This window comes from Enterobacter genomosp. O, from assembly GCF_001022965.1.
Classification (GTDB): Bacteria; Pseudomonadota; Gammaproteobacteria; order Enterobacterales; family Enterobacteriaceae; genus Enterobacter; species Enterobacter cloacae_L.
This window is the reverse complement of the sequence record NZ_LECZ01000015.1, coordinates 1-50,449: the sequence shown is the minus strand read 5'-3', so window position 1 is coordinate 50,449 and position 50,449 is coordinate 1. Positions and strand designations below refer to the sequence as shown.

The window sequence follows — 50,449 nt, the reverse complement described above, 5'->3', positions numbered from 1 at the left end:
ATCTCGCGCCCGGTGGCGCGGACCAGCCGGTACAGGCTGTCGTAGGCGTACGTGCTCTCCGGCACCACCTTCTGGTTGCGCCAGAAGCGGGTCTCTTCCGCGTCGTTACGCACGCTGAGCACGTTGCCCGCCGGGTCGTACCCGTAGCGCAGGTCCTGCAGCACCCTGGCCCCGGAAGGATGTCCGTCCGGGCGCGCCGTTTTTATCCCGGTCAGGCGCTGCGTCTCTGCTTCATAGGTGTATGTGGTCACCACCCCGTTGCCGTGCTCCTCCCGCAGCGTCTGCCCGGCGGCCGAGTACGTCAGGGAGCGGACGATAACCTGCTCCGTGCCGCCCTTCACCGTCAGCCAGCGGCCCGCCACCCGGCCCGCCACGTCGTACGCCACGCGCTGGCGGTTCCCCTTCGCGTCGGTGGTGGCCAGCACCGCCCCGGCGGCGTCCGCGGCGGTCAGGGTGGTGTGTGCCCCGTCAGCCAGCAGGCCGTTCCGGACGGACACCCCTGCTCCCTGCCAGCCGGCCACGACGTCAGGGTTATCCGCCTCCTTCAGCAGGCGGCGGGTCACCGAGAGCGGCACGCCGGTAAGTGCCATGCTGTCGGTCTGCGTCAGGCCGGCGGTGTCATAATGACCGATGCACACACCTGCCAGATTCAGCGCCTTCTCCTCAACAGAGTTACCGGCCCAGACGAAACGCTCCGTGATGCGGGCGGCTCCACCGTTCACCTGCTCCGCAATACTTAACGGACGTCCGGGCAGGGTGGCGTCCTCATACTGCCAGGTGCGGGTCACGGCCTGGCCTGTGTCCTCCGTGCCATCACGGGCAGTGCGGATGTTGCTGACCGCCAGAAACGGCCGGCCGGCGGCGTCGCTGAGGGCGAGGGTTGTGCCGCTGTCGGCGCCCTGCGTGCGCAGGACGGCGCCGGAGAGGGCGTGACGCCAGGTGAAGTTCGCCAGGCCGGCGTCGTGCAGGCGCGGGTCAGCACTCTGCGTCAGAAAGCCCCGGGCGTCATACTGATGGTAGGTGATGCGTTCACTGGTCACGTCCGGGGAGCCGGGATGGCGGTGGTACGCTATGTCGCGCACGATCTGACCGTGGTTATCGAGAACCGTGACCGTCGGGGTCTTGCTGTAAAGCGAGGTGCTCATGATGTCCTCCTGTTTATATTGTGCAGCCGTTCAGGCTGCCAAGAAAATCCATACTGCAATCAGGGTAAGTTCGGCTGGACAGGCTCTTTCAGGCGGGATGGAGAAAGAAGCTGGCAGTCAGATTTAATTTGCCGTTATTGTAAGTCCGTTGAAATGGATTGCGAGCCGCTACACAGAGCCCTGACTCAATGGATGAATATGCTGGGCGTAAGGCTAATCAACGTGGGTGGCCTAATGGAAAAACATTAGATGATGCTGGATTAAATGTTAACGTATGGGTTATGACTTGGGCTGAAGTTTTGAATGCAGCAAGAGCAACATTCAGTTTCTTTAGTAAGTGATTGAATTTAGGTGCGTCCTGGGATGATGCAACATGTTACCCTGAAAAGACACACCGGGAGTTTATTCCTGTTATAACAATTACAGAAGAAGTATAACTTTCCAGACCTCCTTCGGGCGGTTTTTTTGGTGATACTCGAATTCCCTGCCAGTACTAATAATTACAAAGCTACCGACTACTCTCTATGGCGAACCCAATGCAGGGTATCTGGTCGTACAGTAAGACAATGGGATGTGAGTATACCTGCATATCGAACCATCAACTTTAGGGAGTCTCTGGTACTTCAGCTTCCACTTCTGGCACAAAACAGACAGTCATTGTCTGGTCTTTTATCAGGAAATCACTTCACCCAGTCTTCAGGTACCAGACCCGGCACCCGCTCAAACTCCCGCGTATTGTTCGTCACCAGTACGGCGCCGGCGGCGATGGCGTGCCCGGCGATCGCCGTGTCGTTCGGGCCGATCGGCGTCCCGGCGAGGCGCAGCGCCACCTTAATCTCCGTGGTCGCATCCACCGCGGCGCGATCCCAGGGCAGGATGGCATCGAGGCGGGCGCAGAACGCGTCGACCAGCTCGATGTGTCGCGGCGAGGCCTTCGGGCCGGTGGCGCCGAAGCGCATCTCGGAGTAGGTGATGGCCGAAACCACGATACGGTGACCCCGCAGCACCGCCTGCTCCAGGCGCTTCAGCACGGCTTCCGGCTGCTCGCGCATGATGAACGAGCAGATGTTCGTGTCGAGCATATAGATCCTGTTCACAGGTTAACCCGTCCTTCGTCGCTGACAACGTCCCCGCGCTCCGCCATAAAGTCCGGGTCAGCTTTTTCGAGCTGCGCGAACGAGCGCCAGGTCGGCCGGACGGGACGCAGGATGATGCTGTCCCCTTCCCTGACGATCTCCAGCTCGCTCACCCCCTCAAAATCCAGATCGCGGGGCAGGCGGATGGCGCGGTTGTTGCCGTTTTTAAAAATGGATACGGTTCTCATGTTCTTTCTCTCCCGGGTAAATATGGATATGTGACGCATATCCGGAATGAGGTTGATTGCACCGGGTGTGTGCATATGTTCAGTATAGGCAGATGTTCGGCATATGTATAGATATTGCATATGCAGATGGCGAGTATATGCGTATGCCATACCTATGCAGATGTCAGGCATATGGATATGCTTTACCTATCCGTTTCTTCTCTTTTTCAAGGAAGATCCGAAAACCCTCAGTTCCGGATCTTCTTTCCGCACCCCGTCGCGCAGCGGCCCCCGCAGGCCATATCTTGTGGTCACCGTCGCTTTCCTGCCGAGGCGACACACCATATGTTGTGTTTCATCCTGTCCCGGATGACCGGGCGCTGCACACCGGAAAACGCCGCTTTGCTTATTTCCCCGCCGTGGTACACTTCCGGAAAGTTGGTATACGCCAGAAAGTCGGATCTGCCGGAAACGGCTCTCCGGTAATTTACCGGCGTGGCTATATGGATGCTTATTGTCAGCCTGAAAATGATGACGGCACGGGAAAATTATCCGGGTGACAGATGCTGGGTTGTGCCCAGCTGATTGTGCTGCGCGTCATAATTACTCTGAATGACTGTTTCAGCGAAAAGGAAGTGAAGTGCTTATCAAGAAAATTATAAATGTGGGCATTATTGTGTCCCTGACTGTCGCGGGAGTTAATCTTTATCGCTACCTGCAGGAACGCGATAACGGTAAGGGCATTGTTTCCTGCTCCCTGCCGACGGGCAACATTGAGATCATCCCCCGCGACGGTCGCCTGAATGCGGTGAACACGGAAACCGGTATGAAGCTCGGGGTCCCTGAGCGCTGGCCGGACGGGCAGATCATGATCACGGCGAACGGTGGCCGGATGATTAACGCCACAGCCTGTCTTGGCCAGCACAGCAGCTGGTTTGCAGTGAAGGAGCCTGCTACTCAGGTCCGGTAGCGGGGCGGGATTTATAAGTAGAGGAAGGGTTATGTGTGATTTATGCAGGGCGGACGGGAATTACTTCCATACGCCGGAATGTGTGTATGACCAGCTGGTCAGTGAGTACCCCGTGATGTGGCTGCGGGACTCGACCCGGATCGGCGCCTGCTACACCCTCCGTGAGCTGCTGTCGCCGGAAGGGATGGTGCTGGCCATACAGAACGCGGCACCGATGAAGGGATGGCGGCTGCGTATGCGGTATAACGAGGCCACTGACGAAGAGATCAACCCGCAGTGCGGGGACTGTATCGAGCTGCCCTCCAGGGCGGACGCCATGCGGGCCTTTGAGCCGTTCCGTGGTAGCGCGGCGTCAGTATGACCGGCGGGATTTTTCAGTAAGGGAACAATTATGGCTGACTGGTTTATTGCGACCGAAGGCGTGAAGGTGGTGAAGGACAGTATTGGCCTGGCACCACAAATTATCACGGCTGTTACGTCGGTTGGAGCTGCTTTTGGAGGTGTAGCGCTGACGCATTACTTCACCCGCAAGCGTGAGGAAAGAGCGTCAGAGGAGAAACTGGTCCGCGAGCGCCTCTTTATCAGCACGGAACTGATCTGTCTGCTGGAGCACTTTGCCGATCAGTGCAGTGATGTGGCCTGCGATGCGGAGCCAGTGAAAAAAAACTGGTCGGTAAAGGCGCTGCCTCTCCTGAGTCTGGAAGGCGTCGAGGGAGACTGGCGTTCGCTTCCTCCCGGGCTGCTTTTCCGTCTCCGTAACCTGCCGGCGCTGAACAGGGAGGCCCGGTACGTTATTGAAAGCGTATTCCGGTACGAATCACCACCTGACGTCACGGAATCCGCCCGGTACCAGTATGCCCGTCTGGGGCTGAAAGTTCTGCTGATAGCCTGGCGTCTTCGCCGGATCTGCGATCTTCCTCCCCCGCGCGAAGGGGAACTGTGCAGGCGGATCGGGTCCATCCTGTGGCGCAACCGGCGCGCGCTGTGGCACCGGCATGTGCAACGCCAGCGGAAGATTCAGAACGACCTGTCCCCTGATGAAAAAGGATAACCAGTGAAACCCCATTATCTCAACGATCCGCATGCAAACGAAGCCGCCGATGACATTATTAGCCTGCTGAAACTGTGCCAGCAACTGCAGTCTGAAAAGGACGGCAGGGAACGGCCGGACCCCGGGGCTTATTCCCGCGATGAGGATGCGTTTGCCGATCGAATCCGCACAGCGTGCGGTCATGCCCTGCAGCTTCGCCGGCAGCTGCCGGTGATGACGACCCTGAGCGCCATCGGTGCCGAGATGGAACGCCGGGGAGAAATCAGTGTGCTCCCGGGCGAGGATTACGCGCAGAAAGCACTGGCACGACTTACAGAGCAATACCTGTCCGGCAGGGGCAACAAGCAATGATGCCGGCAATACCAGGCCAGGGCGTTTCTTTTTCGGCCGCGCAGCTGCCGGTGGCCATCGACTACCCTGCCGCACTGGCCCTGCGTCAGATGGCGCTCGTTCAGGACGAACTGCCGAAATATCTGCTGGCGCCGGAAGTGAGTGCCCTGCTCCACTATGTTCCCGATCTCCACCGCAAGATGTTGCTGGCAACCCTCTGGAACACCGGTGCGCGCATTAACGAGGCGCTGGCGCTGACCCGGAGTGATTTTTCCCTGACGCCGCCCTACCCGTTCGTGCAGCTGGCCACACTCAAGCAGCGGGCGGAGAAAGCGGCCCGAACGGCCGGCCGCTCACCTGCCGGCAGTCAGGCTCACCGGCTGGTTCCGCTTTCCGATGCGAACTATGTCGGTCAGCTGGAGATGATGGTGGCCACGCTGAAAATACCTCTTGAACGACGCAACAAGCGAAGCGGCAGAACCGAGAAGGCGCGTATCTGGGAGATCACCGATCGGACGGTCCGCACCTGGCTCAGCGAAGCGGTTGAAGCGGCAGCGGCCGACGGGGTGACGTTCTCCGTGCCGGTGACACCGCACACGTTCCGTCATTCCTACGCCATGCACATGCTGTATGCCGGTATACCACTGAAGGTGCTGCAGAGTTTAATGGGACATAAGAGCATCAGCTCGACGGAGGTGTATACGAAGGTGTTTGCGCTCGATGTGGCGGCACGGCACAGGGTACAGTTTCAGATGCCGGGGGCTGATGCTGTGGCATTACTCAAAGGAACCATTTAGTTTCTCTTCAGGCTTTGAGGATCTGCATGGTATGGGAAAGGCCGCAAATGCGGCCTAATTCATACTTCACATATCATACTTATGATATGGTATTGTTTTTATTCGCCTGTTTTCTGAAAGTAAAGTTCGAGGGCTTCTCTGACTATAGCACTGACGTTTTTAGGATCCTTTCCGTTACGCTTGTTCCGCAGTGCGATGTCTTCGACCTTCACTAACATAGACTCCCCTAATGAGATTGTTGTGCGGCACTGTTTTTCAGGTTCCGGTTTTTCTGGTGCTCCGTAAGGTTTATCTGCAAGACGCTGCGCGAGGGCTTCAGCTTGTTCTGCCGTGACACCTGTTCTGCCTGTCGCTTGCTGGCTCGGCTTTTTAACCATTATCCGAATACCTCTTTCATTAATTGCATAATTTCTGCTTTTGCCGCTTCATTATTCGTTTCTACGACGCCAGTTCCGTTGCTCATGCAATCTCGATAGACCTTGCGGAAACAGATTACTGTTTGCAGCGTTTCAATAGTTGGAAACTCTTCCAGGTACTCCAGAAACTCTTTCCGTTCATTTCCTCTTAGCACTGGGTTTGTGGTAGCCATGCTTTGTAAGCAATAGACTTTCAGCTCAGGGTTGAGATCTCGCATAGCTTCAATCTGCTGAGCAAGTTCTGTCAATGTATCAAGGTCGGGCTGTGAGCATTGTAATGGTGCAATGATCTGATGTGCGACGACGCCACTGGTAATGAATTCTCTTGAGTTTCTGCCAGCCACATCCACGATTACATGATCATATTTTTCGTCTAATGCTCGAAGGGTCTGTGTCAGATTATCGAATTTTTCGATGAGCGTGAATGTTGGCTCTATCCCCGAAGCTTCACGCTCAGCATGATGTTTAGCGGCCGTCCGCTGCAGGTCTCCATTTAATAGGCATACATCTTGGCCTTCATGCGCTAATGCTATTGCCAGGTTTGACGCCGTTGTTGTTTTACCTGAACCGCCTTTATTTCCACCTACGACAGTAATCATTTCTGCCTCATAAATGTGATGTGTGAAGTATGATTTATTCTGTCACATACGCAGTTATAGTCAATGCTTGCAATAAAATTTATGAAGTATGATGTGTGAAGTATGATTTGTGAGTTATTTTTTAATACATCATAAATATTACTTGTGTTTTAATATTTCACACTTATGATTTAATACTCAATCTGAGTGTTTAGACACTTAAGTTCAATCGGATTTCTCAATTTGAGTATCAAGGGGTTCAGGATGAAAGTGTATTGTGATGATGGTTCTACAACTGTAAAACTTGCATGGATCAACAATAAGAAACTTCATAAGTCATTGTCATCTAACTCTTTTCGTGAGGGTTGGAAAGTGGAGGGTATGGGTGTACGTCAGACCTTCAACTATGAGCTTGAAGGTAAAAAGTACACATATGACGAAGTCAGCAATGAATCCATTCTTACTACTCATATTGAGTATCAATATACCGATGTAAACGTTCTGGCGGTTCACCATGCACTTCTGAACAGCGGGCTGAAACCTCAGCCTGTCTCACTGACAGTGACCTTACCTATTAGTGAGTTCTACACCAGGGATTGTCAGAAGAATGAGCTGAATATTCAGCGGAAAACTGACAATCTGATGCGTCCGGTCAAGCTGAACAAAGGCGAGGTGTTTACCATTGAGCACGTCGAAGTCATGCCTGAATCCTTGCCTGCCGTATTTGAACGCCTGGTGAAAGACAATGTAGGGCAGTACGAAAAGTCTCTGGTGATTGATCTCGGAGGTACAACTCTCGACGTTGGCGTTATCGTTGGTCAGTTCGACTCTGTCAGCGCGATACACGGAAACTCGGATATCGGCGTATCCTTGGTGACGAACGCTGCACTCACGGCGTTAAAAATGGCATCCAGCAACACGAGTGCTATGGTCGCTGATGAACTTATCAAACAGCGAACAAACGCTGACTTCGTCCGTCAGGTTATCAACGATGAAAGCAAGACAGCACTGGTGTTGGATACCATCGATAGCGCGATCGCTACACTGGGTGCCCAAGTTGTCGATGACCTGGCAGGGTTCAGGGACGTTAACCGGGTTTATATTGTTGGTGGCGGTGCGCCACTGATCGAGGATGCTGTTAAGGCTGCTTGGCAGCATCTGGGCTCGAAGGTTGTCATGATGGACTCGCCGCAAACATCACTCGTAGAAGCCATCGCAGCATTTAAAGGGGAATAGGACTGTGAGCGAGGAACGGAAGAAGTTTACGGTATATCTTCATCCGGACCAGGCGGCGGACAATATGTCTTTAGACATTATTGATTCTGTCCCACGGAGCGATAGAGGAGATTTATATAGGAGAGCGCTTATCTCCGGCTTAGCACTTCACCACCTCGACCCACGGCTTCCTGGCTTACTTGCACTGTTGTTGGATAAGAGTTTCACTGCAGATAGTCTGGTAGGTTTACTCAGTCAGACAACGGGATGGAAGCCGTCCCAGGCCAATATTCGTGATGTGCTTACAGAACTGGGGGCAGGGACATTTGATTCTGCAATCAAACCTGAAGTCGTAGAAGATGATGAGCAGCGGCGACTTGAAGAGGCCCGAGTCAAAATGAAAGGCCTCTTCTGATACTCAAATTGAGGCTCTGGGGATATCGGACCACCTGGTCGTGTATGCCGGAGAAAGCATCTCTCTTTTCATTTGCCATTCTGGTGCAATTCCACGACCAGCAAACCATACCCTCCCGAGCCCTGAATGGTTTATGCCATCCAGGGCTTTCATTAGCTCCTCGCTTCGTTCCTGCGGCTTAGCCTCATCGAAAAGATTTAACTGTGCTACTCCCGTAGGAGTGAAGTCATTCAGCATTACGCCGGCCTTTGCATATCTATGCCCGTCGAGCCAGATTCGGTCCAGGGCCTTTACTGCGGCATTAATGATGTCCCGGGTGTCGCGGGTAGGTACAAGAAGCTTTTCGCTGGCCACGTTTCCGTAATACGCTTCGTTGACTGCGAAAGGGGAGGTTTTGATAAAGACCGATATGTGCCGGCAGAACTGATGCTCTCCCCGCAGCTTTTCAGCCGCGCGTTCGGCATACTGGCAGATAGCCTGCCGCAACGCTTCGTAAGTCGTGATGCGCTCCCCGAATGATCGGCTGCAGACAATCTGCTGCTTCGCGGGCGGTGCCTCTTCAAGAGATATACAGGCCTCACCGTTCAGCTCACGTACGGTTCGCTCCAGTACCACGGTAAAGTTCTTGCGCACAAAGGCAGGGTTCATGCGCGCCAGCTGCAGCGCGGTCGTCACGCCGTATGTATTCAGCTTTTTGCCTATGCGGCGCCCAACCCCCCAAATTTCCTCTACCGGTTGCAGAGAAAGCAACTTTTCAGTACGCATTGGATTATTGGTGTTAAGGGCTAACACGCCGCCGAACTGTGGCCATTCCTTAGAAGCCCATTGTGCTGATTTTGCTAGAGTTTTTGTTGGCCCCATCCCGACGCCAATTGTGAGTCCGGTTCCGCTTAGGACATGCTCGCGCAGCTGGCGCCCGAAATCTTCAAAGTCAGTACAGCCATCGATGCCGCGAATGTCTAGGAACATCTCGTCGATGCTATACTGCTCAACGCGGGGCGCCAGTTCTTCCAGGTGTGCCATGACCCTGTTGCTCAGACTCGCGTACAGCTCATAATTGCTGGAAAACGTAAGGATTTTCTCCGGGAACTGCATTGCCTTCAGCTGGAACCATGGGATCCCCATCTTGATTCCAAGCCGCTTCGCTTCCTTCGATCTCGCTATTACACAACCATCGTTATTACTAAGAACGATCACTGGTTTATCACGCAAGTCAGGACGAAAGACCTTCTCACAACTCGCATAGAAGCTGTTCACATCTGCCAGGGCGAACATCAGTCATGTCCCCGGGTTTTGTGTACAAAGGCAGTTACGACACCGAAAATTTGTAGCTGCTCAGGTTCTGGCCATAGAGTAGGGTAGGCCGGATTCATTGCCTGTAACCCTGGCCTCGGTTTCAGTAGTAATCGCTTAACAGTAAATTCACCTTCAATTTCAGCTATAACGATATCGCCGTGCTGTGCCTTTTCGGCTTTATCAACAATCATCAGATCGCCTGAATGTAGCCCAATATCATTCATGGAATTACCGATAGCTCGCACAAAGTATGTCGAGCTGGGTCTGGATATACAGTAATCACTGAGGTCAAGTTCGGCTTCGACATAGTCCTGCGCCGGGGACGGGAAACCCGCTGGGCACCTCTCACTGTAAAGAGGAATAGGTATAATTTCCGGTTCGCAATCGACACGTAATAATTCAAACATAGGCACCTCCGCACTGTATTTATATACAGTATTATTGCTTTATTGAGTGTACTTTCAAGTTTTTGCTTTGCCCATTTTTTAACTCTCTGTTGCTTAAAGAAGTTTCCCGCCGTGCCTTCACTTTAGCCCGAACGCTCCAGATGCAAGGGTTCGCTTCGCCGCCATCCTCACCCGGTCGCAGTTTTTACGCCTGATGCCGTTCTTCCCGTCGTTCTCCCGCTCAATATTCGCGGGAGAACCGTCCAGATAGTCATCGCTTTTTATGTGCGCTGCGGCCTCCGGTGTCGCCCCTGCATCTTCCGCTCGATGTCGGGCTGTCGTGTCGGCACGGCGCAGACTGGTGCCGGATGATGAGGACTAAAGAATGTTTAGACTGACCTGTATTGATCTTGATAATGGGGAGTTTGCCGTATACATCAACAACCACTACCTGGGAAGTGAAGACGGTAGCGGTGAAAAACTTTATCTGGGTGATGTGTTAGAACGACTTTCCAGGATGCCTGGTGTTCATCTCCAGACCATTCAACAGCCTGTGCCCGATGATGAAGAATGGTGCTGGAACGATGTCGCAGATTCGTTGCTTACCCCATCTCATGCTTTGCGTCGTGAGATGACTGTGGGGGGAATGATTACCCGTCTGCAGGAATACCCCCTGGTGGCTCTCTGTACCGGCACATTCTGGCTGGAGGATGACTTTCTTGAGGTTGACGCTTCGCTCGATTCCGCAAGTATTGCTGCCGCTATGGAACGGGCGTATTACTCCCATGACGCAAATTATGGTTTTAACTGGGATCACCTGCGCTTTGCCATCGATGAGGTAAAGCGCACATGAATACATGGCTTGTTGGATTCCAGACACAAATTGCGAATATAGAGACATTTGTTCACGTCCTGATCGAGGCTGAAAATCTGGAGATGGCAGAAGCCGGTGCCATGCATATGGGGCGCACATGGTGGCCAGTCTTAAAAGGGGAAGACTCTGATCATTGCTGGACGTATCAGGAAGGAACTGTCTGGTTCTGCAGTATTATTTTATTGGATGATGTCGAGAAATCAGTGCTCATAGGCCTGAGGTTCCTGGATACTTGGTCAATTACCGGTACGAAGGAGCGGCTGGATGCTATTGATCATTATGATAATTATTGGGAGGAGTATACCCGTTGATATCATTGCCGGTCAGCTGATGCTGGCCGGTGTCACTTCAACGCATAAGGAAGTCGCTCACTCCGCTTTTTATGCCGCGCCGGCGCGGCGGATATCAACGCCGTGCCTTCACTTTAGCCCGAACGCTGCAAATGCAAGGGTTCGCTTCGCCGCCATCCTCGCCCGGTCGCAGTAATTTATTGCTTCATGCCGTTCTTCCCGTCGTGTTCCGGCTCAATTTTCGCCGGAACACCGTCCAGACCGCCATGATCATTTTCTGCGCTGCGGCCTCCGGTGTCGCCCCTGCATTCTCCGCTCGATGTCGGGCTGTCGTGTCGGCACGGCGAAGACGTCGCCGCATTCAGAAGAGGAGATCACCATGACCATTGCTTACCGCTTTATGCACCGTCATACCCGTAACACGCTGGTTGCGCGCGGCTGGCCAGCCAATATGGATATCGATACAAGCCTGAATTATTCCAGAGGAGAAGGTGTCGCCATTCTATGGCCAGCTGGATGCTTTACAGTTGCACCGACTGTTACCTGAGATTGCACTGCGTGGTTTGATGTCCGATCAGTCTATGAAGGTGCTGCTGCCATTGCTGGCAGGAAGTGAACTGGTTGTGCGCCTTTATCGTAATTCGCTGGGGCATCGTAAGGCTCATGCCGGAACCATTTCGCTTGAATATGATAATTGCCCTGAGGGTATGTCCACGAAACATATCCTCTGCCTGCTGAAAGCCCTGCGTGACGAGATTAACCACGTCTGTAGCTGCGTGGCATCCGCCGGATACCGTTTGATGGAAGCGTTGCGTCCCGCCGCTGAACCGCTGGTATTTACCCGCCGAACTCGCAATTTCCTCCTGACAGTAACGGAAGTAGAGCAGGTGCAGGATGATGCGCAATGGGATAACGAGACTCTCGATGCACGTCTTAAAGCGGTACTCGACGGGAAGGAAATCTTTCGTCGTCTGCAAATCCGCCTGGAATGTAATGGGCGCACAGTCGGACAGACCCACGTGCCTTATGCGCTTCGTCACCCTGACAGCCCATCCCGTGATTGGTTTGACAGGCACTGGCTGCGGGATGTTGTTTGCAGCGCCCGCACCGAGATTGACGCGATGATGAAATCCTTCTCCAGCATACGAATTGCCGCCTGATTTTAGGCGGGGCAGCGCGCCCCGCCTAATGGCGAAAAGGATGTCGCACGCTCCGCTTTACCGGCGCACCCTCCACGATGTTCCGGGCACGCAGGTGAAAACGTCCGTGCGGTCTGCGGCTAACGCCGTGCCTTCACTTTAGCCCGATCGCTTCAGATGCAAGGGTTCGCTCCGCCGCCATCCTCGCCCGGTCGCAGATTTTTACGCCTGATGCCGTTCTTCCCGTCGTTCTCCCGCTCAATATTCGCTGGAGAACCGTCCAGATCGTCATCGCTATTTATCTGCGCTGCGGCCTCCGGTGTCGCCCCTGCATCTTCCGCTCGTAGTCGGGCTGTCGTGTCGGCACGGCGTAAGCCGGAACTCAGACGACACTGACACTGGAGGAATATTTAATGAACACTACCACCCCGGCGATTTATGTAGGTACGTACCACAAATACAACTGCGGTAGCCTCTACGGTAAATGGTTTGACCTCACTGACTTTGATGATAAAGCAGAGTTTCTGGAAGCCTGCAACGAGCTGCACGCCAATGAATCCGACCCGGAACTCATGTTCCAGGACTGGGAAGGGATCCCGTCAGCATTTGCATCCGAATCTTCCGTTGACTGGAATTTCATTGAAGCCTACAAGCGCGCAGTAGAGGACGGTATGGATGCTGCATTTATTGCCTGGGTGGAATACTCCGGAGAGTGTGATTATGACGCCTTCGAGGATGCTTATTGCGGAGAAGCTGAGAGCGAAGAGGACTACGCCTGGACTATGGCAGAAGAGTGCGGCCTTCTCAATGACATTCCGGAATCGCTGCGTTGCTATTTCGATATGGGAGCCTGGGCGCGGGATTTGTTCCTGGATGGTCTGGTATTTCTGGATGGCTACGTGTTCAACGGTTGATGTCAGAGGCGGGGCAGGGCCCCGCCACAAAGGAGAATAAAAATGAAACTTGATCCACAGACCCGTGACATCCTGCGTCAGTACAAAAATATTATTAACGCCCGTCGACGTGAAAATGGTCAACGGGAATTAAGAACGGAGCAGGTGATCGACGAAATATGCTATTACATGACCTGCCAGCGTGCGGTGTATATCGGCGGTCATTTCATTTTGCAGGGTGGAAAAGGTAACTGATAACCTGGCAGGCGGTATCATCCGCCTGTTAGCCCGCGCGAAAAATCCTGGCAGGCTTTGCCTGCCGGCGGTTGTTACCGCGCCTGCGGCGCAGCAACAAACCGCCCCGGCAGAAAAAGTCAGCAACGATCTCGTTGCAGGCGCGTGAAAGAGAGGAAAAACATGAGCGAATTTAATCTTTCGGTACGTTCAAAAGAGGATCAGGACAGGATCGCCGTAGACCTGGCCGCGTCAGGTGTGGCATTTAAAGAGCGGCTAAATCAGCCAGTGGTGCCGGAAATTGTGGCACGAGAGGTGCCCGAAGAACTTCGCGAATATTTTCTGGAAAGGTTGCGCCATTACCGCCAGCTTAGCCAGCAGTTGCCGAAAGCCAGCGATCCACAATATTCAGAAATGGCCGAGGCAAATAAAAAGTAATTTTTTCAGTAAGATATGCTGTAAATCAAACTCATTGCCTTTGTTGCAGTGGGCGTCCGGGCGGGCTGTCATGCTTCGCACAGAGCCAGCAAAGCTGTCTCTGCCCGGCCCCTGCGGGGCAGCGGGTGTCCATCCCATGACGCAACCCCCATCGCTTGCAGCAGCCGTTCCGGCTGCGCCGCTCAGTCGCGCCGTTTCCTGCGCTCCCTGCATCACGCCGTAAATACCCCGTCGTGATGTAGGGGGCAATGTCGTTTCGCCGCGCGCGGCTTCCCGTCATTGCGGCGTGTCCCTGCCCATTCCATCCGGTCCTTTTACACCCCTTTGAGTCCCTCCTCCGGGTGCTGAGACCGCCACAGTCCTCGTGGCTGTCCAGGGTGAATGCTGACGCACGGCCACCAAAACTTTTTGCAGGCAAAAACTTTTTGCGTCCGCCCCGGACATCTGCCTCGGCCGGTGTCGTTTACGCACCTGCGGCGAAGGTTCTCAAACGGGTGATGTTTTATCCCCCGGGAAAGTTCAGCAGGTTCCCGCGAAACGTCAAAACCGCGGCTCCCGTAACTCAACGGGTGATGGGTTTTAAAACCAGCCACTTTTTTAAAGGAAGTATTCAGTGGGAAAAACATTACAGGAATTTCTGAATCAGCCAGTGCTGCTGCGCGAACCCACCGCCGAAGAAAACGAACTGGCGGCTCTATTGAATGGCAGTACCGTCACTGCATCCGTGGTGCTACCTCAGGGGCCGTTTACCCGTGAAGAGGCGACCGCTCTGGTGGCGCAGTACACCAACGTCAGTATTGAGAACGATCAGGGTACTTATTTTCAGCTTGTTGTGCGGGGTGAAGAAGGGTTTTTGACGAAGTGCGCGTGGAACTTTGAGAACGACGTGGGGGCATTGCTTAACCGCGCTCTTGCCAGTTACAGAGCCAGAAAACAGCAGTAAGAAGGTGCCCTGTCGGAGCTGTCACTCCGCAGGGCAAGACAATCATTAATACTGAGAGGTACTAAATCATGACAGTTGCAGATGTTAAATCAAAAGCACCAAAAAAAACCAGTAAGAATAAAACTGCCGGAAACGAGGCGCTGAAAACTGCCCTCGACGCGGCAGTCATTGAGTATGTTCCGCTGACCGATCTCATTAAATCACCGCTGAACGTGCGCACGATTCCCTACACCACCGAGAGCGTTAAGCGACTGGCTAACTCCATTGAAAGCCTCGGACTGCTTCACAATCTGGTTGTCCATGCCCTGCCCGAGGGAAAATACGGTGTGGCAGCAGGTGGTCGGCGTCTGACTGCGCTGACGCTCATGTCTGAAATGGGGCGTATCAAACCGGATTATCAGGTTCCGGTTAAACGTGTCAGCGACGAGCTTGCTGTTGAGGCTTCTTACGCCGAGAACAACGAGCTTGAAACCATGCACCCTGCCGAGCAGATCACAGCGTTTGGTACGCTGGCGGCGCAGGGAAAAACTCCCGCGCAGATTGGTGAGGTGCTTGGGTACGGTTCCCGCCACGTCCAGCGCATGCTCAAACTTGCCAGTCTTGCCCCGTCACTGCTTGCACTTCTGGCAGAAGGTCAGCTTGATGTTGAACAGTGTCAGGTGTTGTGTCTTGAAAGCGATCCTGAGCGTCAGGTTGCTGTTTACGAAAGCGTAAAGGAGGAATGGGGACGCACTACCGTAAACGCACTTAAAAATCGTATTACGGAAAGTGAAATTTCTGTCTCGCATCCACGTTTCGCATTTATCGGGCGGGAAGTTTATGAAGCCGCAGGCGGAATTGTCCGTGAAGATCTGTTCAGTGAGCAGGAAGGGGACGGAACAGTAGACAGTCTGCTTGTTGAACGTCTGGTACTGGAAAAACTTGAATTGATCGCTCAGGAAATCCATCAAAAAGAGGGCTGGATGTGGGGTACCGGACGTCTGGCTGCAATTAACCTTTACGGACCTGACGGAAAGGACTACCGCATTCTGCCGGAGCCAGATGCAATCTACAGCGAAGATGACAGCCGCCGTATCGATGAACTGTCCGACAAATTTAACGCTCTGGATCCTGACAGTGATGAAGCCGAGGCCATTAGCAGCGAAATATCCCTCATTGAACATGCCGCTGAGCTTCGTGGGTGGACAGAAGATCTGAAAGCAAAATCAGGCGTGGTGGTGAGCTTCATGCACGGTGCGCTTCGTATTCAGCGTGGTATATGCCGCATGTCTGATTTACCTGACCATGACAGTAACGGAGAGGATTCCGCGCAGTCTCCTGCCGTGACTCATATGCATCGACCTGATGCAGCAGAAGGGATCAGCATCCCGCTGCTCACCAAAATGTCATCCGAGCGCACTCTGGCGGTACAGGCCGCGCTGATGCAGCAACCTGAAAAGGCTGTGGCGCTTATGGTCTGGCGTATGTGTACCTGCGTTTTTGCTGGATGTGTGACCACGCCGCATCCGTTCCGTATCAACCTGACCGTTTCTCACAGCAGCCTCACTGAGAACGCCCCGTCCGGTAAAGAAGGCGCAGCGTTTGAAGCCCTGATGACCGAAAAAGAGCGCCTGAAAACCCTGCTGCCAGCAGGATGGGAGAAGGACTTCACGACCTTCTTCGCCCTGAACGGAGAGGTACTGATGTCATTGCTGGCCTTCTGTGCGGCTTGTTCCGTAGATGGTGTACAGACGCGTGATAATGGACACACATCACGCAGCCCTCTCGATACGGTTGAGGCCGCGATAGGTTTTCACCTTCGCGACTGGTGGCAGCCTACAAAAGAGAACTACTTCGGTAGCCTGAAACATTCACAGATAGTCACTTCACTTAAAGATGCAGGTCTGACTGGTGCCGCTGCTGACGCAGAAAAAATGAAGAAAGGCGACGCGGCAGTGCATGCGGAGTTCTTTATGAAGCAGAACCGTTGGGTTCCTGCATGGTTACAGTCACCGCAGCCTGATGCAAAAGACAGCACCGATACCGACACTGACAACGCGGCAATTGCCGCCTGATAAGGATAGCCGCCCTACGGGGCGGCAATAAGGAGATATCTGATGAATATGCCAAACTTTAAGCTTTCCTCCATGATCGGAGAAGATTTCGAAACCTGCCGCGCCGCTGGTTACTCCTACCGCCGTGAGATGACACACGCTGTTATGGGGGCACTGAGTGCGCCTGAAAACTGGGATGTTAACGGGGAGTATCGTAGCGAGTTCGGGGGCTTATTTCCCGTGCAGATCCGTTTTTCACCCACTCATGGCCGATTTGAAGTGGTTCTGTGTAGTCCTGGTGAGTTTAGTCAGGACTGGATCATGCTGTTGGTCTGGAGAAAAGGGCAGGAAGTATCCTGTATCCGCTCATGCCCACAATTTGACGCTGCTGTGATAAACCATGTGCTAAGCCTGACCAGCAGGCTGGACAGTGATGGATACTCAATTTTCGATATTCTCTCAACGCTGCGCATGGAGGTGGCCTGATGATCCCTCGTCACCTTTCTCTTGTCACGCAACTGCCGGAGCGTGAGGCAGCGTTACGAGCCATTATTGCCGTAGAAGAGGGGGGCGGGCGGTACGGAAGCCGACACCCGCAGCCGTATCCCTATGCCAGAGCATTTTTCCGGTTCCTGACTGGCAGCAGTAAAATTAGTGGAAAGGCGATCAACCAGGTGCGCGGGGCGTACTGGCTGAAGGGCGATAAAATTTCTCTGGCCCGATATGAAGAGGCGTTTGACATACTAATCAGTAGCCGCGGTCGCCTGTGTTACCCTCCGCTCGGTACCGACATGGTGCAGAACCTGTTTCCGGAACAGGCGTTCAGCATCAGAGAGCGCCACACGCAGCGGGAAGTGCGCGAGGATAATCTTTATTCCCGTCAGGAATCACGGCGACACCGTGAAAAGGAAGAGAAGTACCAGAACCGCGTGGGGCAGGCTGAAATCGACCTGGCATTTCAGACACCGGAGACACTGCGTGCATGGTATGAGTTCTGGTCCCAGCAGGATATACGGGACTATGACATCCAGCGAATGTTGTGGGCGTGGACAGAACGTAGCCCCTCGTTGTCTCATCTGGTGAAAGCTTACTATGACCGTGCGCATGAAATTGTGCTCGATGTACATGATGTGGCGGGATCCTCGACACCGGCGGAGAAAGAGCTGGAGCGCTGGATGGTACCGAACAAAATCACGCTGAGGTCTATATGGCCGTGAGAAACAATCCGTGGAAAACGGAGCTGAAGGTTGCCCGCAGCCAGCGCAATAAACTTCGGACTATGTCGGAAAAGCTGAAAGAGATGTGCTATGAGTGGGACGGATTAAGTGGCTGGCTGGAGACTGAAAGTGAGCGACTCGCAGAAAGCATTGATCAGCATCTTGAGGCGCTCGACGAACAGATACAGAACTGGTCCACAGGCAGAAGTGATCCTGAGTAAATCAGATAAAGGTGAAGATTTATCCAGTAATCAGGCTGTTATTCCTGGGCAGAATCGGCTCGTCGGGATATAATGGCGATGGCGCTTGAGGCTTTTTGCCTCATGACGTGAAGGTGGTTTGTTGCCGTGTTGTGTGGCAGAAAGCAGAAAGCCCCGAAGTTAATTTTCATTAACCACGAGGCTTAATCTGTATGCCTGAACAACATCAGATTAGCCGCTTACCTGCCGAAAGGCAAGGAGAAGTAAGCTATGAAACTGCCACGAAGTACCCTGCTCTGGTGTGTGTTGATAGTGTGTCTCACACTGCTGATATTCACTTACCTGACACGGAAATCGCTTTGCGAAATCCGGTACAGGGACACGAACAGGGAGGTGGCGGCTTTTATGGCCTACGAATCCGGTAAGTAAGCTACCTGGAGGCGGGGGAAACCCCGCCTTTTCAGGGCTGAGTTGCTCTGCCATGCCTGAAGCGCCTTTATGAAGGGGTTGCCGGTTCGCCGGTAGCCCCTTTTTCCATCCCGACGCGACCGCACGCCTAAACTTCCGGGACGGACCGAACCCCTGCGGGTTCGGGGGAAGCGGGGCGCGCCTCCGGCGCAGCCCCTCTGCTCCCTCCGGTTTGTCCTGTTCATATACGCAGTTGTGATTAGTCTGCTGAAGCTGTGCTTCAGGCAGGGCTTCTTCGTATGCCTCTCCATGACCGTTTTGAACGGTTTCCGGAACTAGCTCCGTAGCTACTCAGCGGGATTTTCCACGTCCGTAAGGCACCAGTGGCAGTTTTACCGTCATCGATGTATCCTCCGAATCCGGTTTTGATATCCCGCGATATCAGCCTCAATGCTTTGGCCGGATATACACTTCCACCGCTTGATACCACCATTCCCTGCAACAATTCCGTGTTTTGCCCGTTTCTGACCAGGTACGTGTTCATACGCTGGCCCTGGCTGTTTGTTTCGGTAAAACCGGACGGCAGAAAACCGGTATTTTTAAGCATGGCTGTGGTGATCACTGTCGGTGCGGTAGTGCTGGTTGCACTTAACAGCGTCGCATAGTTTCGCCCGACGTAGCCACGCGCTGCTGCTGCGTAGGTACTGATATGGGCTGCTTCAACCTGCCAGTTTTTCTCCTGTTGCCAGTCCTTGTATTTAGTGAGCCCAAAGACGGCCATTGCCATCACAACCAGGAGCGACAGAGCGACATCAAGATTTGCCCAGCCACGATCATGCTTTTTCATAGAATCGATATCCATACAGGTTGATACAGAAGAGTGAGCTGGAAAATACTCCCGCTAAGACAAAGCCAGGGTCCCAGCGGTCCCTCTTTTTTCCCCGATACATGCCAGGTTAACAGCCAGAGAACAAAGGCTGCTGCTCCAAACAGAGTGACCAGGGCAGCATCTTTCCCCCCCATCCAGGCAGTCAGGCCAGTTATCAGCCATAAATCTCCCTGACCCAGACGCTGAGTGCCCCGGTTTACCAGGACACTCAGTAGCGCCATCAGACTGACTGTTGCTGCGATCTCCGCCAGTTGTGTAGATATACCTTCAACTGAAACGTCTGATGCTGCTCCCCAGAGCAATCCCCCAAGTAAAAGCCGTACTGTGAAGGTTCGTGGCAGATATCCACTGACTGCGTCTGTGCTCCCGGCCTGAAGAAGGAAGGCCATCATCACTATGGCAGCTGCCCGATCAGCAACAGGAACCGGTGCAAGGGCGGCGATCATACTGAAAGTAGCGAAGAGCCAAATCCCTGCCGTCAAGGTTGTTTTCTGTCCCTTAACGTTTATCGGGTGCTCTTCCAGAAATTCGAGCACGCGGCACATCAGGCCTCTGCCAAGGAGTGCGAACCCCAGTAGTAACGGCAGACTCCATGCTGTCGTCAGACTCGTAACTATGATGGTTCGCATATTCGCTTTCCTTTCACCTGTCGACAGACTCGAAGACCTTTCAGCTCCAGATAGAACCCCCAGATACGGTTGGCATATTGCTCACGAGTTTCGTGCCGATCCTTACGGAATCCAGCGTTGTAAGACCCGAGGCAATTCCAGGTCACACCACATACCTGAAAGTGGCTGGCCAGGATCCACGCCCCTATCTGAATGTTCAGACAGGGGCGCTTCAGCAGGTCTTCTGCCCCCTGGATGACACCCATCCGGACGAGCTTCGGCACATGGGTTGAGTTAATCTGCATCAACCCATAGTCCGTGCTGACCGGATTACCCTTTTTATCCCGGTTGGTATTTGTGACCCATGGACGGAACGAGGACTCCCCTTTGGCCACAGCCTTAAGCAGCAGTGGCTCGATCTGGTATCGGGCACCGGCATTGTTAAAGCAGGCATCAAAAGTCGCAGGCGGGGAGTTCGTGCTGGCCATCAATGGGCCGGAGGAAAAGGACAGAATGAGCAGCGTCATTAACAGGTGGCAGGAGAGAATGCGTTCTCTCCGCATGTTGTCTCCTTAGCTGTTCATCGTGAAGATCAGCTTGTTGGTACCTGTGCTGCCATTGTCAGCTGTGCATTGCGCGCTGGCTTCTTCAGTTGTCACGACCCCATCACTGTGCGCCGTGGAGTTGACGGTGATCGCATCAGCAATTTTGGCGCGACTGAGTTGTGTGACTAGCGAGACGCAGGCGCCCTGAGGAACCATTTCGTAGGTCAAAGAGAACCCATTTGAGAACCCGGAGACTGTGACAGGTGACAGTGTCACGGCTCCACCCCATCCATTATAAAGCGTGGCAGTCCCGGAAGAGGGGGTACCACGTACAGTCATACTTTTAGGCTGAAGTTTCATCTGGATAAGCGAGCCCATCATTTTGGCACCGGAAGTGAATGTGTATCCATCTCCTCCTTTCATCATGTTTTGGGTGCTTGTGATGAGCGACTGAATGTTCGACGACTCCTTACCTACGTTGACGTTATTTTTGAGGGCGAAGTATCCCGCCAGGACGATCCCGATGACGACCAGTACGATTAGCGCGATGCTGCCCTGCTCCAGGAAGCCCCAGCCGCGGTGTTGCGAAAGCGCCTTAGTTGGTTTGTATGGCTGAGAAGTTGGTTCAGAATTAAATTGCATGATGTTTCCTCATTTAAAAAGAGCCCGACGAGCTGTTAAGGGCATTAATATCCATAACGACAAGGACCAGAAGCAGAAGCATCAGGATCATTGCCAGGAACATGAGTCCGCGGATTACAACAGCGCGCTTTGCTACGCGCTCCAGGGTTTGTTCAAGCCAGCGCTGTCCGTAGTTAATGATGATTTCATCGTCTCCATCACCCTGCAAAAGGGAGAGGAAGTTGGCCGCTTCCTGCGACGGAAAATCGTAACCACAGTCCTTCAGAGCCAGTCCGAAATGTTTACCTTCACGCACATGTTCGGTAATCGCATCAATACGCACAGCAAGCCAAGGGGATGCCGTTTCCAGCAGGATCTCCAGCGCGTCTTTGGTTCTTACGCCGGACTGTAGCAGTGCACCGATGTTCAACAGGAAGGTCGCGCCCTGAATATCCTTATAAACCGACCATGGCATCAGCCCGTCGAATATACGACGAAGCCTGTCAGGGCGATGCCAGCGCGGGAGTGACCAGACCGTCCAGATAATTAAAGCGGTGGCGGCGATGCCGGTTATCACTCCATACTCACTGAAATACACTGAGATCCCGTAAAGAAACCCTAGCGCCCCGGTCCAGTTCTCTGGCGGGCTGATTTCTGTCAGCGTGGGAAGTAGCTCGGCATTCAGTACATAGATGGAACTGGACAACATGATGGCAAAACCAATCGGATAGATGGCCATCTGCCATACAGCTGCGCGAATACGCTTACCCGCGTGGGTCAGGGCACAGGCGTATCTTAGTGAGCGTGGAAGTGACTCACTGCGTATGCCGGCGCTTATAACGGATGCTTCTGCGGCAGGTAGCCACCGGGTGAGTGTACGCTCCAGCGTTTTTTCGCCGCTGTTTTCCCTTAACGCATCAATACAGTCGTCCGTCAGCTCAACGTAGGGATGCCAGTTCTGGCCGAAGTTCGTCCATGCATTGCGCATTTTCTCCAGTGAAGGCTTTAGTTTCTGCCGGTTTTCAATCAGAAACCGCAGCGCATCATAGAACTGAACACGATACTGACCGCTGAACGTCTTACGAACCAGGTTATATCGGAGTCGTTTCAGGAAGTGCATTTCACGCATCATCCACCTCCAGACGTTCATCTTCATCGAGTGGAATGATCCGGTTGGCCATCAGCGGGTCGACCAGCCCCTCGTTGATTTTATGCAGAACGTGCCGGACACGACTGATCCCCTGCATGTTGTTTATCCAGAACTGGCGAGCCGCGACCTTGCCGTCAGTTTTCAGCAGTTTAAAAAGACGGTTATTGGTCTCGATAACCTCGGCAATGACGGTACGTCCCCTGATACCCTGACCGACTTTGCCACGCACCTGGCCGTTGATCTCCACCACCTGTGTGCATGCTTCACACCCGTCCGGGTTATGGAAATAGAGCCTGTCGGTCGAGCAGACGCCTTCAATATTGCAGTATTTCTCCAGCCAGTTCTTTTCCTCCTCACTTAAGGTGTTGACCTTATCCTGCCAGGATATACGACATTCTGGACATAGCGTGGGTACCAGACGCTGACTGATTAGCCCGATTAAAAGTTGGGCATCACACAACAGATTTTCGTTAACACCGAGCGTAACCATACGCTCCGGGATGCCAAGTGCTGAGTTTGTGTGCAGGGTGGTCATCACCAGGTGCCCGGTCTGGGCGGCATAAATGGTGGCCAGCATCGAGACAAGGTCACGCATTTCACCCTCCATAATGGCGTCCGGATCCAGTCGCAGCGCTGACGAGATAGCTTTTCCCCAGGCGATACGTACTGCTTCCTCATCTGATTTGTCGCAGATGATCGGTGTCTGAACTGCTCCCACGACCTGCCCCTCAAGTGGGTCTTCGATGGTCAGAAGGTGTTGCCCGGGGTTGGTATCCAGATATACACGGCAGGCGGTACGGAGTGTGGTGGATTTACCGGAACCAGTTGGTCCCGAGAGGATGATCTTCCCTTCAGGTCGGTCAATCATGCGTTTAAGCAGCTTGATTTGTTCGGGTAGATAACCCAGTTGCAGGAAGTCAGGTACGTTGTTACCGTCATCCGGAATAAGTCGCATAACCGCAATCAGCCCATCGCCAGTTGGACGGTGACTGTAGCGGGCACCAAACAGTCCTATTTTCCGCATCATGGCCGGGGAGAGTCGTGCATCCTGTTCCCGGTGTGGGTAGAAGCTGGTTTCTGACACATCCGACATCGAGAGAATACAGGTGGCACAGAGGGACATTCCTTCCTCCCGCCGACGTTCATCCACCACATGTAAATAGCCGTGGACACGCATTTTGACCTGGAAGAGCGAATCAGAAATCAGAAAGTGAATATCTGAGGAACCGAGCTTTTTGGCCACTGAAAAATAGTTCAGGATCCGTTGCTCACTTTGGCTGCTGTCTCCATCCAGGTCTGCCAGAGTTAATCCTGTCTTGGCGCTGGCCTGCGGTTGAGCTTCCTGCTTTTTCCGTGCCTCTCGTAAGTCTGAGAGAGTGACAAACCGATGTTTGATCCCCGGGTGTTTGTTCATTAAGTCCATCAGCGCGGCCTGTACACTTGGGACGCCTCGCTGGTTGGTATCGATGAGGATTTCTTTCCTGTCACCGTCATCAAACAGCAGAAGAGATTCTGCAGTAATAGCGCTCATGGTTAGTCCCCAAAGGCAAGCAGTGTGCCATCGCTGAGTGTGACGCCGGCTAGCGTAATGCTCTTGACTGTGCTCTCCATCCCTGGAATACGGCTTCCCGGCGATACAACCAATGACTGTCCTGATTGGAGTTGCAGTGTGGCGCGGAGGTTTTTATCGCGGCCGTTAATCTCAAGAACGACAGGGCGATTATTCATGGTAACCGGGCGTGCAGGCTGACCGGGCAGTGAAGTATCGCCGAAGGAGGCACCGGGAAGAGCGGTGGCAGGAGTGCTGGCGCTGGATTGATTTTCCTCAAGCTGGCGCTGCAGTTGCGCCCCCTGAACTTCTGCCTGAAGAATAACGTTTCGTATATGCAGCTGTTCAAGCTGCCCTTTTGTCACACCGGATGTCAGATTCCCTGCTGGCTGTGATACCTGTTGGTTCGTTGACTGAGAGGCCTGAACGGGTAAAGGCCCGAATATTGACAGCAGGAGCCAGAGTGTCGCCTGCCGAAGAAATTTACTTTGCTGACGCATAAATTTTACCTTCAGTGGTATAGCTGAACGCACTTCCGTTCAGCTCGAATGTTAAACGGGTAAGTCGGATACCAGTTTCATCCAGACCGTCGAATAAGATGATGGCGGGGAGGGGCGCGGAAAAACTAAACGCGTATTCCTGCCAGTCCTGCACAGGAGGCGGTTCTCCGTTCGACCCCGGCAGGACTGGAGGCATGGCTACATCGGTGATGTTGAGTGTGATTTGCTGACGCTGGAACCAGGAGAGGATGCGGATGAGCTGCAATGAACTGTCAGGCACTGCTTCATCTCTGAGTGGTCTGTCCGGGGGCGGTAATGAAATTCGGGCTTCCCGCCCCCCCTCCTTGAGATTGAATAATGGCGTGACACCGAAGACCTCCTGACTGCGAGCGAGAAACCCTTCAACTGTGCCACCGGGCATAATCTGGTACAAAAGGGTTATCCCGTCAGGAGAGCAGGTCCCGGATGCCAGTTTCCAGCTCCCCAGAACATGTAGCGCCGGATCGGTCTTTCTCTGACAATCCTCGATCAGAGCCTGGGCTGTTACCTCGCGTGCCCAGGGATGAGGCAAAACCTTAGGTTTTGCCTGACTGGCGAACATTGCGCGCGCCCTGGCCTGTATTTCTTCAGCGGTGAGTACCGGTTCCTCCGGTGGTGTGGTCGTCTGCCACCAGGCAATGGCGCCTGAGCCGAGCAGCAGTATCGCGCAAGCCAGTAACCAGCGCTGTCTCCGGAGCCCATCTACATGCACACGGCATTGCTGTCGCCTGCGTGCAGATAGTCCGGCAAAGAGACTGTTAGCATCAAGGGGGTTTTCCACTGATGCCAGACAGTCCCAGCCTTCTGGGGGCGGTTCGTTCATGCTCAGGAACAGTGTCAGCAGCTCCTGCATTTTGTCCGCACTCCCTGTTTTATCGGCAGTGACGGCAGGCACACCATTAATACTGGCCAGAAACACGAAGTCGGTACTACTCAGCCGATAAATGCCGTATCCATTTCGTGTGCTGGCACAGAACGCGAGTGCCAGCGAAAAGAGCTGGTGACGGCGATAACGGACGGGCAATCTGCCACTCCCTGCGACTGATTGCCCTTTTTCCCGTGTATTGAATTGTCCGGTTGAGGTGTGGACGCCAACGCCGTCTGTTCTTCCGGAACGTGATTTTATTAGTTGAAATGACGGCAGCCGAAATTTCTGTTTTTCCGTTGGCGCCCAGTCCATCCCCGCCAGCCAGTAACGGCTGCGGGATTTTCCATCCCGGATTGTAAACAGGTAATCCTCATCCTTCATTTCAGCCTCCGGAACTTTGCGGGAATGTCGGTGTGATCACGATGACCAGGGTGGTCCGTTCGTTTTTACCTGACTGACTTCCGCCCAGGAGCGGGTTCCCTGGCGTAAAGGTGCCGGATTTATTGACGGAGGTATTGTTCTGATCAAAACCAGTAAGGATCAGAGATTGCCCGGCCCGGAGATTTGCCTTCTGGCTCAGAGAGCGCAGTTTGGTATATGGCATCTCGATGTAAGAGTTCCCGTCTTTTGACGTGAAGTTACGGATGGTCGGTGGATCTGACAGGTTGAAGTTTACCTGTAGCTGAACGTTACCTGTTTCCTGAATCAACGGTAACAGGGTCATGTTGAAACCGGTGGTGATCATCCCAGGCGTCAGCGTTGTAGTGGCGCCGACATCGGTGGTTGTCGTTGTAGCCGACTGCGCTACATAGACCGTCTGATCTGCCATCTGAATAGGCACGGGCGTCAGGTTAGTCACGGTACTGGACTGAGAAGTGACGACGCTGACATCGCCCTGTTCTGACAATGCTTTCAGCAGAAGGCTGGAGCCAGCAAACTTCGCGGCATTACCAGTAGCGGTATCAAGAATGGACGCGCCAGCAGAAATACCGCCAGTGAGATCCCCTGTCGCGTTGTTAAGCGTGGCGCCAGCAGAGTGCAGTGACTTGTACACCAGGTTCCAGTCAATCCGGAAATCTTCGTTTCGTGAGTTACCGACGCTCAGAACTTCAACATTCAGGGCTACCTGCCTGTTCATGATGAGATTTTGCTCGTTCACATAACGGGCCACAGCGGCCTGTACTGACGGCGTGTCTGTCACAATCAGTGATGAGCTGGAGGAGGACAGCCAGTAGCGACCTTTGTTCGGGGTCAGCATCGACTCCACAGCTTTTCGCAGATCAGCATACAAATCGTATTCCTGCCCCGTGGTTGTGCTCTGGGAAGTTGTGGATTCGCCGGAGGCGGAGTTATCTGTACCACTGGTGGCTCCCATACTGCTGGTCGTCCCTGAGCTGACGCTCGACGTGCTGGACGTTTTAGTGTTCAGCATGGCCAGCGAATAGGTCCGGGTTTCCATCAGATAGAACACGATAGTTCCATTATCCATTCGCCAGTAGAGACCGCTACGGCTGGCCATCAGATCCAGAAGTCCGCCCAGGTCTCCCTGCCACATCAGTCCGGTAAGGTTCAGGGGCTGGCTGGTTCCTCCAGTCGGCAAAGAAGTTACGCCCCCCAGACTGGCCAGTGGCGTCCGACCGCTGTCATCAGGTGGTGGTAGTGTGCCACTCATCTGGCGTGTGACGCCGGTACTGACGCTGCTCTGGCTGATATCAAGGGCGTCAGGAGTAAAAATAATGGGGGTTCCACACAGCGCGGTGATGCGTTGTGCCAGTTCCTGTAGCGTAATTGTATTTTTTGCCTGGGTGATATTGCATGACGGAGCCTGTCGGTTCCGTTCACGAACGGCGACCGGGATAGGACTAGGATTAATCCACTGACGCTCCGTCCAGGTCAGTGGTTGTTGATGTTGTGTTCGCGGGAGCTGTGCCTGTGCGCGGGCTACCGTGGCGTCAGATTGTGCCTTAGTCTGCATTTTGTTGATTTCAGAGAAGGTACAACCTGCGAGCATGGCAAAGCAGGACGCCATCAGCAGGCGCCGCAAAAGGGGTTTCTTCATGGGGGAAATCCGGATTAGTTGAGGTAAACCACAGCGCCTTCAGGAACGCCCTGTGGAGCCGTGAGCCCGGTGGCCAGACCGGAAAGCCAGATTAACTGGCCGCTTCTCATGGTGCCGATGAGTGCCGAACCGCGACTCTGTGCCCGTAAGGCGTCAACGAGCCCAGCTTGTTCCGGCATCCAGACCCACAATCTACTCTGAAGTAACCGGTACTGGATCCGGGCGTCGGGAGTAAAGGGAAGACCCAGCTGGTCAACTGGAACTGTGCCGTTCGTTTGGCCAGTTTTGTAACGCCAGTCGTTAACGCGGTTGGCGATAGTCAGGATCTGGGAGGCATAAAGCTGGCCGCTCTGCGTCTGTATTGCAGTCCGGCTGGTCTGATTTTGTTGCGAATCTATATCACCGACAATCAGAAAAAATATCATGCTGATTGCCAGTATGACCCAGCCCATCACCGACCTGCCGGAGTGTCTGTGACAGATACCACGCACTGCATGCGGGAAGCTTCAGCATAAAGCGGTTTCTGTGCTGAACGGTAAAGGTCGAACATCTGACCGAGCATGGTTTCAAATGAGCCGCGGAAGGTCAGTGGTGCGTCAAGCCGATAATCCGTCACGGATACTGGCCAGATAACCGTCCAGTGCGATGATGCGCCTGATTCACAGCGGGTATCCTGCGCCCATTTCATCAACATTTCCCGAAGAGTCGTTCCCGATGGCGCCAGCCAGGTTTTGCCCTGAACCACAGGTGCGACTGGTTCCCCGGTGGCTGGTTGTGCTTTAACTACCGCTGTTGGTGCCTTCACCGGTTTTGTTGTTACAGAGGATGTGCTGGTTTTAACCGCTGCCGGCGGTATGGGTTGGGTCACCTCCGGTCCACTGAACGGATTTCTCGGCGCGCCAGACGCCTGTGGCGGAGCAGGGAGGTTTCCAGTGGACAGTGCAGGGATGGTCATCTGAGCGGTTTGCCCCTTTCGCTGCAATGTGACGGTATGACGATCCCAGTCCAGCTGACCCTGGATGGATTGCTCTGTCAGCAGACGGTTGAGCACCCTGGTCCACTGGTCATTGGTGTCGACCGAGACGATACGGGTATTCAGTACAGGTCGCAGGGCATTCTCATAGTTCAGCGTCCAGCCAGTCGGAATGATGCGCCTGACCCACTGTTCGAAAGTGAGGTTACGCACCGGTGATAATGACAGAACGGCAACGGGACCTGGTGTGCCTGTAAACGTGAGTGCCGGCAGCGCCGGATTCATGATGGGGTTCACTGAGCTGGCTTGTTTTGCGGAGGAGGCCATCATTGCTGGTTGCGGCAGCGGGGCGGTTTGAGATGTTACCGCTACGGGTGTCGGCTGGCGTACGGGAACGGGAGTGGCCGCCGGAGGCGCAATTCGCCGCTGTGTCTGTGTAATGATATCGGCACTATCGCTGATCTGGCCATCGACAAACACGAGTGCAGGGGTGTCAGGAGCAATGTTACGGTTATTAAATCCCGCGCAACTGCTTAACAGCGACGGTATTAACAGGGGCAGGGCAATTTTTTTCATGATGATCCCCGGGTGTTATTCGGTGGGGTGAACGGTAATACGTGGAAAAGCACAGTTCACGTCAAAACCGGAACCGCTGATCAGAACATCGTCTCCGCGCGCTATCAGAATTTTTTGCTGCTGAGTTATGTAATTTTGCGAGGGCAGGTCTATCCCTTCCTCGGCTGAGCCAGCAGGGAGTTTTGTTAATTCGGGATGGCAGGCGTGTCGTACCGCCAGTGAAACGAGTTGTTTGTCATCCCCTGCATCGCTGACGACAGCCCTGACCGTGGTCCCATAAGAGAGAGTGCGGTATTCCTTACTGACGATTTTCCCATCTTCCGTAGTGACCGAATTTACATAGCGTACGCTGTCTGAGTTGTCGAAAGTAACAGGTTGGCTGAGCGGCGCATCCATCCTGAGAGAAACCACTTTTTGGACAGAGGTTGGTTTGCCGTGAGTAATGTCAATACGCTGATCGGGCTGTGAGGACGAGCAGGCGCTCAGGATAAGCGGCAATACGGCAAGGGTAATATGTTTCATGTTTTTACTCCGGAGTTAGTTGTTAGTGAAATACAGATATGAAAGGGAGCAGGGAGTGACGAGTCGGGACGGTTATGTTTTTTGAGAGATGATAATGAGGCGGTTCGTTTCGTCATTGAGGGGAAGAGCAACACTGAGCTTCTGTCCACCTTTTAATCTGAGAAGTTGTCGGAAGTTGATAGCGTAACGGGAATATTCATTTTTTGAGCTGCCAGTGGTCCGGGAAAGCTCAACGGTCATCTGCTTTAATGCAGAGTCTGCGGAAAGAGCCGGCGTTATCACTAATGAGAGATCATCCACGACATTTTCTTTCTTCTTCACCCCTGTCGTTGCATGTTGTTGAGCGGAGTAATTTGAAACAGAGAAAAGTAATGCCTTGTTGTTGGTTGTGACTCCGGACATATCGTAGAGCAGCCTGACGTCCCCTTTAGCGACCAGTTCCGTGAGTTCGTCTTCCAGTGAAGCGCTGACCGGTCTTAAAGATATTTTTGCACCTGGCTGTTCAAGCAATTCGTGTAGTTCAGGCGTTACGGGAGTGGAAAGCTCGTAAATACTGGCTCTGACAGGAATGTATGCAGTTTCGTTTTTCTGATACTGCCCGATTTCATTACGGTGATTAGCCTGGTTTGAAGTAGTAGCTCCGTTGCAGCCATATAACGCCAGCAGGGAACATAGCACGCCCAATGTATGCATTTTCATGATTAAGCCTCGGCAAAAAGATTAATGAAGGTCAGGGCGCCATACATCCCCGTAGCGGACACCTTCACGAGCACCCCATGCTGACTCCGGCAGTGTGTGATGTCCGATATAGAGTGTGCGAAGAGTGGCTTTGGGTAGTGAGATATCGCGGCCACGGACAACAGAGAAACGATCGAGATAGAAAGACTTTTCTACCTCATCATCTTCATTTTTTTTCAGGAGGAGTTGAAGCGTGACGGGGGAAGTCATTGAGCCTGTCGCGGTAAATGCTTCTTCCATACGGGTGAACTGTAGGATGTGGTTCTTACGATTTCGCTGGCGTTCCATGATTTCAGTTACAACCTGCTCAGGCCAGGGGCAAAGGCAGTGCTTCCAGCCAAGGCCGAGAAGTGAATTAAGGACTGCCCGAAAACGAAACAGATCACAGTTCCCGGTTGAAACAGCGTTGGTCCAGAGCGCAGTCAGGACGTCATCAATGGGACGATTTCGTTCGTTTTCGAGCAACTGCCGGATAGTCATAAACTCGCTACCCATCCCTTTGAATGTTGGTATTCTTCGTGCTCCGCTTAGCCATTCTGCGATGAATCTACGTTTGCCACGCTCTGAGGTTATGTGATGGTTTTCGACTGCCGTACGTAAGGCTACGAGAATGCACCACAAGAGATGGCTGACCTGTTCCTGGGTGGATTGCATGGTTTGTCTCTCTCTGGTTCCGGTTTCTGGCAATGACGTCTGTACCTTCATTCCGCCAGAATGAAAGAAGCCTGAAAGCTGGCTGGCTACAGGAACAGAGGGTGTTCATTGGGCAGGGCCAGCCCAGACATCATTGCCGGAAAACGGTGAAAAAAAGCCCCCGTGAACGGGGGAAACTAAAGGGATGGTGTAAAACTGGTTTGGACCAGCTTAAGAGGCTCGGTTAAGTACATTTTAAAATCCCCACGCATCAGCATGGGTGATCATATCGAACAGCATTGCAGTCCGGGATATGGGATGATCCGTTTTATCTAACTGTGTAAGGCGTTTGTATTGGCTTTTTGTCAGCCAGATATCTGATGCCGCTTCGAGTTCAGCTCTTGCAGCAGGGTGATGAGTCGGGTCGGGGTATTTCTTCATTAACGCTTCGACTACCCTTGTATTCACAGGGGCAATTTTACTGCCGAATTTCACAAAGTCGCAGAATGCAGAGTGCGCCCGAATCATATCTATTTTCTGTGATTCGAAATCTGCCTTAAGGAAGAAATATCCTGGGAAAACGGCCGAGATCCTTTTTCTGAAAACATGCGGGGCATCCGCACGCCGTATTTGCGTTAAGGATAAAGGTGTCCAGGGAGTTATTCTCCTGTCGTATAGCCAGTCGAATAAGTTCTCGCGGTTTTTGCCCCCGGTAATATAGAGAGCAAGATACCATTGTTGGTTACATACAGTCTCAATATTCATTTTTGAACGCTTCGCGCAGAATTGATCCATGAAAGGATAATTCAAGTTCAATGGGGTCGAACATACTCAACCATGAAGGCTAAACAGTCTTACTAACAAACACTTAAGTTTGCATGCTGTAGTTCGAACGCCTTCATTGCTCAGGATGCTCTTGTCATGAGTTTCAAAGTTATACTAGGCCGGATCAACTTATAAAACCCAGTTTAATGATCTTAATTTTTTTATTTGTTGCAAAGTAAAATGAGATGAATCTTAAAAAATGTACCCGTTAGGGTACATTCGATGATTATTTATTGAGCATTATTACAAATATTGTAGAGAGTAAAGCAACCCTCAGTGCATCACTATTATCCAGTTCGAGTTTCTGCACGCTTCTTTTTATATTCTGCTTAACCGCCTCAACAGTAATATTATAATTACTGGCAATAATACTTTTGGCTACTCCAAATGTATGAAGGAGACAGATTTCAAGTTGCTTTCTCGAAAGTGGTTGAAAATGTTTGTGTACCATTTCAACTGCTTGATTTTGCATAATATTTTGTAACATACCGGTCTCCTATTTAACATAAGTGAATAGGAGTTGACGGTAGAACAGGCAGTTTCTTTAATCTTTTTACGAAAGGGTAAAGCCCTGCATTGAGAATAGGTTTTGTGGATCTGTTCACGTCTGGAACAGCTTTGGGTGATTGGATTGATGTGAAAAATGCTAGGCAGGTAGCAAATGTGGCCATCGTTTCAGCCTCCACGTAGATAGTATCGAAAGCTACCTCGAAGTTTCCACGCTTCTGGTGGTAGCCCAGGCAGGGGTGGAAATACCGGTTACGTGTACCCGGCCAACCTTGACGGTTGCCCCACCTGAGCCACCATTGAGATACAAACGGCGACAGGCAATAAAAAACACGCAAGCGCGTGTTTTTTGTACACGTAAAGTCGGGTTTCCACGCCCGGTTGGACATCTATTCCAACTATTACAGGCTACTCAGGAACTAACGTTCAGTCAAGACGGTGGTTTTAAGTTTGTTTTAGATCACAGATCGTTTAAAGATCAACGATAATAAGACTTTCTAAAGTCTAATTGTGGTTCTATACTGAGTCGCATTAGTTAGCTATCTTGTTGTGAGGGCTCTCAATGTCGCGAACGATTCTTTGTAACCGTGTTGCAGGTGTTTCTGAGCTTAAGGCTAATCCAGAAAAACTTGTGACATCGACTGCTGGCGAGGCTCTGGCGATTTTGAGCTACAACAAACCAGTGTTCTACTGTGTGCCACTAGAGCTTTTTGAGAAGATGAAAAAAGCTCTGGAATCCCAGGATTCTCAGGCACATGGTTAATGGTTAGCTCTTGGATTTCTTTAAATTGATCGTTTGGGATCTTAGTGTTAGAGTCCCGACGATTGAGTTCAGGTATGATTGGTAGCCAAGCCATAAGTTGGCAGGATCTGGGGTAGTAAATATCAAACTCCAGATAAAACAAAACCCCGAGAATCTCTTCACCTTGGCCGGACGAGAAGATTAACGGGGTTGCTTTGAAACATACAGAAGTTGTTGCTTCTGTATGGGAGTATAACCCGTGCGCGAAAAAAGACAAGAGATTCCGTGCTTACTCCTTCTGTGCAACATAAGCGCAGGAAGTGGTGAGTAAGCAGAAATCTGAAACCACTACACTTTACCGTCAGGTCAAAAACTCGAATCCGGTATTCACGCCGCGCGAGGGGAAAAAGACACTGCCGTTCTGTCGTAAGCTGATGGCGAAAGCCGAAGGCTTCACGTCCCGTTTTGACTTTTCCATCCATGTGGCGTTCTTACGCTCGCTGGGTAAACGTCACCGGATGCCGCCACTGTTGCGCCGCCGGGCCATCGATGCCCTGCTCCAGGGGATGTGTTTCCATCATGACCCGCTGGCCAATCGTGTACAGCGCTCCATCACCAATCTGGCCATCGAGTGCGGTCTGGCCACCGAGTCAAAAAACGGCAATCTGTCCATCACCCGTGCCACGCGGGCGCTGAAGTTTATGGCGGAGCTGGGGCTGATTACCTACCAGACCGAGTATGACCCGCAGATAGGCTGCAACATCCCGACCGATATCACCTTCACGCCGGCACTGTTCTCTGCGCTCGACGTCTCTGACGTGGCTGTTGTGGCTGCACGTCGCAGCCGCGTTGAATGGGAAAATCAGCAGCGCAAAAAGCAGAACCTGAAGCCGCTGGAGATGGACGAGCTGATAGCGAAGTCCTGGCGGTTTGTGCGCGAACGGTTCCGCAGCTATCAGTCCGAACGTAAACAGCATGGCCTGAAGCGCGCCCGCGCCCGACGTGACGCGGACAGAACCCGTAAGGACATTGTGACCCTGGTGAAGCAACAGCTGACGCGGGAATACGCCAGCGGGCGATTCACCGGTGGTCTTGATGCCATGAAGCGGGAGCTGGAGCGCCGCGTGAAAGAGCGCATGCTGATGTCGCGTGGCAACAACTACACGCGGCTGGCCACCGTCCCCATATAACCCTTCCTGTGTGAAAAATCCGGCTGGCGCCGGAGGGTTTCGCACGTCTGCAGCTCCCGGCTGGCGGTTTTCTGCACGAAATGACGGCCGTCCTTCCTGACATTCACCCCATCTCGCCATCAGAATGGCCAGAAATTGCATCAGAGAGTCCACATCTGGTCGCCAGATTTAGTTACCCACAAATAACTGCAAGGGACCTTTCCATAAGGTTACAACCGTTATGCTTACAGAGCGCCAGCCGACCTGATTTCAAAGTGCGTGGTTTCCTTTAAAAACCTGCTCTGTACTTCTTTTAAATATCTTTTATTTCATTCATATAAATATATAACCTGTTCGTCGCCTGACCTGTGGACAGGCTCCTGAAAATGCCCGCCCTTGCAGCGGACTATGTCCGCGCCGGTTCGGTTCAGGCGCTCTGCGCCTGGAGGTAGCACCCGCCAAAAATGGCGGGCAGGGTGCAGTACGTTACAAAGTGCCAATGACCGACCATCGATCTCCTGTATCCTCAGCTCCACATATAGACCCACCACTGAAAAGCGCAGCCACCCGGCCCGAAGGGCCGGAAGACATCGCTTTTAATAATGGATGTTGTAACTAGGATCTGAGTCGCTTAAATGCATTCTGCTGCCAAGTTCTGTATAACACGCCCGTAAGCGGTCCTGACGGCCCGCTAACGCGGAGATACGCCACGACTGCGGCTACGCCTTGTCGTGACCACTCCGACGGCGCACATCGAATTGTGTGCACGCTGAAAGCGGGTTATGGCTTAGCAGGGGGAAGGGATGGATTGGTGGGACCTATCAATAATGTAACCGGCTTCGCCGGGTTACGGCGCCATTTACGAAAGTGCAATATTTAGTTCATGAGGGCGCCTTCATGCGCCTGCGGCGCATTTTCTGAATGCCTGCGCGCTGCTCGGCCTTCTAACATCAGAATCTGCCAGCTGCGTTACCGGCTTTGCCGGGTGACGGCGCCACTGACCTTCATTTTCATAGTTAACATCCGCTGGCGCCTCCATGTAGCCAGGCGGCATAATTATTCTACGTTTATGATCAATGAGATCCTCATCCTCAATACTGTCTGACTGGAGGTACCAGTAATGCAGCTTTTCCACGGAACAAGACAGCGGTTTGATGAGTTTGATGTGGCATACAAGGGAACTGGTGAGTCCGGAAACATCGATGCCTGCTGGTTTACGGATAATTTTAAAGGAGCCAGCAATCATGCGTTATTCAAAAACAGAAATCCCGGACAGCCACTGGTTTGCCGGTGTGAACTGAACTCCGGGGCGATTATCGCTAATCACCGGCTGCCGCTCGCAGAGCAGCCCGATATCGCGGCACGTCTGAGAGATGGACTTCCTATCAGCATCAGTAGCCAACTCAGTAAAGGCTGGGACTGGCATGCCCTGCGCGAGCCTCATTACAGCACTTACAAAGGGCGTATGTTTTATGTGGGTAATAGGCATGTGGATTCAGATGAAATGATCCGCCTGTACCTGAATTGTGGTATCCAGGGCGTTTATGACTGGGAAGGTATATTTACGGACAGCTATCTTCACGGTACAACTACCGTGATATTTGATACCAGTGCAGTGGGGATTATTGACAAAATCGAATACGGATCTGACGACTGGCATAGCTGGCTGAGTGAACACCGGGAGAAGAATTGTGTTCTGGAAAGGGAACAGGAAGTGCAGCAGGCTCACCACGGCTAAGAATAATTTTGAACATCTGCTGTCGGTTGCGTCTTCGCTTCCGGTCCAGGCTTTGCCGGATTTGATTCGCGCTATGGTCCGCCCTTTGCAGAGTGATTTCCTGCTCGCGGTGGCAGAAGAAGGAACCGATGCCCGTCCGGATTTGACACCCGGGGCATTTTTCTTTAATGCCATCACAGAGGTTCAGGACTATAGCCGTATGAAGGCGGGAGAAGTTAATCCAGAAGATTACCCGCTTTCTCTGGCCAGTGATATGGTTCTTCCCTGGCCGTGGAGTCTTTCCCGTTATATCGATAATGTGTCCCGGATTGGTACGGCAAAAGGAAGAGTATGGCAGCAGGATCGTACTAATCATTATGTTGAACTCTGGCTGCCCTGGCGCATTGGTTTTGTTCGGGGAGGTAATCACTCCATCACGGCCGGTATTCTGGCGGGGGAAGGAACGTTAATCCCTGAACACGTGTGGGATATGTCTTTTCTTTTTGAGCGAATAAATACCGACGGGCTCCACTGGTATGTTGACGGTAAGAAAACTGAAGACGTGAACTCCTGGCGCGCAGCTGCAATATTTGAGACAGGCAGGCTAATGGCTTCTTGTCCTGACGACAGATAAGGAATATGTAATGGATATCGCGCTTTTTCCCGGGCAGAGCCGGCGTCAGTGGGCTGATACAATGATCAATCTGGAAGCCCGAAAGCTTGTGAATACCGCAAATACCGTCGCGGCCATGCACCTCAGTGATTCACTGACTCGTCTGAAATTCGTGGATGAAATAAGACAGGTTGTCATGCAACAGTTTGACGCGGCGAGAAGAGCAAGGAGCGATGAAGAATGCATTGCCTGCCTGAAGAACCTCAGGGCTGAGAATGAGTTCCTGCTTGAACAGTCGCGCATGCTGAAAACCGGTTATGCCCGAATCTACGCTGAAATTCAGTATGTAACAGAGCAGAATAAAATTGTCGGATACTTCATATCCGGGATTAAGGTCGTTCTCGCCGGCGTTCAGGCCGTGTTTGGCGGTGTTATGATCGCAACGATGACGCCTGCTGGTATGCTTGCCGGTGCCGTTCTGGTCGGTGATGCCCTTAATACGGTATCACGGGAGGCAGCCCGTCAGTTCCTGAATGAACCTGCTTCAGAGGGGATCCTTGCGGACGGCGCCATGTCCGTAGCGGAGTTTATGGGCTTCAGCCGCGATGTCGGCCTGGGGATCTTTAATGCAACCACGCTTGCAGCCAGCGTTTATGGTGTGTTTGGTCTGACCGGGAAAGCTGAGGCCTGGCGTCTTTTCCGTTATCTTCCCGGAGACTATTACCGCAAGGTGGAAACCATGTCTCCGGGCAAACTGACGATGAAGGTTCTGGGATGGGGGGTCGGTGCAAAGGTAGTACTTGAACTCCTTACCCGTGATGACCGGAGTCGCTGATATGAGTTCTCATCAGCTTCCATGATTTATAGCCAAGTCTGACCGGCATCACCAGAAGCAGCACAATCAGGAGAAAGACGACGGCAACCACGCAGGAGATAAGATGGCTGGCGCTGCCAAAGAACGCGGTGAGCAGGGTGATGATGGCCATCCCGCCGGTGATCCAGGCTACCGACAGAAAATAGCCGGCCAGATCTTTCAGAACCTTATCCAGCGAGTCCCCCGTCGCCTGGTGACGTTTGATTCGCTCGATATCCTTACTGGTGAATCCTGCCGCGATAAGTTCCTGGTTTTTCACTGTCATTCACGTCTCCTTTAACCTGATAAAAAGAATACACTATTTAGACGTCCCGTACCTTCCTGCTTTTGTCTCCCCTGTCCGGATCGTTGTCCGTTGCCGTTAAACAATCCATGCTTCTCATTTTTCCTATACTTACCCTTTAACGGCAGGAAACGCTTATGTGTGGACGTTTTTCTCAGTCACAGACCCGCGCTGAATACCTGGCTTATCTGGCCGGTGAGGTTGATGCCAGGTTTTCCGCAGTGCCGGAGCCGATCGGACGCTACAACGTGGCGCCGGGGACCCGGGTGCTGTTGCTCAGTGAAAGCAATGATCAGCTGCAGATCGATCCCGTTCTGTGGGGGTATTCCCCGGAGTGGTGGCACAAAGCGCCCCTGATTAATGCCCGTGTTGAAACTGCAGCTGAGGGACGTATGTTTCGTCCGCTGTGGGAACGCGGCCGCGCCATAGTGTTTGCTGACGGGTGGTATGAATGGGTACGCCAGAGGAACCAAAAACAGCCGTATTTCATTTACCGCAGGGACGGTCAGCCCGTGTTCATGGCTGCCATTGGTGCACGGCCATTTGGTCTGAGGGATGACGGGGAAGGGTTTGTTATTGTCACGGCAGCTGCGGACAAGGGACTTATCGATATCCACGATCGTCGTCCTCTGGTGCTGACGCCTGATGCCGCGCGCGACTGGCTGCGCGAGGGGCTCAGTGGTGACGAGGCGGGCAGGGCGGCCAAACAGGGGGCTGTGCCAGCTGATGCATTCACTTGGCATCCGGTTTCCCCTGCGGTCGGCAACGTGCGGAATCAGGGGGCGTCGCTAATTGAACCTCTCTCGTGATGCTGGCTTCGCCAGCGCCAGGGTTCTGTCTGTCCAGGGACTGACCAGAGACCTGAAGCCTGGCGACGGGCTTCGTCTTCCAGTGTTGCGTAGTCGACCCGGACAGGCTTTCCGTGATATCGGTATGCCCAAGCCAGTCCCTTACGGATCTGTTCGGCATTCACATCTTTCGTGCCAAGCCACACCGTGCCAAGCAGCCGGCCGTAACGATCCTCATCCTCGCCAGTGACGTTAACGATGCGCTGTGCCACCATTGATGACAGTTCCTGTCTGGAACGCTGGCCAAAGGGCTGGTTCTTTTCCGGCGCATCGATACCGGCAAGACGAACACGCGTCAGCTGGTTCCCTTCACCGAGAATCTCAACGGTATCCCCATCGAGCACACGAACAATCCTGCCGTTGATATCCGCACTGACCTGATACGTCACGATGAGCAAAGTAATTAAGTACAGTTTCCGGAACATGGCTATATCTCTGATGTTTTCGTTATATGAGTGTCTCATTTATAGAAGCCAGAGTATATCGCAATGTTGTGGGTAGTTGATGTATCGTATAGATAAATAAAGGTGTATTAAAAAGGGCACAATGTGCCCTTTAAGTTACCATCAGATTTTATAAGTACACCTGATTCATTTTAATGGATTACCAAATTCATTTAAGTACAGCTGACCGAATTTGTAGGAAGCATAATCGGTAAGATGTCCCACATCACGATAAACAGTTACGCCATCAATATTTGTAATGCATTTACCACTAATACACTGTATTGATTTAGGGTCAATAAAGGTCAGCGTTGGGAACTCAGTCTTCATTTTACTCATCAGTTGCGTGACTTTTTCCCCGTTGGTATTTGCCGGGTTTTGCATATCACATTCATTGATGTCAAATGGGCGTCGATGAATAACGTGCTGATTTATACAGTTTTGATAGTTGCGTGGCATAGTTGCAATGGTGAACATGATAATTGGCTTTGAACCCGCATCTATGATAGTACGAATGGCTGTACGTAACGCCATTTCGTATCGACTGTCTGAGAGTGCTTCGCTTCGCTCATCCGCATCGTCAGTGATTAACTGGGCAGCAAAATAGTTTGACCACACGTGCCCTATAATGACGTAGTCAAAGTGATTTGATTTAATATAATCATAATATTGCTCTGCGTTATCATGACATTCCTGATATTTGACACCTTTATATTTCCACCAGTCAAACTGATAAATTCCTGGTAAGGTCAGGCACGAAGAGGTGGTGAGGGAATACATTTTTGTGCCAGCATCCTTAGCCAGCACATCATAAAAACCCCAGAACTGGTTAGCGTTTGAATCGCCAATCAGAAAGGCTTTCTTCGAACCTTCATGATCGCCGAACTGACAGTCCGTAAGTTCCAGGCTTCCACTGAGGCAACCATCCCTCGATGCGGCTTTCTCGGCGGCGGAATTTAACAGCTGTAACGAGCGATTGTATTCATCGCTGAAGCGCTGTGGCAAACCATTCGTTTTCACGGTTAATGAGTAAAGGCCCGTGCAGACTGTAAGGGGGAGCAATACAAGCAGAATTATACTCTTTGCAAATGACAGCTTAACCCGGCGGAATCGCTCTTCAATACCGTGATAGGTAAGCACTGCCAGTCCTGCAGTTATCACCAGCGCAATGCACAGTGTCCTGCCGGACAGAGAGAACTCAAGATAGTTGAACGCCGCAAAAATGGGCCAGTGCCACAGGTACAGAGAATAAGAAATTTTCCCTGTGTAGTTTATCGGTGCTAACTGTAAGGTGCGATTGACGAATGTGTTCTGGTTTATCAGTAATGTTGCTGAGGCAAGGCAAACAAGCAGTGTCCAGCTATTTGGATATGTCTCAACAGGTATGCTTAAACCTGAAGTGCAGATAAGTACAGCGATAGCTACTACTGCCAGAGTATTAGTTATCCATCTGTTGGTTATCTGAACTCTGTCCTTTAATAAAGCTACGCTCCCACCAATCAGAAACTCAAAAGCGCGCATATTTAATGAGTAGTAATGCTGACTGGGCGAGTACAGACTGATAAGAATAACAACTATTGTTGCAGTTAAGGTAAGTAACAACCAGCCATAAAGGAACGGCTTATACGCAAGCTTTCTTTTAAATTTACTGGCCAGTAGTGTCAAAATGGTCGCGAAAAGCGCAAAGAAAAAATACCACTGCCATTCAATTGCCAGCGACCATGTATGCAAAAGCAGGAAGTAATCAGAGTCAGGAGATGCATATGCTGCACTAAGTTTATCAAAATACTGGTTTGATAAGAAAAGAGTGGTGTATTTGGCACTTTTTGCGAATGCGGTGTAATCGTCAGGAATGTAGCAGTATGTCGCTACAATGATGGCGCCGAGAATTGTCACCAGCAGTGCAGGCTGCAATCGCCATAATCTGCCTTTTATAAAATTAGTTAGTGAGAATGTTCCTCTTTCAATTTCACTGATGACTTTCCCGGTAATCAGAAAGCCTGATATGGTGAAAAATATATCAACACCAATAAAGCCCGAAGGGAAGTATGATAATCCTGCATGAAATAATATAACAAGCAGGACGGCGACAGCACGAAGACCATCTATATCTTGCCTGTAATTTTGTACTGCATAACTTTTCGTTTGATTATCTAAAACTAAATCCATTTTATAATGGCACCTTACATATACATATTTTATGGCTGTTTTGATTGTGTTCAGCCTTTCGGAAAGCAGAGCACGTAATATTTCCTGAAATCCTATGATATCGTTTCTGAGTAACGTATATCAAAAAAGAAGTCGCGAGTTTTAGTTTTACGTCCTGTCAGGGTGCTTACTTTTATGTCATTTACTTACGTCGTTAACAAGTAACTGAGATGCATAGCTGATATTGAGCCCCGTCATATTGGTGTTCAGTGCCTTCATCATACCCGCACTGGTGTATCTGACATTGTCTTTCAGCTTCCCCCGGTAACCTTTTGAGGTGACAACCTGCAGCTGTTCAGATGTACGTAGCGCTCCCCTCCCCGCGAGCAGGTCAGATTCAACGGCGCGCAGGTACACCGGGGAGGCGGCGACCACAAATCGATCGTCAGGCCCTGCCTGCATCAGCGTCTTCAGGGAGGCACACCGCCGTTCCGCAGGCGGTCGCGTTGTCAGCCGTTCCCAGTGAGTGCGATGGCAGAACGGCATCGAGGAGAACGTCGCTTCATACGGGACCACCGGGTCTGATACGTGCAGTAGCCCCAGACCAGCTGAAATCACCCACATTTCGGCACTGTTCCGCGCCGCAGCTGCAGCTGCCCTGCTCCAGTGCTGGCCCGTATACAGCTCGCCGGCGGTCATTGAGGGCGATCCGCGACGGGCCTGCGCCAGCCTTTCCAGCCAGAGCCCGTAAGCTCTCTCCACGTCACGTTCATCCGGAAAGACCGCATCACCTGCAGGCACGGTTTTACGGCTCGTGCAGGTCACTATCAAATGGACGTTGCCTGTGCTCATGACGGCGTCCCCGCGCTGTCGTCGTTCCAAACGATAACCGTGGCCAGATGTTCAGCCACCTCCTGCCCCGTGTAACCGGCCAGGATCGCCAGCGCCCGGGAGCCTGCGTCACGGGACAGCGGACTCCAGAACCCAAATCCGTCCGTCATCAGGAGCCACTGCAGACGGTCAGTCCAGCGCTCGCCGGGTTTGCGGACCGGCGAAAACACAATCTCCGTCAGCTGTTCGCGGTTGCAGTACAGCTGGCGCTGCTCCAGTTCGTCCAGCAGGCTGTTCAGCTCGCGCCGGTCAGCTTCTTCCTGACTCATCTGCGGCCAGCGGATGCGGTGCCACTGCAGCTCCTGCGCCTGGTCGCCCGTGAACCCTGCGCGCGCCAGCAGGTCGGCCAGCGCGGCCTGCATGTCATCCTCATTGCCGGCAGCCGCGAGCGGGAACGCCTCCGGACTGTCGCGCAGAACGAGCAGCAGGCGCGCCGGTGCCGGCAGCACCCGCAGGGACGCTTCAGGCCTGACCACAGCCAGTCGAATATCCTCAGTCAGTCCGGTGATCCCCAGCGCCTGCAGCGCGGCGTCCAGCTGGCGGTACCAGGTGCCAGTCAGGTCCGACGGCGTGGTAACGTTTAGTGTGCCCGCCTCCGGCGCGGCGCTCTCATTGATCTGCACCCGGACCTCAATCCCCGCATCGTGGCAGTCCTGCAGCCAGGCGGCGACCTGCAGGGGATCGCCTTCCAGGCGCGTCACCTGCCCGGCCGCGCTCCACAGCTGCAGGCAGGTGGTACCGTCAAGACGGATAACGTAGTCGCCCCGGCACGCCAGGTGCCAGCGGTCGTCCAGTGCCACCGGGCGGTTCTCAGTTTCCTCTGTCTGGCTTTGCGGGACCAGGGGCAGAACCCGGACCGCCGTTGCGCGCTGCTCCGCCAGGACGCGCGCATGTTCGTCAGCGAGAAGCGGGGAGGCCAGCGCACGGCCGGCGTCCGTCAGCTCAACGGCCAGTTGCATGTTCGGGGCGCGCAAGGTGCGCAGCCAGCCCGCGGCTTCCATGCGGCGGCAGGAGGCGCGGAGGTTCGGCCCGTACACCGGGGCCTCCCCGCCCTGCTCCAGCACCCGCTCAATATCTCTTGTCGCCACCGGTCCCGGACGTTTCGAACCGAGGGCGGCCAGCACAATCAGCACCCGCCGCTGCAGCGGCGACGGGCGACGGGTGTTAACAGTTGTCACGATAATTCTCCCTCGTTCTGAATGTAGGCATTCAGACGCTGCCAGTCAGCATTGATGCGCTCCGTATCAGGAATGTCCTGATAGCCACGCAGTGCGAGACTGTGCCAGAACATCAGTATGTCGCTGGCCATAATCTTTTCATGGACATAAAACTCACCGGTCCTGCTGAGATTCCGTTTTTTTATCTGCTTTTCCGTTTCCTGCAAAAGCTGCTCATAGCTGAGTGAAAACGTCACTTCGTTCTCATCCATCCTGCACGCTCCGTCTGATAATGTCTGATTAAGTATAAAATCATATTGCGAATGATTTTCTACTGATGTTGCAAACATCATATCAGATATGATTATGTGATTAATGATAAATATCACATTCAATATGATTTTATGGTTGTGTTAACTAATCATATTTTTTACGGGTTTCCCGCCGTACAGATCCGATTTCCGGCTGAACCGGAAGACTGGGCAGCTATCACGGTTGCCCTGCGGTTTTATGGTTGTCGTAATGAATGCGGCGTGCTTCGTGCATTCGGGAATTTTTGGGGAGGGATGGAGAAATGTGCGGGGGAATGCGAGAAAAAGCCGCGCCGGCGGCGTTCCGGGAGAGTGGGCCTGGCTGGCGGGTTTTATCCGCAGTTATGCGGCCGCCCGCAGCCGGTGGCACACGGGGATGTCCGGATTCCTGGCGCTGACTGCGCTGCTGCTGCAGGAAAAAGTACTGAATTTTAGCGGCCAAACGGTGGAATAAAAATGACCGGGCGACACGGTATAACGGCACTTTTACTGTACTAACAAAAGGAATAACAAATGATTCAGATTATTGAATTACACGGCGGGACGATAACTCCGGATCCATTCGAATACAGGATTTTGTTTCAGGGCAAATATTTTGCAGCAGTATGGATTTATGTATAGTCAGGCATGCAGAAAGACGGTTATGTTTGATGCTTGTTTTTAACCGGTTTCCGCCAGTTGTTGGTTACATCTGGCGGAGATAGGCGAAGTTAGCCGACGATTGGCGATGTTTGACGACAATCACCGATTTTCGACGAATATTTCCGGGTGAGAGTGTTCTCTCATTCTGGATAAAAATTTAAACATACACAGCAAAAGTACTGAATTTTAGCGGCCAAACGGTTACATAAAAATGTCCGGGCGACACGGTATAACGGCACTTTTACTGTACTGACTACCCTGCTTGTTTACCGGCAGCACTGGCAGGAAAAAACCTTCGCATCGGCCTGCGCACCGGGCTTTTATTCACCAGGCAGCCTGCCATGTGCCGCAAGCCACTCACGGCGCTTTGCCAGCCAGTTCTGAAACTCAGGCGACCTCTCGGCCTTCTGCACGTTCTTCCGTCTCCAGGCCATGATGGGGCCCGCTTTCTCAGGCTTGCCAAGAAATTCCGTAATGGCTTTATCCGTCCAGAGTCGCGCCTTCAGTCCACTTTTGCTGATCCATTCTGAGTGCCATGCATCACTGGCTCTTGCCCGCATATCGGCGGCATTATAGTAAGGCATCATGCATCTCCCTGAGGGGTGTTAACCGCGAGATCGGGCCTGACGATTATTCACCGGACTTAATTTCCCGGACGCTCTTTAAATCAAGACGGTTTGCACTCCAGGCGCCGCTTCCGGCCTCGGCACCCGTGGACTTCCTGAAGCGCAGGCCGCATTCACTGACCCACTGGGTGGCGGTTTCCCGCAGCCTGACTTCGCGGGGCTGGTAGCATTCTGTAATGGTCCCTGTATGCGTCATTGGCTGCCGGTTTTTCTGTTCAGAGACGTGATTGGCCTTATCTGACACACCGGCCACTGTTCCGGTGCGGTACTGAGGCAGGATCTCCGTGGAGACCGGCAGAGGCATGCAGCAAGGTGCCCTGCCCTGTCCTGATACAGGCAGCAGACTGTCCGCCACCTCCTTCAGCCAGGCATACAGGTCCCACGCCTGATCCGGGATACCGTCGAACGTCCGTTCACGCGTGGTGAGGGTCCCGCCCTGGTCCCGGACCGTCTGTATAAATGCCGCGATCTGCCCGCCGGACTCGATGGGCTCCGCCACAATCCGGCCGTGATAGCCCGGAAACTGGTCCAGCGTCAGATCGATATAGTCCCCGTCAAGGGCGACAATGACGTGGCCATAGTCTTTCGCATTCACTCTCCAGTCCATACCGATAATATAGGGGTGCAGGTTGCTGCCGTCTTCTGTCAGATATTCAGCCAGCGTCTGGCTGGCCAGCTCGCAGCAGCCGGCAGGGAAATCCTTCAGTACGTCACGCCAGGCGGCGAGAGAGGCCTCACCGGCAGCCAGCTCCAGCGCGCGACGGAAGGCCTCCAGCCGGGCCCGGGTGTCTGCATTCATTTTTTTCACCTTCCCGTCATGGCGTGCCATGGGCCTGCAAGGCGCGGCCGTCCCCCGGGGACTCCCTGAGCACCGCCCTGGTGTCCTGGGATTTTGGCCTGTTTTACGTGAGAAACTTTATCCAACATACAGATCCCTTATAGTTTGTACTTCTCAGCTGAGATTACCGGAACGGCGTCTCAGTAAACGAAATCTGTGTACCGGTATACCCCTTGTTCTGCAACAGGAATGATATCCCCTCCATCATCATTGATCTGTTACTGCGGGGACCAATTCTGATGCTTTTCAGTGGCAGCTTTTCTTTTGCTTCAAGGATCAGATATGGTACCAGACCGTTTTCACTGACACGAAAATTGACCCCCTCAAAAGGTCTGTCCGGCAGAATGACCATCCGGAACTCCTGTTCCTCTTTGAAACCGTCATTCTTGAAAAAAGGCGGCAGACTGTGAGCCAGTTCTGCTGCATAGCCCAGTTCATACATCGCATCCTGGCTAATGGCAGATTGCACTTTCGGGGCATTGAAGAAAGCGAGGATCTCATTCCTGGCTTCAACCGTGGAATTCTCTTTGGTATAGATCACCCGGTTTTTAAACACCTGGTTTTGCGTGAGTTCCAGGGAGGCAACCAGTTCGTCATCATCAAATTCCAGACACACGCCCTGAGAGCTGCCATAGCCCCGCCACTGACTTAACAGGTCGGGTTCGAGACAGAATGAAAGATTATAGACATGAGCAGCCCGGTGCATTCTGAAGTGCGTCAGTGCCTGTTCGATGAACTTAAGGGTTTTCGGGTTAAAGTCGTTCCTCAGGTACTGCAGGGCATTCTCAAGGCAGTTCATGCCGTGAGTTAGTTCATTGCTGTCATTGAGAAAGGAAAAGTGCGTCGCCCACAGTGAGCCTGATTCGATGATGCCCTTCAGGCCGTTCAGGTCAGTGTAATGATAAATCTTCATCTGGCAGCCTCCTGACTGTCCGGGCCCTGTTCGCACTCAGTTATTTGCGTGTCAGACAGAAACGGGAACGCCTTAACAGCGGCTTCTCTTGCTTCTTCTATCGACCGTTCCCAGGCCTGCCATTCCGGATCTGCTGCCAGCACTTCGTTGGCGGTATCGCGTAACCAGTCATACAGCTCTTCGCCATCATCGAGATCAACCTGGCGGGTTTTTACCGGGTCTTCATGCTTCATGATATTACGCAACAGCGTACCAATCTGCCCGTCAGATTCGACAGGTTCGTAAGGTATGTAGCCCGGATATTCGTCGAATTGATCCAGCGTCAGATCTATATATTCCCCGTCCAGCAACACGATGACATGCGCGTGAACCGTTGAATTTTCCGCTTCATGAAAGCCTGCGTTCCCTTCCATAAAAATGATGCACGGATGGCAACCCTCAGTATCTGTCAGGTACTGCGCCAGTGTGTTACTCGCTAAATCGCAGCTGCCATGCGGGAAGTTCCTCAGTTCCTCTTTCCAGCGAGGAAAATGACGACACCCGTCAGCCCGTTCCCCGGCGCCAAGCTCCAGCGCCCGTCGAAATGCCTTTATACGTAATAGTCTTTCCTGTCTCATTTCTTCACCTTCCCTTCCTGGCGGGCCAGGGCCAGCAGTTCGGTCTGAAGCTGACGGCCGTCCTCCCGGGCTTCCTTCAGCTCCGCTTTCGTGTCCTGCAGCTGCGCCGCCAGGTGTTCGCCGGTGGCGGTCAGGCGGGCCACCTGCTCACGCAGCGGCAGAGCCTCCGCGCGCAGCTCGCGCACCTCCTGCAGCAGGCGGTCACGTTCGGCCACCACCTCGCGCAGCACCGCCAGCTCGCTTTCCAGGGCGGCCACCGTCGCCAGGGCCTCGTCCCGCTCCTGGTCGGCCCGGGCAATGTCGTCGTCGGCCTGCTCGCGCGCCGCCAGGGCTCCGGCTTCAGCCTGTTTCACCGCGGCCTGCCACAGCAGCCCCAGCTGGCCGGTCAGCAGCTGCGCCAGCTCCGGCGGCAGGGGCGTGGCCTGCTCAGCGGCCTGCTCGCGCTGGCGGGCGCGGAACGCGCGCATCACCGGGGAAATGTGGGACAGGGAGCCGCCGCCGAGGTGCTGACGGACCTGCTCGTTGGTCGGGTTCGGGGTGCCGGCGGCGATCAGGGCGGCAGCGGCGTCTTCAATGCGGCGGACGGTGTCGGGGGAGAGGGTGGTCATGGTCTGGCTCCGGTTTCTCATGGAATGGCGCCATCGTACTCCGGGTGTAAAAAATACACAATACACGTAATACAGATAATACATACAATACAGCTAATACATACTATACATACAGTACAGAACTTACATACACTCTTTCCCTTTTCCCGGTCAGATCCGAAAACTCCCGAAGTCGGATCTCCAGACTACAGCCGGTTTTTTTTGGCTAGCGTGCAGGAGATGGAAGCAGGGGAGTAAGCTGATATAATGATGTAAGAACAAACCTTACATTAAGAAACGGAGGGGTTATGGCCCGTACGATGACGGTGGACGTGGGTGATGAGCTGCGTGAATTTATCGATTCCCTGGTTAAGGCCGGTGATTACCGTACCCAGAGCGAGGTCATGCGTGACGCGCTGCGTTTGCTGCGCGAGAAGCAGGCTGAGTCGCGCCTTCAGGAACTGCGCGATCTGCTGGCCGAAGGGATCAGAAGCGGCGAGGCGAAACCATGGAACAAGGATGCATTCCTGAATAATGTCAGGGCCAGGGTGGCAAATGAAAGAGATTGAGCTGACACCCAAAGCAGAAGAAGATCTGGAAGCAATCTGGGACTACAGCTTCCGACAGTTCGGGATTGTTCAGGCGGATGCGTATATCGGCCGTATAGCCGCGGTGTTTGATGTGCTGGCCATGCATGACATCGGCACGCATCGCGCAGAGCTGGGAGACAATATCTGCTCGCTGCCGGTGGAACAGCACATGATCTATTTTGTGTCATCACATTCGGTGGTTACGGTCATACGTATTCTCAGCCAGTCTCAGGATACGGCGCGGCATGAACCCTGGAGATAACCGGATTCGAAATAAATCACAATACAATCAAGTACTTAGTTCGCATAATCTATCTTATGTTAAATATAATCCTCCTGTTCTCGAATATTACCGATCTGACAGTAAAGAAATTTATGAAAATTAAGGGAATTTTCCCCTTCGGGAACCAACCGAATGAAGACCGTCATGTCAAAACTCAATTTCAGTTATCGTGAGCCTAGCGTAGTGGAATGTCGGCTGGAAAAGGTAATACGGCATCAACATCACTTAATGTGAACTGGAAATTGCGACAATTACGTGGCATTCCCCGTACCATCCCCGCCCTTCCGGACGGGGATGACAATGACATGCTTCGTCGATTCAGGCGTAACCACCACGAAGAGTGTTTTTCCTCAAGTCATTTACGCAGTCCGCCAACCGGTTGCGCTTCTGTAAATGCATCCTTCTTATGATGAGCATCAACTGATGCGCAGTTAGCACTTACCGCCACAAGACAGAGCTAACAAATATATATGTAACTCTCGCAGACTCATTAATGGTTGAAGGGAGAAAAGTGTGGACCTCTAATTTTCTCCTTTTTCTTTCCTAAGAAACTTTTTTTCACAGTAACATTTCCATTATAGAGGTTATCAAAATATTTACTCATTCTCACTGGATTATAATCCAGATAATGCTCAGGGAAGACCCATCCTGCATCTTTTGCCGCCCATTGAACGAACGAAGGTTCATCTGTTTGAGTTTCTGTGGTTTTAGTAAACATCTTCCGGTATACCATCATTCCATATGGCCCGGTTTTTTTTATACGTTCCCGGCCCACCTCCATCAAAAAAGCATGAAATGATTTTTTATTCAATCTGTATTCATCAACCTTGCGCCTAAATTCGCCAGGAGTTGCAAAGATATCATCCATTCTGTCTACCTCACCAAAATCATAAGGTTCATACTTGAAATTTGAAAGATTTGCATCAGGATTTGCTGATCGCAACATAGATAACACATCTGTATTTGCTGGTGTTTTATAATGTCCACTTTCATTAGTTATTCGATAGCCTTTATCACCTGCAAGTCTTTGCAAACGCCCGGCAAAAATTGGCATTCCCATATCAGGATTGATGGCCATGTGTTCTTCTTCAGGATTAACAAATAATCTCGCTTTTCCAGAATTATCCTGAAAAATCACAAAGGCAGACTCTACATCCTGATTATATGGCCTTGTGTCATCTGCAACTGGAGATGGTGTCAGTCCTGGCGAAGAATATAACTCGCTTACTTCAAGCCCACCCTGGTTGTTTAAAAACAATTCATGAAACTCTGTTGACGATGTTGTTGCCCTGAGGTTTTCCACATCATGTATGAATATATCCAGAGGCATTTTTAGCGTTGAAAATCTTCCATCCTCATCCTTAAGCGTGACGGGATTATTGCGGCACATCCGGAACAGGTTCAGGCCGTCCACCGTCCCCGCCGGGTCCGCGGAGAGCCACCGCCCCGACCACGGCTGGCAGTACCGGTACCCGTAGTAGTACAGCCCCGTCGCGTCACGCTCCTTCCCCGAGTAGCGGAGGGTTCTGTAGTCCGCCTCCGCCGCGCTGCGCGCCGTCAGGATGGCCGTCCCCCCGTACGGGTAGTACTCCTCCATGCTGATGACCCTGCCGTCACCGTCCACCTCCAGCCCGCTGCTCCCCGTCAGGTTATCGTGGCTGTAGCGCACCTGGTCGTTGCTGATGCCGTCCGGCCTGCCTGACGTCCAGTGCAGCACCCGCACCTGCGCACGCCCCGCCTCGCCCGCCGTCATCACCTGCAGGCGCTCCGTTTCCGCGTCACCGCGGTGCGTGCTGCGCAGCTCCAGCCCCGGCAGGTACACCACCCGCCGCGTCTGCACGCCGCTGCCCGTCTTCTGCACGCTCACCTTCAGCACCCGCTGACTCTGCGCACCGTAGCGGTAGCTCTCCCGGTCATCCCTGTCTCCGTCACGCACCACCGGCGTCACCGCCTGCAGCTCGTTACGCGCATTCCAGGCCAGCGC

General features: G+C 52.8%; 62 protein-coding genes and 4 pseudogenes. 30 read left to right on the top strand and 36 right to left on the bottom strand.

Annotated elements, in window-relative coordinates; all coding sequences use genetic code 11:
• The 3 genes and pseudogenes from ABR39_RS01100 to vapB all read right to left on the bottom strand — a co-directional run.
• Positions 1-1,145: pseudogene (locus ABR39_RS01100) on the bottom strand (RHS repeat protein); the annotation flags it as partial.
• Between the two features lie 680 nt (positions 1,146-1,825).
• Positions 1,826-2,242 (bottom strand): type II toxin-antitoxin system VapC family toxin, encoded by a 417-nt coding sequence (locus ABR39_RS01095; protein ID WP_047345420.1) that lies wholly within the window; start codon positions 2,240-2,242, stop codon positions 1,826-1,828.
• On the bottom strand, positions 2,239-2,469 hold the full coding sequence (vapB, locus tag ABR39_RS01090; RefSeq protein ID WP_047345419.1) for a type II toxin-antitoxin system VapB family antitoxin: 231 nt from the start codon (positions 2,467-2,469) through the stop codon (positions 2,239-2,241). The genes ABR39_RS01095 and vapB overlap by 4 nt, the downstream gene beginning before the upstream one ends.
• Before the next feature lie 619 nt (positions 2,470-3,088).
• Here vapB and ABR39_RS01085 point away from each other — a divergent pair.
• Genes ABR39_RS01085 through ABR39_RS01065 form a run of 5 tightly spaced genes read left to right on the top strand, consistent with a single transcriptional unit; the run spans position 3,089 to position 5,596 of the window.
• On the top strand, positions 3,089-3,418 hold the full coding sequence (locus tag ABR39_RS01085; RefSeq protein ID WP_047345418.1) for a hypothetical protein: 330 nt from the start codon (positions 3,089-3,091) through the stop codon (positions 3,416-3,418).
• A gap of 31 nt (positions 3,419-3,449) precedes the next feature.
• A complete protein-coding gene (locus tag ABR39_RS01080; protein ID WP_047345417.1) occupies positions 3,450-3,779 on the top strand; it encodes a hypothetical protein in 330 nt (109 codons plus the stop codon).
• 30 nt (positions 3,780-3,809) lie between these two features.
• The gene (locus tag ABR39_RS01075) at positions 3,810-4,469 is read left to right on the top strand and encodes a hypothetical protein (protein WP_047345416.1); all 660 of its coding nucleotides are present in this window, start codon (positions 3,810-3,812) and stop codon (positions 4,467-4,469) included.
• A gap of 3 nt (positions 4,470-4,472) precedes the next feature.
• Complete coding sequence (locus tag ABR39_RS01070) at positions 4,473-4,820, top strand: hypothetical protein (RefSeq protein ID WP_047345415.1); 348 nt, start codon at positions 4,473-4,475, stop codon at positions 4,818-4,820.
• Entirely contained in the window at positions 4,817-5,596 is a 780-nt protein-coding gene (locus tag ABR39_RS01065) for a site-specific integrase (RefSeq protein ID WP_047345414.1), read from the top strand. The genes ABR39_RS01070 and ABR39_RS01065 overlap by 4 nt, the downstream gene beginning before the upstream one ends.
• Positions 5,597-5,694: 98 nt before the next feature.
• Here ABR39_RS01065 and ABR39_RS01060 read toward each other — a convergent pair whose 3' ends face one another.
• Positions 5,695-5,973 (bottom strand): hypothetical protein, encoded by a 279-nt coding sequence (locus ABR39_RS01060; protein WP_047345413.1) that lies wholly within the window; start codon positions 5,971-5,973, stop codon positions 5,695-5,697.
• On the bottom strand, positions 5,973-6,611 hold the full coding sequence (locus ABR39_RS01055; protein ID WP_047345412.1) for an AAA family ATPase: 639 nt from the start codon (positions 6,609-6,611) through the stop codon (positions 5,973-5,975). Before ABR39_RS01055 ends, ABR39_RS01060 begins: the two co-directional genes overlap by 1 nt.
• Before the next feature lie 243 nt (positions 6,612-6,854).
• Here ABR39_RS01055 and parM point away from each other — a divergent pair, with 243 nt between their 5' ends.
• Entirely contained in the window at positions 6,855-7,826 is a 972-nt protein-coding gene (gene parM / locus ABR39_RS01050; protein ID WP_047345411.1) for a plasmid segregation protein ParM domain-containing protein, read from the top strand.
• A 64-nt stretch (positions 7,827-7,890) separates the two neighbouring features.
• A complete protein-coding gene (locus tag ABR39_RS01045; protein WP_123156757.1) occupies positions 7,891-8,220 on the top strand; it encodes a plasmid partitioning/stability family protein in 330 nt (109 codons plus the stop codon).
• A 3-nt stretch (positions 8,221-8,223) separates the two neighbouring features.
• Here the strand turns inward: ABR39_RS01045 and ABR39_RS01040 are convergent, their stop codons facing one another.
• Both ABR39_RS01040 and umuD read right to left on the bottom strand, forming a co-directional pair.
• Positions 8,224-9,495, bottom strand: a complete 1,272-nt coding sequence (locus ABR39_RS01040; protein ID WP_047345409.1) for a Y-family DNA polymerase — start codon at positions 9,493-9,495, stop codon at positions 8,224-8,226.
• The gene (gene umuD, locus ABR39_RS01035) at positions 9,495-9,923 is read right to left on the bottom strand and encodes a translesion error-prone DNA polymerase V autoproteolytic subunit (protein ID WP_047345408.1); all 429 of its coding nucleotides are present in this window, start codon (positions 9,921-9,923) and stop codon (positions 9,495-9,497) included. Before umuD ends, ABR39_RS01040 begins: the two co-directional genes overlap by 1 nt.
• A gap of 364 nt (positions 9,924-10,287) precedes the next feature.
• Between umuD and ABR39_RS01030 the strand changes: the two genes are divergently transcribed.
• The 14 genes and pseudogenes from ABR39_RS01030 to ABR39_RS00975 all read left to right on the top strand — a co-directional run bounded on the left by ABR39_RS01030 (position 10,288) and on the right by ABR39_RS00975 (position 18,592).
• Positions 10,288-10,755 (top strand): hypothetical protein, encoded by a 468-nt coding sequence (locus ABR39_RS01030; protein ID WP_047345407.1) that lies wholly within the window; start codon positions 10,288-10,290, stop codon positions 10,753-10,755.
• On the top strand, positions 10,752-11,087 hold the full coding sequence (locus ABR39_RS01025) for a hypothetical protein (RefSeq protein WP_047345406.1): 336 nt from the start codon (positions 10,752-10,754) through the stop codon (positions 11,085-11,087). The genes ABR39_RS01030 and ABR39_RS01025 overlap by 4 nt, the downstream gene beginning before the upstream one ends.
• Before the next feature lie 470 nt (positions 11,088-11,557).
• A complete protein-coding gene (locus ABR39_RS01020; RefSeq protein ID WP_047345405.1) occupies positions 11,558-12,226 on the top strand; it encodes a hypothetical protein in 669 nt (222 codons plus the stop codon).
• Positions 12,227-12,618: 392 nt separating this feature from the next.
• Positions 12,619-13,119 carry an antirestriction protein ArdA gene (locus ABR39_RS01015; RefSeq protein ID WP_022650026.1) on the top strand — a complete coding sequence of 167 codons (501 nt, stop codon included), beginning with the start codon at positions 12,619-12,621 and terminating at the stop codon, positions 13,117-13,119.
• Between the two features lie 42 nt (positions 13,120-13,161).
• Positions 13,162-13,353: a hypothetical protein gene (locus tag ABR39_RS01010; protein WP_022650025.1), complete on the top strand. Its 192-nt coding sequence runs from the start codon at positions 13,162-13,164 to the stop codon at positions 13,351-13,353.
• Complete coding sequence (locus ABR39_RS25965) at positions 13,337-13,501, top strand: hypothetical protein (protein ID WP_154299603.1); 165 nt, start codon at positions 13,337-13,339, stop codon at positions 13,499-13,501. The genes ABR39_RS01010 and ABR39_RS25965 overlap by 17 nt, the downstream gene beginning before the upstream one ends.
• Positions 13,502-13,515: 14 nt before the next feature.
• Positions 13,516-13,770, top strand: coding sequence for a DNA polymerase III subunit theta (locus tag ABR39_RS01005; RefSeq protein WP_022650024.1), 255 nt, complete (start codon positions 13,516-13,518; stop codon positions 13,768-13,770).
• A gap of 724 nt (positions 13,771-14,494) precedes the next feature.
• Positions 14,495-14,713: a DUF905 family protein gene (locus ABR39_RS01000; protein WP_096207697.1), complete on the top strand. Its 219-nt coding sequence runs from the start codon at positions 14,495-14,497 to the stop codon at positions 14,711-14,713.
• Positions 14,714-14,781: 68 nt separating this feature from the next.
• Positions 14,782-16,767, top strand: a complete 1,986-nt coding sequence (locus ABR39_RS00995; RefSeq protein WP_047345404.1) for a ParB/RepB/Spo0J family partition protein — start codon at positions 14,782-14,784, stop codon at positions 16,765-16,767.
• A gap of 42 nt (positions 16,768-16,809) precedes the next feature.
• Positions 16,810-17,232 (top strand): conjugation system SOS inhibitor PsiB, encoded by a 423-nt coding sequence (gene psiB, locus ABR39_RS00990; RefSeq protein ID WP_022650021.1) that lies wholly within the window; start codon positions 16,810-16,812, stop codon positions 17,230-17,232.
• Positions 17,232-17,963, top strand: coding sequence for a plasmid SOS inhibition protein A (locus tag ABR39_RS00985; RefSeq protein WP_047345403.1), 732 nt, complete (start codon positions 17,232-17,234; stop codon positions 17,961-17,963). The genes psiB and ABR39_RS00985 overlap by 1 nt, the downstream gene beginning before the upstream one ends.
• Positions 17,954-18,184 carry a hypothetical protein gene (locus ABR39_RS00980; RefSeq protein ID WP_240477046.1) on the top strand — a complete coding sequence of 77 codons (231 nt, stop codon included), beginning with the start codon at positions 17,954-17,956 and terminating at the stop codon, positions 18,182-18,184. Before ABR39_RS00985 ends, ABR39_RS00980 begins: the two co-directional genes overlap by 10 nt.
• 191 nt (positions 18,185-18,375) lie before the next feature.
• Positions 18,376-18,525 (top strand): annotated as a pseudogene (locus ABR39_RS26145) (DUF5431 family protein); the annotation flags it as partial.
• Positions 18,467-18,592 (top strand): type I toxin-antitoxin system Hok family toxin, encoded by a 126-nt coding sequence (locus tag ABR39_RS00975; protein ID WP_223540704.1) that lies wholly within the window; start codon positions 18,467-18,469, stop codon positions 18,590-18,592. The pseudogene ABR39_RS26145 and the gene ABR39_RS00975, both read left to right, overlap by 59 nt.
• A 304-nt stretch (positions 18,593-18,896) precedes the next feature.
• Here ABR39_RS00975 and pilV read toward each other — a convergent pair.
• The 16 genes and pseudogenes from pilV to ABR39_RS00895 form a co-directional block, all read right to left on the bottom strand.
• A pseudogene (pilV, locus tag ABR39_RS00970) lies at positions 18,897-19,418 on the bottom strand (shufflon system plasmid conjugative transfer pilus tip adhesin PilV); the annotation flags it as partial.
• Positions 19,415-20,089, bottom strand: a complete 675-nt coding sequence (locus tag ABR39_RS00965) for a prepilin peptidase (RefSeq protein ID WP_032650404.1) — start codon at positions 20,087-20,089, stop codon at positions 19,415-19,417. The pseudogene pilV and the gene ABR39_RS00965, both read right to left, overlap by 4 nt.
• Positions 20,074-20,631 (bottom strand): lytic transglycosylase domain-containing protein, encoded by a 558-nt coding sequence (locus tag ABR39_RS00960; RefSeq protein ID WP_032650405.1) that lies wholly within the window; start codon positions 20,629-20,631, stop codon positions 20,074-20,076. Before ABR39_RS00960 ends, ABR39_RS00965 begins: the two co-directional genes overlap by 16 nt.
• Before the next feature lie 9 nt (positions 20,632-20,640).
• Positions 20,641-21,255 carry a type 4 pilus major pilin gene (locus ABR39_RS00955; protein ID WP_032650407.1) on the bottom strand — a complete coding sequence of 205 codons (615 nt, stop codon included), beginning with the start codon at positions 21,253-21,255 and terminating at the stop codon, positions 20,641-20,643.
• Positions 21,256-21,268: 13 nt separating this feature from the next.
• Positions 21,269-22,363 (bottom strand): type II secretion system F family protein, encoded by a 1,095-nt coding sequence (locus tag ABR39_RS00950; protein WP_032623575.1) that lies wholly within the window; start codon positions 22,361-22,363, stop codon positions 21,269-21,271.
• Positions 22,356-23,915, bottom strand: a complete 1,560-nt coding sequence (locus ABR39_RS00945; RefSeq protein ID WP_032650411.1) for a GspE/PulE family protein — start codon at positions 23,913-23,915, stop codon at positions 22,356-22,358. The genes ABR39_RS00950 and ABR39_RS00945 overlap by 8 nt, the downstream gene beginning before the upstream one ends.
• Before the next feature lie 2 nt (positions 23,916-23,917).
• Positions 23,918-24,433, bottom strand: coding sequence for a type IV pilus biogenesis protein PilP (gene pilP / locus ABR39_RS00940; protein WP_082132610.1), 516 nt, complete (start codon positions 24,431-24,433; stop codon positions 23,918-23,920).
• The gene (gene pilO2, locus ABR39_RS00935) at positions 24,417-25,721 is read right to left on the bottom strand and encodes a type 4b pilus protein PilO2 (RefSeq protein WP_047345402.1); all 1,305 of its coding nucleotides are present in this window, start codon (positions 25,719-25,721) and stop codon (positions 24,417-24,419) included. The genes pilP and pilO2 overlap by 17 nt, the downstream gene beginning before the upstream one ends.
• Position 25,722: 1 nt before the next feature.
• The gene (locus ABR39_RS00930; RefSeq protein ID WP_047345401.1) at positions 25,723-27,399 is read right to left on the bottom strand and encodes a PilN family type IVB pilus formation outer membrane protein; all 1,677 of its coding nucleotides are present in this window, start codon (positions 27,397-27,399) and stop codon (positions 25,723-25,725) included.
• A gap of 14 nt (positions 27,400-27,413) precedes the next feature.
• Positions 27,414-27,824 carry a type IV pilus biogenesis protein PilM gene (pilM, locus tag ABR39_RS00925; protein WP_240477045.1) on the bottom strand — a complete coding sequence of 137 codons (411 nt, stop codon included), beginning with the start codon at positions 27,822-27,824 and terminating at the stop codon, positions 27,414-27,416.
• A gap of 26 nt (positions 27,825-27,850) precedes the next feature.
• Entirely contained in the window at positions 27,851-28,948 is a 1,098-nt protein-coding gene (locus ABR39_RS00920) for a toxin co-regulated pilus biosynthesis Q family protein (protein WP_047345400.1), read from the bottom strand.
• Positions 28,949-28,963: 15 nt separating this feature from the next.
• Positions 28,964-29,470, bottom strand: coding sequence for a hypothetical protein (locus tag ABR39_RS00915; protein WP_047345399.1), 507 nt, complete (start codon positions 29,468-29,470; stop codon positions 28,964-28,966).
• A gap of 72 nt (positions 29,471-29,542) precedes the next feature.
• A complete protein-coding gene (locus ABR39_RS00910) occupies positions 29,543-30,169 on the bottom strand; it encodes a hypothetical protein (protein ID WP_047345398.1) in 627 nt (208 codons plus the stop codon).
• Between the two features lie 21 nt (positions 30,170-30,190).
• Positions 30,191-30,862 carry a hypothetical protein gene (locus tag ABR39_RS00905; protein WP_047345397.1) on the bottom strand — a complete coding sequence of 224 codons (672 nt, stop codon included), beginning with the start codon at positions 30,860-30,862 and terminating at the stop codon, positions 30,191-30,193.
• Between the two features lie 234 nt (positions 30,863-31,096).
• On the bottom strand, positions 31,097-31,606 hold the full coding sequence (locus ABR39_RS00900; RefSeq protein ID WP_047345396.1) for a transcription termination/antitermination NusG family protein: 510 nt from the start codon (positions 31,604-31,606) through the stop codon (positions 31,097-31,099).
• Positions 31,607-31,892: 286 nt separating this feature from the next.
• A complete protein-coding gene (locus tag ABR39_RS00895) occupies positions 31,893-32,153 on the bottom strand; it encodes a hypothetical protein (protein WP_032650430.1) in 261 nt (86 codons plus the stop codon).
• Between the two features lie 582 nt (positions 32,154-32,735).
• On the opposite strand from ABR39_RS00895, the gene ABR39_RS24530 reads away from it, so the two are divergent.
• The 5 genes from ABR39_RS24530 (at position 32,736) to ABR39_RS00870 (ending at position 37,249) form a co-directional block, all read left to right on the top strand.
• Entirely contained in the window at positions 32,736-32,936 is a 201-nt protein-coding gene (locus tag ABR39_RS24530) for a type II toxin-antitoxin system Phd/YefM family antitoxin (RefSeq protein ID WP_072021765.1), read from the top strand.
• 302 nt (positions 32,937-33,238) lie between these two features.
• Positions 33,239-34,105: an incFII family plasmid replication initiator RepA gene (gene repA / locus ABR39_RS00890; RefSeq protein ID WP_047345395.1), complete on the top strand. Its 867-nt coding sequence runs from the start codon at positions 33,239-33,241 to the stop codon at positions 34,103-34,105.
• Between the two features lie 1,099 nt (positions 34,106-35,204).
• Positions 35,205-35,822, top strand: a complete 618-nt coding sequence (locus ABR39_RS25820; RefSeq protein ID WP_048210028.1) for a hypothetical protein — start codon at positions 35,205-35,207, stop codon at positions 35,820-35,822.
• Positions 35,776-36,435: a DUF6710 family protein gene (locus ABR39_RS00875; RefSeq protein ID WP_240477044.1), complete on the top strand. Its 660-nt coding sequence runs from the start codon at positions 35,776-35,778 to the stop codon at positions 36,433-36,435. The genes ABR39_RS25820 and ABR39_RS00875 overlap by 47 nt, the downstream gene beginning before the upstream one ends.
• 10 nt (positions 36,436-36,445) lie before the next feature.
• A complete protein-coding gene (locus ABR39_RS00870) occupies positions 36,446-37,249 on the top strand; it encodes a DUF4225 domain-containing protein (protein WP_047345392.1) in 804 nt (267 codons plus the stop codon).
• Here the strand turns inward: ABR39_RS00870 and ABR39_RS00865 are convergent.
• Positions 37,224-37,553 carry a hypothetical protein gene (locus ABR39_RS00865; RefSeq protein WP_047345391.1) on the bottom strand — a complete coding sequence of 110 codons (330 nt, stop codon included), beginning with the start codon at positions 37,551-37,553 and terminating at the stop codon, positions 37,224-37,226. The two genes, ABR39_RS00870 and ABR39_RS00865, sit on opposite strands and share 26 nt — an antisense overlap.
• 155 nt (positions 37,554-37,708) lie before the next feature.
• On the opposite strand from ABR39_RS00865, the gene ABR39_RS00860 reads away from it, so the two are divergent.
• Positions 37,709-38,380 carry an SOS response-associated peptidase gene (locus tag ABR39_RS00860; RefSeq protein ID WP_047345390.1) on the top strand — a complete coding sequence of 224 codons (672 nt, stop codon included), beginning with the start codon at positions 37,709-37,711 and terminating at the stop codon, positions 38,378-38,380.
• Here ABR39_RS00860 and ABR39_RS00855 read toward each other — a convergent pair.
• The 5 genes from ABR39_RS00855 to ABR39_RS00835 form a co-directional block, all read right to left on the bottom strand.
• On the bottom strand, positions 38,347-38,844 hold the full coding sequence (locus ABR39_RS00855) for a thermonuclease family protein (RefSeq protein ID WP_047345424.1): 498 nt from the start codon (positions 38,842-38,844) through the stop codon (positions 38,347-38,349). The two genes, ABR39_RS00860 and ABR39_RS00855, sit on opposite strands and share 34 nt — an antisense overlap.
• A 165-nt stretch (positions 38,845-39,009) precedes the next feature.
• Positions 39,010-41,031, bottom strand: a complete 2,022-nt coding sequence (locus ABR39_RS00850; protein WP_047345389.1) for an acyltransferase family protein — start codon at positions 41,029-41,031, stop codon at positions 39,010-39,012.
• Positions 41,032-41,208: 177 nt separating this feature from the next.
• The gene (locus ABR39_RS00845; RefSeq protein WP_047345388.1) at positions 41,209-41,862 is read right to left on the bottom strand and encodes a DUF6884 domain-containing protein; all 654 of its coding nucleotides are present in this window, start codon (positions 41,860-41,862) and stop codon (positions 41,209-41,211) included.
• Positions 41,859-43,079: a hypothetical protein gene (locus tag ABR39_RS00840; RefSeq protein ID WP_047345387.1), complete on the bottom strand. Its 1,221-nt coding sequence runs from the start codon at positions 43,077-43,079 to the stop codon at positions 41,859-41,861. Before ABR39_RS00840 ends, ABR39_RS00845 begins: the two co-directional genes overlap by 4 nt.
• Positions 43,076-43,330, bottom strand: a complete 255-nt coding sequence (locus tag ABR39_RS00835) for a hypothetical protein (RefSeq protein ID WP_047345386.1) — start codon at positions 43,328-43,330, stop codon at positions 43,076-43,078. Before ABR39_RS00835 ends, ABR39_RS00840 begins: the two co-directional genes overlap by 4 nt.
• 304 nt (positions 43,331-43,634) lie before the next feature.
• On the opposite strand from ABR39_RS00835, the gene ABR39_RS25960 reads away from it, so the two are divergent.
• Positions 43,635-43,823, top strand: a complete 189-nt coding sequence (locus tag ABR39_RS25960) for a hypothetical protein (protein WP_047345385.1) — start codon at positions 43,635-43,637, stop codon at positions 43,821-43,823.
• Positions 43,824-44,331: 508 nt separating this feature from the next.
• Here the strand turns inward: ABR39_RS25960 and ABR39_RS00825 are convergent.
• The 6 genes and pseudogenes from ABR39_RS00825 to ABR39_RS00805 form a co-directional block, all read right to left on the bottom strand.
• The gene (locus ABR39_RS00825; RefSeq protein WP_047345384.1) at positions 44,332-44,598 is read right to left on the bottom strand and encodes a hypothetical protein; all 267 of its coding nucleotides are present in this window, start codon (positions 44,596-44,598) and stop codon (positions 44,332-44,334) included.
• A gap of 43 nt (positions 44,599-44,641) precedes the next feature.
• Positions 44,642-45,436, bottom strand: coding sequence for a hypothetical protein (locus tag ABR39_RS26140; RefSeq protein ID WP_240477043.1), 795 nt, complete (start codon positions 45,434-45,436; stop codon positions 44,642-44,644).
• A gap of 163 nt (positions 45,437-45,599) precedes the next feature.
• Complete coding sequence (locus ABR39_RS00815; protein ID WP_240477047.1) at positions 45,600-46,181, bottom strand: DUF2971 domain-containing protein; 582 nt, start codon at positions 46,179-46,181, stop codon at positions 45,600-45,602.
• A gap of 15 nt (positions 46,182-46,196) precedes the next feature.
• A pseudogene (locus ABR39_RS26135) lies at positions 46,197-46,388 on the bottom strand (hypothetical protein); the annotation flags it as partial.
• Positions 46,385-47,005: a hypothetical protein gene (locus tag ABR39_RS00810; protein WP_047345382.1), complete on the bottom strand. Its 621-nt coding sequence runs from the start codon at positions 47,003-47,005 to the stop codon at positions 46,385-46,387. The gene ABR39_RS00810 and the pseudogene ABR39_RS26135, both read right to left, overlap by 4 nt.
• Positions 47,002-47,613, bottom strand: a complete 612-nt coding sequence (locus tag ABR39_RS00805; RefSeq protein ID WP_047345381.1) for a DNA-binding protein — start codon at positions 47,611-47,613, stop codon at positions 47,002-47,004. The genes ABR39_RS00810 and ABR39_RS00805 overlap by 4 nt, the downstream gene beginning before the upstream one ends.
• Positions 47,614-47,900: 287 nt before the next feature.
• Between ABR39_RS00805 and ABR39_RS00800 the strand changes: the two genes are divergently transcribed.
• Together ABR39_RS00800 and ABR39_RS00795 are read left to right on the top strand one after the other, a co-directional pair.
• A complete protein-coding gene (locus ABR39_RS00800; protein WP_047345380.1) occupies positions 47,901-48,161 on the top strand; it encodes a type II toxin-antitoxin system ParD family antitoxin in 261 nt (86 codons plus the stop codon).
• A complete protein-coding gene (locus ABR39_RS00795) occupies positions 48,148-48,444 on the top strand; it encodes a type II toxin-antitoxin system RelE/ParE family toxin (protein WP_047345379.1) in 297 nt (98 codons plus the stop codon). The genes ABR39_RS00800 and ABR39_RS00795 overlap by 14 nt, the downstream gene beginning before the upstream one ends.
• Positions 48,445-48,955: 511 nt before the next feature.
• Here the strand turns inward: ABR39_RS00795 and ABR39_RS25295 are convergent.
• Positions 48,956-50,449: RHS repeat-associated core domain-containing protein (locus ABR39_RS25295; protein WP_131701694.1), on the bottom strand; the 1,494-nt coding region annotated here is incomplete at its 5' end.

What these genes read in the sequence shown, in the direction of transcription:
- vapB (WP_047345419.1), bottom strand. Translation starts at nt 2,469, where the DNA reads ATGAGAACCGTATCCATTTTTAAAAACGGCAACAACCGCGCCATCCGC.
- ABR39_RS01080 (WP_047345417.1), top strand. Translation starts at nt 3,450, where the DNA reads ATGTGTGATTTATGCAGGGCGGACGGGAATTACTTCCATACGCCGGAA.
- ABR39_RS01075 (WP_047345416.1), top strand. Translation starts at nt 3,810, where the DNA reads ATGGCTGACTGGTTTATTGCGACCGAAGGCGTGAAGGTGGTGAAGGAC.
- ABR39_RS01065 (WP_047345414.1), top strand. Translation starts at nt 4,817, where the DNA reads ATGATGCCGGCAATACCAGGCCAGGGCGTTTCTTTTTCGGCCGCGCAG.
- ABR39_RS01060 (WP_047345413.1), bottom strand. Translation starts at nt 5,973, where the DNA reads ATGGTTAAAAAGCCGAGCCAGCAAGCGACAGGCAGAACAGGTGTCACG.
- ABR39_RS01055 (WP_047345412.1), bottom strand. Translation starts at nt 6,611, where the DNA reads ATGATTACTGTCGTAGGTGGAAATAAAGGCGGTTCAGGTAAAACAACA.
- parM (WP_047345411.1), top strand. Translation starts at nt 6,855, where the DNA reads ATGAAAGTGTATTGTGATGATGGTTCTACAACTGTAAAACTTGCATGG.
- ABR39_RS01045 (WP_123156757.1), top strand. Translation starts at nt 7,891, where the DNA reads ATGTCTTTAGACATTATTGATTCTGTCCCACGGAGCGATAGAGGAGAT.
- ABR39_RS01040 (WP_047345409.1), bottom strand. Translation starts at nt 9,495, where the DNA reads ATGTTCGCCCTGGCAGATGTGAACAGCTTCTATGCGAGTTGTGAGAAG.
- umuD (WP_047345408.1), bottom strand. Translation starts at nt 9,923, where the DNA reads ATGTTTGAATTATTACGTGTCGATTGCGAACCGGAAATTATACCTATT.
- ABR39_RS01030 (WP_047345407.1), top strand. Translation starts at nt 10,288, where the DNA reads ATGTTTAGACTGACCTGTATTGATCTTGATAATGGGGAGTTTGCCGTA.
- ABR39_RS01025 (WP_047345406.1), top strand. Translation starts at nt 10,752, where the DNA reads ATGAATACATGGCTTGTTGGATTCCAGACACAAATTGCGAATATAGAG.
- ABR39_RS01015 (WP_022650026.1), top strand. Translation starts at nt 12,619, where the DNA reads ATGAACACTACCACCCCGGCGATTTATGTAGGTACGTACCACAAATAC.
- ABR39_RS01010 (WP_022650025.1), top strand. Translation starts at nt 13,162, where the DNA reads ATGAAACTTGATCCACAGACCCGTGACATCCTGCGTCAGTACAAAAAT.
- ABR39_RS01005 (WP_022650024.1), top strand. Translation starts at nt 13,516, where the DNA reads ATGAGCGAATTTAATCTTTCGGTACGTTCAAAAGAGGATCAGGACAGG.
- ABR39_RS00995 (WP_047345404.1), top strand. Translation starts at nt 14,782, where the DNA reads ATGACAGTTGCAGATGTTAAATCAAAAGCACCAAAAAAAACCAGTAAG.
- psiB (WP_022650021.1), top strand. Translation starts at nt 16,810, where the DNA reads ATGAATATGCCAAACTTTAAGCTTTCCTCCATGATCGGAGAAGATTTC.
- ABR39_RS00985 (WP_047345403.1), top strand. Translation starts at nt 17,232, where the DNA reads ATGATCCCTCGTCACCTTTCTCTTGTCACGCAACTGCCGGAGCGTGAG.
- ABR39_RS00980 (WP_240477046.1), top strand. Translation starts at nt 17,954, where the DNA reads ATGGCCGTGAGAAACAATCCGTGGAAAACGGAGCTGAAGGTTGCCCGC.
- ABR39_RS00965 (WP_032650404.1), bottom strand. Translation starts at nt 20,089, where the DNA reads ATGCGAACCATCATAGTTACGAGTCTGACGACAGCATGGAGTCTGCCG.
- ABR39_RS00960 (WP_032650405.1), bottom strand. Translation starts at nt 20,631, where the DNA reads ATGCGGAGAGAACGCATTCTCTCCTGCCACCTGTTAATGACGCTGCTC.
- ABR39_RS00955 (WP_032650407.1), bottom strand. Translation starts at nt 21,255, where the DNA reads ATGCAATTTAATTCTGAACCAACTTCTCAGCCATACAAACCAACTAAG.
- ABR39_RS00950 (WP_032623575.1), bottom strand. Translation starts at nt 22,363, where the DNA reads ATGCGTGAAATGCACTTCCTGAAACGACTCCGATATAACCTGGTTCGT.
- ABR39_RS00945 (WP_032650411.1), bottom strand. Translation starts at nt 23,915, where the DNA reads ATGAGCGCTATTACTGCAGAATCTCTTCTGCTGTTTGATGACGGTGAC.
- pilP (WP_082132610.1), bottom strand. Translation starts at nt 24,433, where the DNA reads ATGCGTCAGCAAAGTAAATTTCTTCGGCAGGCGACACTCTGGCTCCTG.
- pilO2 (WP_047345402.1), bottom strand. Translation starts at nt 25,721, where the DNA reads ATGAAGGATGAGGATTACCTGTTTACAATCCGGGATGGAAAATCCCGC.
- ABR39_RS00930 (WP_047345401.1), bottom strand. Translation starts at nt 27,399, where the DNA reads ATGAAGAAACCCCTTTTGCGGCGCCTGCTGATGGCGTCCTGCTTTGCC.
- pilM (WP_240477045.1), bottom strand. Translation starts at nt 27,824, where the DNA reads ATGATATTTTTTCTGATTGTCGGTGATATAGATTCGCAACAAAATCAG.
- ABR39_RS00920 (WP_047345400.1), bottom strand. Translation starts at nt 28,948, where the DNA reads ATGAAAAAAATTGCCCTGCCCCTGTTAATACCGTCGCTGTTAAGCAGT.
- ABR39_RS00915 (WP_047345399.1), bottom strand. Translation starts at nt 29,470, where the DNA reads ATGAAACATATTACCCTTGCCGTATTGCCGCTTATCCTGAGCGCCTGC.
- ABR39_RS00910 (WP_047345398.1), bottom strand. Translation starts at nt 30,169, where the DNA reads ATGAAAATGCATACATTGGGCGTGCTATGTTCCCTGCTGGCGTTATAT.
- ABR39_RS00905 (WP_047345397.1), bottom strand. Translation starts at nt 30,862, where the DNA reads ATGCAATCCACCCAGGAACAGGTCAGCCATCTCTTGTGGTGCATTCTC.
- ABR39_RS00900 (WP_047345396.1), bottom strand. Translation starts at nt 31,606, where the DNA reads ATGAATATTGAGACTGTATGTAACCAACAATGGTATCTTGCTCTCTAT.
- ABR39_RS00895 (WP_032650430.1), bottom strand. Translation starts at nt 32,153, where the DNA reads ATGTTACAAAATATTATGCAAAATCAAGCAGTTGAAATGGTACACAAA.
- ABR39_RS24530 (WP_072021765.1), top strand. Translation starts at nt 32,736, where the DNA reads ATGTCGCGAACGATTCTTTGTAACCGTGTTGCAGGTGTTTCTGAGCTT.
- ABR39_RS25820 (WP_048210028.1), top strand. Translation starts at nt 35,205, where the DNA reads ATGCAGCTTTTCCACGGAACAAGACAGCGGTTTGATGAGTTTGATGTG.
- ABR39_RS00870 (WP_047345392.1), top strand. Translation starts at nt 36,446, where the DNA reads ATGGATATCGCGCTTTTTCCCGGGCAGAGCCGGCGTCAGTGGGCTGAT.
- ABR39_RS00865 (WP_047345391.1), bottom strand. Translation starts at nt 37,553, where the DNA reads ATGACAGTGAAAAACCAGGAACTTATCGCGGCAGGATTCACCAGTAAG.
- ABR39_RS00860 (WP_047345390.1), top strand. Translation starts at nt 37,709, where the DNA reads ATGTGTGGACGTTTTTCTCAGTCACAGACCCGCGCTGAATACCTGGCT.
- ABR39_RS00855 (WP_047345424.1), bottom strand. Translation starts at nt 38,844, where the DNA reads ATGTTCCGGAAACTGTACTTAATTACTTTGCTCATCGTGACGTATCAG.
- ABR39_RS00850 (WP_047345389.1), bottom strand. Translation starts at nt 41,031, where the DNA reads ATGGATTTAGTTTTAGATAATCAAACGAAAAGTTATGCAGTACAAAAT.
- ABR39_RS00845 (WP_047345388.1), bottom strand. Translation starts at nt 41,862, where the DNA reads ATGAGCACAGGCAACGTCCATTTGATAGTGACCTGCACGAGCCGTAAA.
- ABR39_RS00835 (WP_047345386.1), bottom strand. Translation starts at nt 43,330, where the DNA reads ATGGATGAGAACGAAGTGACGTTTTCACTCAGCTATGAGCAGCTTTTG.
- ABR39_RS00825 (WP_047345384.1), bottom strand. Translation starts at nt 44,598, where the DNA reads ATGATGCCTTACTATAATGCCGCCGATATGCGGGCAAGAGCCAGTGAT.
- ABR39_RS26140 (WP_240477043.1), bottom strand. Translation starts at nt 45,436, where the DNA reads ATGAATGCAGACACCCGGGCCCGGCTGGAGGCCTTCCGTCGCGCGCTG.
- ABR39_RS00815 (WP_240477047.1), bottom strand. Translation starts at nt 46,181, where the DNA reads ATGCACCGGGCTGCTCATGTCTATAATCTTTCATTCTGTCTCGAACCC.
- ABR39_RS00810 (WP_047345382.1), bottom strand. Translation starts at nt 47,005, where the DNA reads ATGAGACAGGAAAGACTATTACGTATAAAGGCATTTCGACGGGCGCTG.
- ABR39_RS00805 (WP_047345381.1), bottom strand. Translation starts at nt 47,613, where the DNA reads ATGACCACCCTCTCCCCCGACACCGTCCGCCGCATTGAAGACGCCGCT.
- ABR39_RS00800 (WP_047345380.1), top strand. Translation starts at nt 47,901, where the DNA reads ATGGCCCGTACGATGACGGTGGACGTGGGTGATGAGCTGCGTGAATTT.
- ABR39_RS00795 (WP_047345379.1), top strand. Translation starts at nt 48,148, where the DNA reads ATGAAAGAGATTGAGCTGACACCCAAAGCAGAAGAAGATCTGGAAGCA.